At 34.1% G+C, this 57,671-nt stretch carries 50 protein-coding genes and 3 tRNA genes (2 of these 53 running past the window's edge); 29 read left to right on the top strand and 24 right to left on the bottom strand.

What is annotated here, in order from left to right:
- From AC5ZCW_RS17990 to AC5ZCW_RS17975, 4 genes are all read left to right on the top strand, one after another.
- On the top strand, nt 1-1,319 hold the 3' portion of the coding sequence (locus tag AC5ZCW_RS17990; RefSeq protein WP_496121081.1) for a bifunctional UDP-N-acetylmuramoyl-tripeptide:D-alanyl-D-alanine ligase/alanine racemase. 1,153 nt of this gene lie to the left of the window's left edge; 1,319 of the gene's 2,472 nt are visible here — the last part of the coding sequence; the start codon falls outside the window, past its left edge; its stop codon occupies nt 1,317-1,319.
- A 68-nt stretch (nt 1,320-1,387) separates the two neighbouring features.
- Nucleotides 1,388-1,765: a large conductance mechanosensitive channel protein MscL gene (gene mscL, locus AC5ZCW_RS17985; RefSeq protein ID WP_111376040.1), complete on the top strand. Its 378-nt coding sequence runs from the start codon at nt 1,388-1,390 to the stop codon at nt 1,763-1,765.
- A 175-nt stretch (nt 1,766-1,940) separates the two neighbouring features.
- Nucleotides 1,941-2,930 (top strand): aspartate-semialdehyde dehydrogenase, encoded by a 990-nt coding sequence (locus AC5ZCW_RS17980; protein WP_496121079.1) that lies wholly within the window; start codon nt 1,941-1,943, stop codon nt 2,928-2,930.
- A 119-nt stretch (nt 2,931-3,049) separates the two neighbouring features.
- Nucleotides 3,050-3,559 carry an SMI1/KNR4 family protein gene (locus AC5ZCW_RS17975; protein ID WP_343540408.1) on the top strand — a complete coding sequence of 170 codons (510 nt, stop codon included), beginning with the start codon at nt 3,050-3,052 and terminating at the stop codon, nt 3,557-3,559.
- Between the two features lie 72 nt (nt 3,560-3,631).
- On the opposite strand, the gene AC5ZCW_RS17970 is transcribed toward AC5ZCW_RS17975, so the two are convergent.
- The 4 genes from AC5ZCW_RS17970 to AC5ZCW_RS17955 form a co-directional block, all read right to left on the bottom strand.
- Nucleotides 3,632-3,949, bottom strand: a complete 318-nt coding sequence (locus tag AC5ZCW_RS17970; protein ID WP_091490641.1) for a 2Fe-2S iron-sulfur cluster-binding family protein — start codon at nt 3,947-3,949, stop codon at nt 3,632-3,634.
- Nucleotides 3,950-4,007: 58 nt separating this feature from the next.
- Nucleotides 4,008-4,487: a hypothetical protein gene (locus AC5ZCW_RS17965; protein WP_177211246.1), complete on the bottom strand. Its 480-nt coding sequence runs from the start codon at nt 4,485-4,487 to the stop codon at nt 4,008-4,010.
- A gap of 215 nt (nt 4,488-4,702) precedes the next feature.
- Nucleotides 4,703-4,942, bottom strand: coding sequence for a NifU family protein (locus AC5ZCW_RS17960; protein WP_095929732.1), 240 nt, complete (start codon nt 4,940-4,942; stop codon nt 4,703-4,705).
- A 114-nt stretch (nt 4,943-5,056) separates the two neighbouring features.
- On the bottom strand, nt 5,057-6,184 hold the full coding sequence (locus AC5ZCW_RS17955) for an Mrp/NBP35 family ATP-binding protein (RefSeq protein ID WP_281634574.1): 1,128 nt from the start codon (nt 6,182-6,184) through the stop codon (nt 5,057-5,059).
- A 416-nt stretch (nt 6,185-6,600) separates the two neighbouring features.
- Here AC5ZCW_RS17955 and AC5ZCW_RS17950 point away from each other — a divergent pair, with 416 nt between their 5' ends.
- Nucleotides 6,601-8,202: a L,D-transpeptidase family protein gene (locus tag AC5ZCW_RS17950; RefSeq protein ID WP_496121077.1), complete on the top strand. Its 1,602-nt coding sequence runs from the start codon at nt 6,601-6,603 to the stop codon at nt 8,200-8,202.
- Nucleotides 8,203-8,267: 65 nt separating this feature from the next.
- Here the strand turns inward: AC5ZCW_RS17950 and AC5ZCW_RS17945 are convergent, their stop codons facing one another.
- From AC5ZCW_RS17945 to AC5ZCW_RS17935, 3 genes are all read right to left on the bottom strand, one after another.
- A complete protein-coding gene (locus tag AC5ZCW_RS17945) occupies nt 8,268-10,697 on the bottom strand; it encodes an ABC transporter permease (protein ID WP_496121076.1) in 2,430 nt (809 codons plus the stop codon).
- Nucleotides 10,698-10,830: 133 nt separating this feature from the next.
- Nucleotides 10,831-11,538: an ABC transporter ATP-binding protein gene (locus AC5ZCW_RS17940; protein ID WP_111376033.1), complete on the bottom strand. Its 708-nt coding sequence runs from the start codon at nt 11,536-11,538 to the stop codon at nt 10,831-10,833.
- Between the two features lie 127 nt (nt 11,539-11,665).
- Nucleotides 11,666-12,916 (bottom strand): efflux RND transporter periplasmic adaptor subunit, encoded by a 1,251-nt coding sequence (locus tag AC5ZCW_RS17935; protein WP_343540403.1) that lies wholly within the window; start codon nt 12,914-12,916, stop codon nt 11,666-11,668.
- Nucleotides 12,917-13,076: 160 nt separating this feature from the next.
- Between AC5ZCW_RS17935 and AC5ZCW_RS17930 the strand changes: the two genes are divergently transcribed.
- Together AC5ZCW_RS17930 and AC5ZCW_RS17925 are read left to right on the top strand one after the other, a co-directional pair.
- Nucleotides 13,077-14,429: a sigma-54-dependent transcriptional regulator gene (locus tag AC5ZCW_RS17930; RefSeq protein ID WP_496121075.1), complete on the top strand. Its 1,353-nt coding sequence runs from the start codon at nt 13,077-13,079 to the stop codon at nt 14,427-14,429.
- Nucleotides 14,430-14,575: 146 nt separating this feature from the next.
- Entirely contained in the window at nt 14,576-15,901 is a 1,326-nt protein-coding gene (locus AC5ZCW_RS17925; RefSeq protein ID WP_496121074.1) for a sensor histidine kinase, read from the top strand.
- Nucleotides 15,902-16,082: 181 nt separating this feature from the next.
- Here AC5ZCW_RS17925 and AC5ZCW_RS17920 read toward each other — a convergent pair whose 3' ends face one another.
- The 5 genes from AC5ZCW_RS17920 to AC5ZCW_RS17900 form a co-directional block, all read right to left on the bottom strand.
- Nucleotides 16,083-16,409, bottom strand: coding sequence for an MGMT family protein (locus tag AC5ZCW_RS17920; RefSeq protein WP_111286436.1), 327 nt, complete (start codon nt 16,407-16,409; stop codon nt 16,083-16,085).
- A 135-nt stretch (nt 16,410-16,544) separates the two neighbouring features.
- Nucleotides 16,545-17,183 carry a lysine transporter LysE gene (locus AC5ZCW_RS17915; protein ID WP_496121073.1) on the bottom strand — a complete coding sequence of 213 codons (639 nt, stop codon included), beginning with the start codon at nt 17,181-17,183 and terminating at the stop codon, nt 16,545-16,547.
- A gap of 41 nt (nt 17,184-17,224) precedes the next feature.
- On the bottom strand, nt 17,225-17,902 hold the full coding sequence (trmB, locus tag AC5ZCW_RS17910) for a tRNA (guanosine(46)-N7)-methyltransferase TrmB (protein ID WP_073408106.1): 678 nt from the start codon (nt 17,900-17,902) through the stop codon (nt 17,225-17,227).
- Nucleotides 17,903-18,109: 207 nt separating this feature from the next.
- Nucleotides 18,110-19,492: an ammonium transporter gene (locus tag AC5ZCW_RS17905; RefSeq protein ID WP_496121072.1), complete on the bottom strand. Its 1,383-nt coding sequence runs from the start codon at nt 19,490-19,492 to the stop codon at nt 18,110-18,112.
- A gap of 263 nt (nt 19,493-19,755) precedes the next feature.
- The gene (locus AC5ZCW_RS17900) at nt 19,756-20,244 is read right to left on the bottom strand and encodes a nuclear transport factor 2 family protein (protein ID WP_496121070.1); all 489 of its coding nucleotides are present in this window, start codon (nt 20,242-20,244) and stop codon (nt 19,756-19,758) included.
- Nucleotides 20,245-20,559: 315 nt separating this feature from the next.
- On the opposite strand from AC5ZCW_RS17900, the gene AC5ZCW_RS17895 reads away from it, so the two are divergent.
- The gene (locus AC5ZCW_RS17895) at nt 20,560-21,219 is read left to right on the top strand and encodes a hypothetical protein (RefSeq protein WP_496121069.1); all 660 of its coding nucleotides are present in this window, start codon (nt 20,560-20,562) and stop codon (nt 21,217-21,219) included.
- A gap of 151 nt (nt 21,220-21,370) precedes the next feature.
- On the opposite strand, the gene AC5ZCW_RS17890 is transcribed toward AC5ZCW_RS17895, so the two are convergent.
- Nucleotides 21,371-21,685, bottom strand: coding sequence for an HPF/RaiA family ribosome-associated protein (locus AC5ZCW_RS17890; protein WP_111425972.1), 315 nt, complete (start codon nt 21,683-21,685; stop codon nt 21,371-21,373).
- 342 nt (nt 21,686-22,027) lie between these two features.
- On the opposite strand from AC5ZCW_RS17890, the gene AC5ZCW_RS17885 reads away from it, so the two are divergent.
- Nucleotides 22,028-22,261 (top strand): hypothetical protein, encoded by a 234-nt coding sequence (locus AC5ZCW_RS17885; RefSeq protein ID WP_496121067.1) that lies wholly within the window; start codon nt 22,028-22,030, stop codon nt 22,259-22,261.
- A gap of 84 nt (nt 22,262-22,345) precedes the next feature.
- Here the strand turns inward: AC5ZCW_RS17885 and AC5ZCW_RS17880 are convergent, their stop codons facing one another.
- The 3 genes from AC5ZCW_RS17880 to AC5ZCW_RS17870 form a co-directional block, all read right to left on the bottom strand.
- A complete protein-coding gene (locus AC5ZCW_RS17880; protein ID WP_496121066.1) occupies nt 22,346-23,440 on the bottom strand; it encodes an HpaII family restriction endonuclease in 1,095 nt (364 codons plus the stop codon).
- Nucleotides 23,437-24,702 (bottom strand): DNA cytosine methyltransferase, encoded by a 1,266-nt coding sequence (locus tag AC5ZCW_RS17875; RefSeq protein WP_496121065.1) that lies wholly within the window; start codon nt 24,700-24,702, stop codon nt 23,437-23,439. The genes AC5ZCW_RS17880 and AC5ZCW_RS17875 overlap by 4 nt, the downstream gene beginning before the upstream one ends.
- A gap of 96 nt (nt 24,703-24,798) precedes the next feature.
- Nucleotides 24,799-27,270, bottom strand: coding sequence for an AsmA family protein (locus tag AC5ZCW_RS17870; protein ID WP_496121063.1), 2,472 nt, complete (start codon nt 27,268-27,270; stop codon nt 24,799-24,801).
- A 230-nt stretch (nt 27,271-27,500) separates the two neighbouring features.
- On the opposite strand from AC5ZCW_RS17870, the gene trxA reads away from it, so the two are divergent.
- Nucleotides 27,501-27,818, top strand: coding sequence for a thioredoxin (gene trxA, locus AC5ZCW_RS17865; RefSeq protein ID WP_068844792.1), 318 nt, complete (start codon nt 27,501-27,503; stop codon nt 27,816-27,818).
- A gap of 230 nt (nt 27,819-28,048) precedes the next feature.
- On the opposite strand, the gene AC5ZCW_RS17860 is transcribed toward trxA, so the two are convergent.
- From AC5ZCW_RS17860 to AC5ZCW_RS17845, 4 genes are read right to left on the bottom strand one after another with little or no spacing between them, the layout of a single operon-like run.
- On the bottom strand, nt 28,049-29,272 hold the full coding sequence (locus AC5ZCW_RS17860; protein ID WP_496121062.1) for a hypothetical protein: 1,224 nt from the start codon (nt 29,270-29,272) through the stop codon (nt 28,049-28,051).
- A 51-nt stretch (nt 29,273-29,323) separates the two neighbouring features.
- Nucleotides 29,324-31,531: a TonB-dependent receptor gene (locus AC5ZCW_RS17855; protein ID WP_496121061.1), complete on the bottom strand. Its 2,208-nt coding sequence runs from the start codon at nt 31,529-31,531 to the stop codon at nt 29,324-29,326.
- Between the two features lie 10 nt (nt 31,532-31,541).
- Nucleotides 31,542-32,012: a DUF4625 domain-containing protein gene (locus AC5ZCW_RS17850; RefSeq protein WP_496121060.1), complete on the bottom strand. Its 471-nt coding sequence runs from the start codon at nt 32,010-32,012 to the stop codon at nt 31,542-31,544.
- A gap of 5 nt (nt 32,013-32,017) precedes the next feature.
- Nucleotides 32,018-32,440 carry a DUF4625 domain-containing protein gene (locus AC5ZCW_RS17845; protein WP_496121058.1) on the bottom strand — a complete coding sequence of 141 codons (423 nt, stop codon included), beginning with the start codon at nt 32,438-32,440 and terminating at the stop codon, nt 32,018-32,020.
- Nucleotides 32,441-33,432: 992 nt separating this feature from the next.
- Between AC5ZCW_RS17845 and AC5ZCW_RS17840 the strand changes: the two genes are divergently transcribed.
- The 11 genes from AC5ZCW_RS17840 to AC5ZCW_RS17790 all read left to right on the top strand — a co-directional run bounded on the left by AC5ZCW_RS17840 (nt 33,433) and on the right by AC5ZCW_RS17790 (nt 45,893).
- On the top strand, nt 33,433-36,000 hold the full coding sequence (locus AC5ZCW_RS17840; protein ID WP_496121057.1) for a M1 family aminopeptidase: 2,568 nt from the start codon (nt 33,433-33,435) through the stop codon (nt 35,998-36,000).
- The gene (locus tag AC5ZCW_RS17835; protein ID WP_496121056.1) at nt 35,997-36,923 is read left to right on the top strand and encodes a DUF58 domain-containing protein; all 927 of its coding nucleotides are present in this window, start codon (nt 35,997-35,999) and stop codon (nt 36,921-36,923) included. The genes AC5ZCW_RS17840 and AC5ZCW_RS17835 overlap by 4 nt, the downstream gene beginning before the upstream one ends.
- Before the next feature lie 86 nt (nt 36,924-37,009).
- Nucleotides 37,010-37,083 (top strand) — tRNA-Asp (locus AC5ZCW_RS17830).
- 711 nt (nt 37,084-37,794) lie between these two features.
- Nucleotides 37,795-37,868 (top strand) — tRNA-Asp (locus AC5ZCW_RS17825).
- Nucleotides 37,869-38,188: 320 nt separating this feature from the next.
- Nucleotides 38,189-39,010, top strand: a complete 822-nt coding sequence (locus AC5ZCW_RS17820) for an AraC family transcriptional regulator (RefSeq protein ID WP_177211229.1) — start codon at nt 38,189-38,191, stop codon at nt 39,008-39,010.
- 272 nt (nt 39,011-39,282) lie between these two features.
- Nucleotides 39,283-40,638, top strand: a complete 1,356-nt coding sequence (locus AC5ZCW_RS17815) for a TolC family protein (RefSeq protein ID WP_496121054.1) — start codon at nt 39,283-39,285, stop codon at nt 40,636-40,638.
- A gap of 88 nt (nt 40,639-40,726) precedes the next feature.
- On the top strand, nt 40,727-41,776 hold the full coding sequence (locus AC5ZCW_RS17810) for an HlyD family secretion protein (RefSeq protein ID WP_496121053.1): 1,050 nt from the start codon (nt 40,727-40,729) through the stop codon (nt 41,774-41,776).
- A gap of 2 nt (nt 41,777-41,778) precedes the next feature.
- The gene (locus AC5ZCW_RS17805; protein ID WP_496121052.1) at nt 41,779-43,362 is read left to right on the top strand and encodes an MFS transporter; all 1,584 of its coding nucleotides are present in this window, start codon (nt 41,779-41,781) and stop codon (nt 43,360-43,362) included.
- 106 nt (nt 43,363-43,468) lie between these two features.
- Nucleotides 43,469-44,479, top strand: a complete 1,011-nt coding sequence (locus AC5ZCW_RS17800) for an NHL repeat-containing protein (protein WP_496121051.1) — start codon at nt 43,469-43,471, stop codon at nt 44,477-44,479.
- 79 nt (nt 44,480-44,558) lie between these two features.
- Nucleotides 44,559-45,224 carry an HAD family hydrolase gene (locus AC5ZCW_RS17795; RefSeq protein WP_496121050.1) on the top strand — a complete coding sequence of 222 codons (666 nt, stop codon included), beginning with the start codon at nt 44,559-44,561 and terminating at the stop codon, nt 45,222-45,224.
- A gap of 435 nt (nt 45,225-45,659) precedes the next feature.
- A complete protein-coding gene (locus AC5ZCW_RS17790; protein ID WP_119789077.1) occupies nt 45,660-45,893 on the top strand; it encodes a hypothetical protein in 234 nt (77 codons plus the stop codon).
- Nucleotides 45,894-46,082: 189 nt separating this feature from the next.
- Here the strand turns inward: AC5ZCW_RS17790 and AC5ZCW_RS17785 are convergent, their stop codons facing one another.
- Entirely contained in the window at nt 46,083-47,036 is a 954-nt protein-coding gene (locus AC5ZCW_RS17785; RefSeq protein ID WP_496121048.1) for a hypothetical protein, read from the bottom strand.
- 200 nt (nt 47,037-47,236) lie between these two features.
- A tRNA-Leu gene (locus AC5ZCW_RS17780) sits at nt 47,237-47,318 on the bottom strand.
- A gap of 110 nt (nt 47,319-47,428) precedes the next feature.
- On the opposite strand from AC5ZCW_RS17780, the gene AC5ZCW_RS17775 reads away from it, so the two are divergent.
- The 6 genes from AC5ZCW_RS17775 to AC5ZCW_RS17750 all read left to right on the top strand — a co-directional run bounded on the left by AC5ZCW_RS17775 (nt 47,429) and on the right by AC5ZCW_RS17750 (nt 53,190).
- On the top strand, nt 47,429-48,817 hold the full coding sequence (locus AC5ZCW_RS17775; RefSeq protein WP_281634608.1) for a dipeptidase: 1,389 nt from the start codon (nt 47,429-47,431) through the stop codon (nt 48,815-48,817).
- A gap of 299 nt (nt 48,818-49,116) precedes the next feature.
- Nucleotides 49,117-49,545, top strand: coding sequence for a toxin-antitoxin system YwqK family antitoxin (locus tag AC5ZCW_RS17770; protein WP_496121047.1), 429 nt, complete (start codon nt 49,117-49,119; stop codon nt 49,543-49,545).
- 19 nt (nt 49,546-49,564) lie between these two features.
- Nucleotides 49,565-50,530, top strand: coding sequence for a DUF6624 domain-containing protein (locus AC5ZCW_RS17765; RefSeq protein WP_496121045.1), 966 nt, complete (start codon nt 49,565-49,567; stop codon nt 50,528-50,530).
- 115 nt (nt 50,531-50,645) lie between these two features.
- Nucleotides 50,646-51,608 carry a DUF6624 domain-containing protein gene (locus AC5ZCW_RS17760; protein WP_496121044.1) on the top strand — a complete coding sequence of 321 codons (963 nt, stop codon included), beginning with the start codon at nt 50,646-50,648 and terminating at the stop codon, nt 51,606-51,608.
- A complete protein-coding gene (locus tag AC5ZCW_RS17755; protein WP_343545159.1) occupies nt 51,605-51,979 on the top strand; it encodes a BlaI/MecI/CopY family transcriptional regulator in 375 nt (124 codons plus the stop codon). Before AC5ZCW_RS17760 ends, AC5ZCW_RS17755 begins: the two co-directional genes overlap by 4 nt.
- Nucleotides 51,976-53,190 (top strand): M56 family metallopeptidase, encoded by a 1,215-nt coding sequence (locus tag AC5ZCW_RS17750; RefSeq protein WP_496121042.1) that lies wholly within the window; start codon nt 51,976-51,978, stop codon nt 53,188-53,190. The genes AC5ZCW_RS17755 and AC5ZCW_RS17750 overlap by 4 nt, the downstream gene beginning before the upstream one ends.
- A 222-nt stretch (nt 53,191-53,412) precedes the next feature.
- Here AC5ZCW_RS17750 and AC5ZCW_RS17745 read toward each other — a convergent pair whose 3' ends face one another.
- Nucleotides 53,413-54,777 carry a saccharopine dehydrogenase family protein gene (locus AC5ZCW_RS17745; protein WP_343545156.1) on the bottom strand — a complete coding sequence of 455 codons (1,365 nt, stop codon included), beginning with the start codon at nt 54,775-54,777 and terminating at the stop codon, nt 53,413-53,415.
- A gap of 187 nt (nt 54,778-54,964) precedes the next feature.
- Here AC5ZCW_RS17745 and AC5ZCW_RS17740 point away from each other — a divergent pair, with 187 nt between their 5' ends.
- Together AC5ZCW_RS17740 and pckA are read left to right on the top strand one after the other, a co-directional pair.
- Complete coding sequence (locus AC5ZCW_RS17740) at nt 54,965-55,351, top strand: DUF423 domain-containing protein (RefSeq protein ID WP_308067518.1); 387 nt, start codon at nt 54,965-54,967, stop codon at nt 55,349-55,351.
- A 301-nt stretch (nt 55,352-55,652) separates the two neighbouring features.
- Entirely contained in the window at nt 55,653-57,257 is a 1,605-nt protein-coding gene (pckA, locus tag AC5ZCW_RS17735) for a phosphoenolpyruvate carboxykinase (ATP) (protein WP_496121041.1), read from the top strand.
- Between the two features lie 126 nt (nt 57,258-57,383).
- Here pckA and AC5ZCW_RS17730 read toward each other — a convergent pair whose 3' ends face one another.
- On the bottom strand, nt 57,384-57,671 hold the end of the coding sequence (locus AC5ZCW_RS17730; protein WP_496121040.1) for a phytase. It continues 771 nt past the right edge of the window; only the last 288 of its 1,059 coding nucleotides appear in the window; its start codon lies beyond the right edge, outside the window — the gene reads right to left on this strand; its stop codon occupies nt 57,384-57,386.

The following is a 57,671-nucleotide window of genomic DNA, read 5'->3' as shown; positions in this document are numbered from 1 at the left end:
AAGTTGCCCAGTTAATTTCAGACAATAAAATAAACCGCATCATTGGTATTGGCGCAACGATTTCTTCTTTTGCAGCTAAATTTCCAAACAGTACTATGTTTCAAAATACAGCCGATTTTATAGCTGATATCGATAATCTGAATTTTAATAATGAAACGATTCTGATAAAGGGAGCTAGATCTTTTCAGTTTGAAGAGATTGTTTCGCTTCTTGAAGAGAAAACACACGAAACAGTTCTTGAAATTAATCTCGATGCTATTAGCCATAACTTTAATTATTACAAGTCAAAACTGGCACCAAATGTCAAAATGATGGTTATGGTAAAAGCATTTGGTTACGGAAACGGCGGTTTAGAAATTGCTAAACTTTTAGAACATCATAAAGTAGATTATTTGGGAGTGGCTTTCGCCGATGAAGGAATAACGTTGAAAAATGGAGGGATAAAAGTTCCCATTATGGTTTTGAATCCAGAATCGACTAGTTTTCCATCTATGATTCAATATCAGTTGGAACCTGAAATATATAGCTTAAAAGGATTAAATGCCTTTTTGAAAATTGCACGCGAAAAGAACTTAAAAGATTATCCAATTCATATCAAAATGGATACAGGAATGCATCGTTTAGGTTTTGAAAACAATACAATCGATGAACTGATTGCGACTTTAAAAGGAAATTCGAGCGTTCGTGTTCAAAGTATTTTATCTCATTTAGCAACAAGTGATGATCCGAAACATTTTGATTTTGTGCGACAGCAGATTGCCTTGTTCGAAAATCTGTCTTCAAAACTGATGTCAGCATTAAATATCAATCCAATTCGTCATACATTAAATACTTCTGGAATCAGTAATTTTCCAGACGCGCAATACAGTATGGTGCGTTTGGGAATCGGATTGTATGGAGTTTCAAACGATCCTGCAGAACAGAAATATCTGGAAAATGTGGGAACGTTAAAATCTATAATTTCTCAAATTCGAACCATTCCAGCTGGTGACAGCGTAGGTTACGGACGCCGTTTTATGGCTGACCGAGAAACAAAAATTGCTACAATTCCAATTGGTTATGCAGACGGAATTTCGAGATTATGGGGTAATGAAATCGGTTATGTAACAATCAAAAATCAGAAAGCAAAAATTGTTGGCAGTGTCTGTATGGATATGCTGATGGTTAATGTCAGCCATATCGATTGTAAAGAAGGTGACTCGGTAATTATTTTCGGCGAAAGCCCGACTGTGATAGAGATGGCTGTAGCGTTAAAAACAATTCCGTATGAGATTATGACGAGTATTTCACAACGTGTTAAGAGGGTATTTTTTAGATAATATTAAGAATTTCCAATAAAATTGCGTATTTTCGATATTACTTAATTATAAATATAAACAGATACGATATGGGATTTTTTTCTGAATTTAAGGAATTTGCAATGAAAGGCAACGTGGTTGACCTGGCTGTCGGGGTGATCATTGGAGCTGCTTTTGGTAAAATTGTCAGCTCATTTATTGAAGATGTAATTACGCCATTGCTGTTGAAACCAGCTTTAGATGCTGCGCATTTATCGACTATTGAACAGTTGACTGCTTTTGGAGGTGTAAAGTATGGAGTCTTTATATCGGCAGTAATTAACTTTATAATTGTGGCTTTTGTTTTATTCTTGATAATTAAGGGAATGAATCATGCAAAAAAGAAAGATGTTGCACCACCGCCTCCAGCTGGACCAACTCAAGAAGAATTATTGACACAGATTAGAGATTTATTGAAAAATAAATAAAAATATAATACCGCTACACTAAGTCTAATTTAACCGCCTTCTAAAGAGGCGGTTTTTTTACAAAATGTTTGTTTTGTAACAATTTGTTATTTTTTGTGAATCACCTTGCCATAACTTTTATTATACTTACTTTTGCGATACAAATTAGATTAATTGATTATTTAAAAATATAAAAATGAGAATTGCAGTTGTAGGCGCTACTGGAATGGTAGGCGAAGTAATGCTTAAAGTATTAGCAGAAAGAAATTTTCCTGTTACAGAATTAATTCCTGTTGCATCAGAAAGATCAGTAGGAAAAGAAATCGAATACAAAGGAACTAAATATAAAGTAGTAGGATTACAGACAGCTGTTGATATGAAAGCTGATATTGCTGTTTTCTCTGCTGGAGGAGATACTTCATTAGAATGGGCTCCAAAATTTGCTGCTGCTGGAACAACTGTTATCGATAACTCGTCTGCATGGAGAATGGATCCTACTAAAAAATTGGTAGTTCCAGAAATCAATGCTGATGTTTTAACTAAAGAAGATAAAATTATTGCAAATCCAAACTGTTCTACTATTCAAATGGTAATGACTTTGGCTCCTTTGCATAAAAAATACAACATTAAAAGAATCATTGTTTCTACTTACCAATCTATCACAGGAACTGGTGTAAAAGCGGTGAAACAATTAGAAAACGAGTACGCTGGAGTTCAAGGTGAGATGGCTTACAAATATCCAATTCACAGAAATGCAATTCCACACTGCGACAGTTTTGAAGAAAACGGGTACACTAAAGAAGAAATGAAATTAGTTCGCGAAACTCAAAAAATCTTAGGTGATAACACTATCAGAGTTACTGCAACTGCTGTTCGTGTTCCAGTTGTTGGTGGACACAGTGAGGCTGTAAACGTTGAGTTTACAAATGATTTTGATGTAAACGAAGTTCGTGAAATCTTACACAATACTGATGGAGTAGTGGTTCAAGATAATTTGGATACTTTTACTTATCCAATGCCATTATATGCAGAAGGTAAAAATGATGTTTTTGTTGGAAGAATCCGTCGTGACGAAAGCCAGCCAAATACATTAAATATGTGGATTGTTGCTGATAACTTAAGAAAAGGAGCTGCAACAAACACAATTCAAATCGCTGAATATTTAATTAAAGCTGGTTTGGTATAATCGAGAGATTAAATAAAATTGTTATAAAGAGAAAACCGTAATTGCAGTAATGTAATTACGGTTTTTTTGTGAGAAATATTTTTAATAAATAGTAACTTAGCAATTAAAAATTAAGCGTTATGAATTTCGATAACTACAAGATTATTCCAAATTACAATACACAAAAAACGGATCTATTTATAGCCGACGAAGAGGATATTCTGGCGTGCGAGAAGACATTAAATATAACTTTTGATGACGATTACAAAGAATATGTTCAAAATTACGGAAGCGGGATTTTAGGAGGAACTTATGTAAGAGTTTATCTTCCTGAAACAATAATTCTTACTTTAGAAGAATGGAAAAACCGTATTACTGAATATTGGTTTTGGGACGAAGGAAGAGAAGTTTTAACGAAAGAAGAAGTGCTAAAATCGATTAGAGTTGGAGATACTTTTGATGGAGATGAAATCATTCTTTTAAACAGCCAATATTATATTCTGCCACGATATAGCGAAATGATTTATAAAGCAGGAAATACACTTGAAGAAACAATTTCGTGGCTTTGTTCGTCTGGTATTTTGACAGAAGCGTTTTCTGAAAGAGAATTTGAACCTTTTGATCCAAGCGGTTTTTTAAATTCCAATTAAAAAAAATTCCAAATTCCAAGTGCACAAAATGCATTTTGGAATTTGGAATTTTAAAATTTTGGAATTTATTTTCTAGTATTCAGGAGCTAATTCTAACTCCAATCCTTCTAAATCTTCAGTAATTGGTATCTGGCAGCCTAAACGACTATTAGACTTCACGTAAAATGCTTCCGAAAGCATAGCTTCTTCATCATCTCCCATTTCTGGTAATGCAACATCATTTAGAACATAACACTGGCAAGAAGCGCACATGGCCATTCCTCCGCAGGTTCCTTCAACAGGAAGTTCGTATGCTTTGCATAACTCCATTATGTTCATTGCCATATCGGTTGGAGCTTGTAATTCGTGTATAACTCCTTCTCGATCTTTAATTTTAATTAATACATCCATTTTTGATTATTGGAATTTACTGTAGAATTTGAAAACGTGTTCAAACTCTTTATTAATTTTAACTTTTCTCTTTTAAGCTAAAAGCGTATTCTTTTCTATTACCATCTTTAAGGCGCATTTTTACACCAATAATATTACCTCCTTTTTCTAGTATTGTAACTAGAGAAATAACAGAGTAATAATCTTTGTCTGCTTGGAAAATTAAGGTCCCTTCGTATGTAGAGTTTAAAATTCCTTGTTTGTCTGTTTGCGCGCTAAGCTTTCGCGGATGCGAAAAATCGGCGGAGCTATAGGTTGCTTTATTTGAAAACTTTGCTTTTCCGTCGCAAAGATCATATAAGAAATCATAGTTTCCAATTCTTAAAGCGCCTTCTTCAGTTTTGCCATTTGTAGAAAAAATGATTTGTCCTGAATATTGGAAATCTGACCATTCCTCTGATTCATTTACCCAAGCTTTTTCAGCAAATAGTGTTTGGCCCTGTTGTGCATTTACAGCGCTTATAAAAAATAATAAAAAAAGAGCGTAAAAGTTTCTCATAAGTTTAAGATTTAAGGGTTATGTTGACAAATTTAAGTTAAAAATGTAACAATTCCTTAACAGAAACTCTTAAAACTTTGCATTGTTTTTTATGAATGTGGCAAAAAGAGCCTTTTTTTTGGTGTTATTTTATTGTTTTTTCAATTAAATAATAAAACACCTATTATTCTTGTTAAACCACGAGTGTTTAATTTTGAAGAAAAAGGAACTATTTGTTACATTACATTTACCACAGTTTCAATTTGTGGAGCATATTTTTTTATTGTTGTTTCAACACCTGCTTTTAGTGTCATTTGATTAACACTGCAGCTAATGCAAGCACCTTCCAAACGAACTTTTACATGTTTGTCATCTTCGATAGAGATTAATGAAATATCTCCGCCGTCAGATTTTAAGAATGGTCTTATCTCATCTAAGGCCAATAAAACATTACTTGTTAATTCTTCTGTTGTCATAATTTTATCAATTAGAAAATGTGTCAATTAGATAATTAGAAAATTCACTTTGAGCAAAATGATCTAATTGTCTAATTTTCAAATTATCTCATTAGTTTTATCTCAATTATCTAATTATTTTTTAACTGCCGAGCAACCTGCCATTGTTGTAATTTTGATGGCTTCTGTTGCTGGTAAGCTTTCGTTTCTGTTTACTGTTTCTTGTACAACGTTTCTCGTAATTTCTTCAAAAACTGTTTCTATTGGAGAACCAGTCTGCAATGCTGCCGGACGACCGTAATCTCCTGCTTCGCGAATAGATTGTACAATTGGAACTTCTCCTAAAAATGGAACTCCTAAATCTTCAGCAAGGTTTTTAGCACCTTCTTGGCCAAAGATATAATATTTGTTTTCTGGCAATTCTTCTGGTGTAAAATACGCCATATTTTCTATAATTCCTAAAACAGGAACGTTGATATTGTCTTGCATAAACATTGCCACCCCTTTTTTAGCATCTGCAAGTGCCACAGCTTGTGGAGTACTTACTACAACAGCTCCAGTAATTGGAAGCGACTGCATGATAGAAAGGTGGATATCTCCAGTTCCAGGAGGCAAATCTAGAAGCATGAAATCTAATTCTCCCCAATCTGCATCAAAAATCATTTGATTTAATGCTTTTGCAGCCATTGGACCTCTCCAGATTACGGCTTGGCTTGGTGCGGTAAAAAATCCTATTGAAAGCATTTTGATTTCGTAGCTTTCAATTGGCTTCATTTTAGATTTTCCGTCAACAGCTATAGAAACAGGTTTTTCGTTTTCAACGTCAAACATGATTGGCATAGAAGGTCCGTAGATATCGGCATCTAAAACACCAACTTTAAAACCCATTTTTGCAAGTGTAACAGCTAAGTTTGCAGTTACAGTAGATTTTCCTACTCCTCCTTTACCAGAAGCAACGGCAATAATATTTTTAATTCCAGGAATAGCACGGCCTTTAATTTCCGGTTTCTCTGCAGCTTCTACTTTAATGTTTACTTTTACTTTTGCATCTGGCGATATTAGATCATGAATTGTTTTTTTAATATCATCTTCTGCTCTTTTTTTGATGTGCATAGCAGGTGTATGCAATACAAGGTCTACAACAGCTTCATCTCCAAATGTAATGACATTGGTTACAGCGCCGCTTTCAACCATATTTTTTCCTTCTCCAGCAATAGTGATTGTCTCTAAGGCTTTTAGAATTTCTTTTCTATCTAGTTTCATTGTAATGGGCTATTTTTTTATTGTCCAAAATCAATCTTATAAGATTATATTTATTTAAACTGATTTCAGGGTGCAAAGATAACAGATTAAGTTCGGAAATTAAGCGTTTTTGAATTGTAATTATTGATATTGAGATTATTCAAAATTATGCTGTATTCATTTTTACCAGAAATCATAATTTGAGTAAGATCGATCGTTTTAATAAAGGCCGAAAAGTTTTTTCGTTTTAAACGAATTATTTTCCATAAGTTTTCTTTCAAATAAATAAAATTCTCACAAAACTTCGTTATATTTGATTACCCAAATCGATGATTACCAGACATAAAAAAAATATGTGAAAACTAAGGTTTTTTGAGTAATTTATTGGGTTTTCGGTATTTTTTTTAAAGTTATTTACCATTTAAAACTTTAAAAATATGCGAAATTTTACTTCTTCTTTAATTATTGTTACAGTCAGTTTTTTTGCATTTTCATTTAATTCGTTTTCCAACAATGCTAAAGGCAAGGCTGATTTGACAAATCGAAAAGCTGTTGCGGTCATTACTCTTGACGCGGCTTCTATTAATGCCTTTTTTAAAAAATACCCTAAGCTTAAAAAATACCAGAAAGATGTTGAGGGTATTTATAAGGCCAAAGCGTACAAATCTATTTGGTATGATGACAAAAGTATAACCGAATTTGGATCTTTATTGTACCAAAAAGTAAATGTTTTGAAAGATCAGGGAATTGAAGAAAAAATGCCCTATAAAGAACAAATTGATGAGGCTTTTAACGAAAGCTCTTCAAACAAACCATCTCAGCTCGATACCGAATTACTATTGACGAGTATGTATGTATTTTATGCCAGCAATGTATATTCTGGTGTTGATCCCGCAACATTGAAAAAAATAGGATGGTATCTGCCCGCAAAATCTATTTCATACACTCACATTCTAGATTCATTAATGGTAGATTCTGATCGATTGGATAAAGATGATAATCTTTTGTTTAGCCAATACTACAGATTGAAAGACGCGCTAAAAAAATATCGTAAAATAGAAACCGATAATCTATGGCAGAAAATTTCGATTGACAGTGCTAATTTTAAAGATCTAAGACCAGACGATACGGCTATTGCCATAAAGCAAATTAGAAATCGCTTGTATGTTGTAGGAGATTTAAAAAAAGATTCAGGAAGTGATATTTATGATGAAGAATTGATGGCGGGAGTTTTAAATTATAAGAAAAGATATAATTTAAAGATAAATTATGCCCTTACCAGAGATATTGTCAATCAGATGAATGAGCCGATTAGTAAGAGAATCAGAACCATTATGCTGAATATGGAAAGATGCAGATGGATTCCGACCAAGCTGGCTAAAGCAGAAGAGTATGTTATGGTTAATATTCCTTCATTCAGGCTGTTTTATGTTAAGGACGGAAAATATGATCTAGTTTCGGACATTTTTGTTGGTAACAGACTTAGTGAAACGGTGATTTTTAGTGGAAATATGGATCGAATTGTTTTTAGTCCGTATTGGTATGTGCCAAACAGCATTATTCAAAATGAACTAAAACTTCAGATTGCAAATGATAAAAACTATCTGGAAGAACATAATATGGAATGGAACGGAGGTAAAGTAAGGCAAAAACCTGGGCCAAAAAATTCTCTTGGATTAGTAAAATTCATGTTCCCGAATCCGAACGATATTTATATGCATGATACACCCGCAAAAAGTTTGTTTGATTTTGAAAACCGTACTTTCAGTCATGGTTGTATAAATGTAAAAGAAGCCAAACAGCTTGCATTGCATATTTTAAAAGATGATCCAGATTGGCCAGCAGACAAAATTGACAGTGCTATGAATGGCGGAAAAGAAACAACATGTATGCTTAAACGCAAAATTCCGGTTTATATAGGTTATTTTACGTGTTGGGTTCAGGACAATGGAGAAGTTAATTTTTTTCCAGATGTATACAATCGTGACCAAAGTCTGGACAAGCTGATCTATAATGATTCTGTAACAATGAAAGACTAAAAACAGAAGCCCGACGGATTTTACTGAAATCTGTCGGGCTTCTTTAAAAAAAATGGTCTACAAGCTTATTCGTATTTTAGATACTTTAATACATCTATTCTAGTTACCTGAAATGCTTTTGTTAAAACAATCACTAAAGTTAGGAACAAAAGTGAAATCAGGGCAATTACAAACGGAATGGTCGATATTCCAATTCTAAAAGCGAAATCCTCAAGCCATTTCTGTAATAATATATAAGCAGGAACAATTCCGATTGCAAATCCTATAAAACAGAAAACAATATATTGTTTCGATAATTCTTTTAAGAGTATATCTGTTTCAGCTCCTAAAGTTTTTCTAATGGCGATTTCTTTCAATCTTCTCTCCATCGAAAATGATGCCAAAGCAAACAATCCGAACACAGCAATTATAATTACAACCAAATTTAGAATAAAAAATAGGTTTTTTTGCTTCACTTGCTGCTCATAAGTCTTTGCAAATCCTTTGTTAACAAATTCGTAATCAAACGGATAGTCTGGGTTTACATTTTTCTCCCAATATAATTTCAATTTATCTAACGTTTCTGTTAAATTATTTGGAGAAACCTTAACAAGCACACTACCAAAGTTGTTCCATTTTAAAGTTTTAAGATTTATAAAAACCATTGGTGGAACTTTATTTTGTAATCCCATCAAATTGAAATCTTTTACTACTCCAACAATTTTAAACTTTAAATTGTCGCCATTGTTGATGCTCCATCCCGAAGTTATAACGGTATTAATCGGATCTTTCAAGTTTAACATTTTAACCAACGTTTCGTTCATAAGCATGCTGCTTATAGTATCTGAAGCGTATTGAGGAGATAAATCGCGACCTTTAACTATTTTTATTTTCATCATATCTAGGAAACCAAAATCCATTTCAATGTTTTTTGGCTGTACGAAAATCCCATTGTGCTTAAATCCCGAACTTGAACCTGAATTACCTCCAAAGGCTCCTGCAAATGTAGTAACATCAACAACGCCCGGAATTTTTTTAATTTCTTGTTTTGAAACTAAATAATCGTCAGTTCTTTTGAGTCTGTCTACAGTATTATAAGGAATAGAAATGACCTGATCGCCACTAAAGCCCAAATCTTTCTCCATCATATATTTTACCTGAGAATTAACAATTAGCGCTCCAATGATGAAGAATGCTGCAATTCCGAATTGAAAAATAAGCATCGAATTTCGAATCCAGATACCACTTTTGCTGCGAGAGAAATTGCCTTTTAAAACTTTTAGAGTTTCAAAGTTTGAGATATAAATGGCAGGGAAAATACCCGCAAGAACAATAACTAATCCAAAAATAAAAATGAGTTGCAGGTAGAATTCACTGCCATTCATAGTCAGTGTTTTGTTTAAAAAATTGTTGTAATACGGTAATGAAAGTTCTACAATTGCCAAAGCAAACAAAATAGATAATGTTACAATTATTGCGGTTTCAAAAATAAACTGAATAATAATCTGGTTTTTTGAAGCACCTACAATTTTGCGTACTCCAACTTCTTTTGCACGTTTTATAGCCGATGCTGTTGCTAAATTGATGTAGTTAACCAATGATAAAACTAAAATCAAAACAGATAAGCCAGCCATGATGTAAAGCAATTTTAAATTTCCTACACCTTCAGGATAATTTTGTCCGGCAGAGCTTTTTGTTCCGTGTAATCTAGATGTTTTTAATTGATCTAAAATGACTTTTATTTCACCGTTTTCTTTTACGTACTGAGCCACAGTCATACCGCTTTCTTTGGCATCTTTTACAGTTCTATTTACAAAATAAACATTTTGCATTTTCTTTAAAACAGTAGAAATGTCTGCATTTTTCTTTGTTTTAATAAGCAAACCATAATTAAAATTTCCCCATGCATCTAGGTCGCCTTCTCTCTTTACATCACTAAAAACAAAAGAAGGTTCTACAGATGACGGCCTAATGATGCGGTATACCGATTTTATCGTATAGTTTTTATTGCCATAAGAAATAGATTTTCCAATAGGATCTTCATTTTTAAAGATTAATAATGCTTGTTCTTCAGAAATTGCAACACTATTTTTTTCTTTTAAAATATTGCTTTTAGCACCTTTAATAATTTCAAAAGGGAAAAAATCAAAGAAATTTTCATCACTAGAAAGGATGTCTTTTGTCATCAGTTTTTGATTCTGATATTTGATTATGTCTTCATCGTACCATGTATGAAAGAAGCACACATTTTCTATCTCAGGAATAGAAGCTTTGCAAGTCTCGCCAAACGGAATAGAATTGGAGCCCCATGTATCTCCATTGCTAAGTCTATTAAGGACCATATAAGTATTCTCCTTTTCAGGATTCCATTGATCGTAAGAATGCTCATTGTTCCAATATAAAATGGCAAAGATTACGCCCGCAATTCCGATGCTTAATCCTAAAACATTTAAAAACGAAAACAGTTTGCTTTGCTTTAAATGATATATAAATATTTTAAACCAGTTAAAAATCATTTTGAAGTATATTTTTTATAGTTGATGTGGTTGTTTTTGGATAACCTTTCGGTTTTAAATCATAGTAAATATTTTGCACACCAGTTCTACCAGAACTACCAGTGCAGTAACAATAATTTTAATCATCACTTTGTTATTTAGCGTCCATAAAAACATCAACATTTCGTTGATTTAACTTTTCAGAAAATATAACTCCGTCTTTCATATGAATGGTTCTTTGCGAAAAAGAAGCATCATAATCAGAGTGGGTAACCATCAAAATAGTAGCACCTTTAGCATGCAAATCGGTTAAAAGTTCCATTACTTCATTACCGTTTTTACTGTCTAAGTTTCCTGTTGGCTCATCGGCCAAAATAATTTTAGGGTCATTTACCAAAGCTCTTGCAACCGCAACCCTTTGTTGCTGTCCTCCAGAAAGCTGTTGTGGGAAATGTTTCAAACGGTGGGAAATGTTTAGCTTTTCTGCAATCGCTTCAATTTTCTGTTTTCTTTCAGAAGCTTTCACATTGTTGTAAAGCAAAGGCAATTCGATATTATCGTAAACAGAAAGCTCATCGATTAAGTTGAAATTCTGAAAAATAAAACCAATGTTTTCTTTACGTACTTGTGCTCTTCCTTTTTCTTTTAGACCAATCATTTCCTGATCTAATAATTTGTAGCTTCCACCATCTGCACTGTCCAAAAGCCCGATTATGTTTAATAAAGTCGATTTTCCACAGCCCGAAGGCCCCATGATAGTTAAAAAATCTCCTTTTTTTATTTCTACGTTGATACCGCTCAAAGCAGCAGTTTCTATTTCTTCTGTTCTAAAAACTTTGGTTAAATTCTGAATTGTGATCATAATTTTTAAGGTTTTGAAATGTTATTAAATACGTTTTTTGATTGATGATTGATTTTTTATAATTGTAAAATGTAAAATGTAAAATGTAAAATGTAAAATGTAAACTGTGAATGAAAACTGCGACCCTCTACTGCGACTGCGACTCAAGAGAAAGCTCTTCAATATCTTTATAATCGGTGTAAGAAGAAGTAACTACAGATTCGCCTTCTTTTAAACCTTCTAAAACTTCATAATACGAAGGATTTTCACGTCCTAATTTGATGTTTCTTCTTATCGCTTTGTTTCCGTTTACAACAAAAATCCATTTTCCTGCAGCTTCTTGGTTAAACGCTCCTCTTGGAATCACTAAGGTTCTATTCTTTTCAGACAAAATCAATTTTACGCCAAAGCTAAGTCCGTCCTGCAAAACAATATTTTCTTTACTTACAAAAGCAAGTTCTACAGTAAATCGTCCGCCTTTAACTTCCGGAATTACTTTGGTCACGATAACTTCAAGGTTTTTACCTTTAAATTCTACCTGTCCTTTTAATCCTTCTCTAAGTTTTTCTAGATAAAACTCGTCTACTTCAGCAATAAGTTTATATCCTTTGTTAGAATCAATTCTTCCGATGCTTGCGCCTGCTTGAAAAGTTTTTCCTAAAACAGGTTCAAAAGAAGTTAATCGTCCTGTTTCTGGAGCTGTAATTAAGAAGTTCTTTTTATTGTTTCTCAGAATATCCAAACTCTTTTCCATTGTTTGGATCGAACGGTTTATTTGAGAAATCTGAACCTGATTGCTTTGTTTTTCTTTTTGAATGCTTTGCTGAATTGTTCTTTTGCGTTCTTCCTGAAAACGTAGGCTTTCTTTAAAAGTATTCCAGTCATTTTTAGAAATTACATCTTTCTCATACAGTTTTGCATTCATATCATACAATCTCTTTGCATCGTTGTAGTCGTGTTCAATTAAAACTAAATCTTTGTTTAAGTTCAATTCCTGATTTCTAATGTTTAATTTTCCAGTATTCAAATTGTTGATTTGCTCAATAATAGCCGTTTCTTGAGTAAGATAATTTAATTCTGTGTTCGGATTGTATAAACGAGCCAGCGATTGTCCTTTGGTAACCATTGCGCCATTTTCTACAAAGATTTCTTTTACAGAACCTCCCTCGGTAACATTCACAAGCATAACATTCAAAGGTTCTACTTTTGCTTGAAAAACTACAAAATCTTCAAAAAAGGCTTTTTCTGCTTTTTGAATTACCAGTTCGTCTGCTTTTACATTTAAAGTTCTTTTGGTATTGAATGCGAAAACACTAATGGTTAGCAAAACTAAAAAAACAGCAATTGCTATTGCGAGATACCTAAATTTTCTATTTTTACGAGGAATTATCGTGTCCATTTTTTAAATTATTTTACTGATAATCAATAGGTGAATACTGTGCCATAAAATTTATTATTTGTAAAGTGTTGAATTTAAAGAAGCTTTAGAAAACACGTTAAAAAAGCAGTGTCCGATAATGAACAGTTGACCGTTCGGAAGCGGACAGAAAAAAGACCACATGAGAAAAAAACTAGCCCAAATATTAGTTGTTGACGATCAGGAAGAAATTCTTTTTTCTGCAAAAATGATTCTTAAAAAACATTTCGAGACCATTTTTACAACTAATAGTCCAAAAAAAATCATTTCAATCTTAAGCGAAAATGACATAAATGTGGTTTTGTTGGATATGAATTACCGAATTGGTTTTGAAGACGGCCGAGAAGGAATTCATTGGCTGAAGGAAATTAAAACGCTTTCTCCGAATACAATTGTGATTTTAATGACCGCTTTTGGTAAAATTGAAACTGCTGTAGAAGGTATTAAAATTGGAGCTTTTGATTATGTTTTAAAACCTTGGAATAACGAAAAGCTGTTGGAAGTTATTGATAAAGCAGTTATTGAAAGCAGAAAAAACAGCAAAAAAACAACTTCAGAAAAAACAGAGAAGGCCGAAAAGAAATATTTTGTTGGTACTTCAGCTAAAATAAAACAAGCATATTCTATAGCCGAAAAAGTGGCTAGAACAGATGCCAATGTTCTGATTTTGGGTGAAAACGGAACAGGAAAATATGTTTTTGCAGAATATATTCACCAGCATTCGGAAAGAAAAAATCAGCCTTTTGTGCATGTAGATTTAGGTTCTCTAAGTGATAATTTATTCGAAAGCGAACTTTTTGGTTACGCCAAAGGTGCTTTTACCGATGCTAAAATTGATACTCCAGGACGTTTTGAAAATGCCTCGAACGGAACTATTTTCTTAGATGAAATTGGGAATATTCCGCTTCATCTCCAGGCTAAATTATTACATGTTTTGCAAACCAAAACTGTAACGCGTTTAGGCGAAAGCAAATCAAGACCACTTAATGTTCGTGTTATTGCAGCAACCAACAGCGATATAAAAACAGAAGTAAAAAATAAAACTTTCCGTGAAGATTTGCTGTACAGAATTAATACAATGGAAATCAATCTTCCGTCTTTGCGCGAAAGAAAAGACGATATTGTGCCAATGGCAAATTTTATTCTGGAACAGATTGCCGAAAAATACAATCAGGAAAATTGGCATTTTGAAGATAATGTTGCCTTATATCTAGAAAAATATCCGTGGAAAGGAAATGTGCGCGAAATGGAAAACAAGATCGAACGCGCTTTGATTTTGGCTGAAAATAACATCATTTCGGTAATGGATCTGGATATTTTGGATTTTGAAGAAATTCAGGAAAATGATGAAAATCCGTTATCGGAAATGGAGAAAGGCGCAATTGAAAAAGCACTTTTCAAGCACAACGGAAACATCAGCAAAACTGCCGAAGAATTAGGTTTGTCGCGCGCTGCGTTGTACAGAAGAATAGAGAAATACGATTTGAAGAATTAAAGAGGAAGAAGCAAGAGGCAAGAATCAAGATTTTTGCTTTGTCTTTAGTCTCATGCAGATTTTGCAAATTTAACAGATAAAAAAATCTCTATAATCTTTTTAATCTGTGGCAAGAAAAAAAACAATCCGTGGTAAACAAAAAAATAATGAAGAATTGGAAATTTTATAATGCCTTGTTCGTGAGAGTCCTATTTGTAATGGTGCTCTTCCTTGCCAGTGCATTATTATTCTATAAAGGATTTCAATACAACGCTTTATTGGTTGGCGTTTTCGTTTTGATTTTCCTATTCGAAATGTATTTTTTTGTCAAAAACCAATTGCTGTTTTATGACAAAACGATAAACTCGATTCTACACGACGACTTTTCTGCCCATTTTCCAGAAGGACATAAAAAAGACAACTTCAATAGTCTGTATCTTTTGTATGATACTTTAAAGGTTCAGAAACAAGAGCAGATTTCCAAAGAATTGATTTATCGTTCGATTTTGAACAGTATAGACACCGCTGCTTTAATCTTAGAAAAAGAAAATGAGGATTGGTCCATTTTTATAATGAATGACTGTTTTTCGAATCTTTTTAAAGTGCCAAAAGTAAGCCATTGGAAATACCTGAAAAACTATCTTCCGAGTTTGTGTGGTGAAATTGAAAAGGTTAGTTTTACAGAGTTAAAAACCGCTATTTCTATCAAAATTGAAGATCAGGATTTGCAGACTTTTATGTTGCAGACTTCTCATACTCAAACCTACGATAAAGAGTATTTTATCATTTTGCTCGACAGTATTCAGCGCGTTATTGAGAAGAAAGAAAAAGAAGCGTGGATTAATTTAATGAAGATTATTTCGCATGAATTAATGAATTCTCTAACGCCCATTCGTGCGCTTTCGCAGAATCTGCTTCATATTGTAGATCAGGAAGAGTTGGAAGAAGACGATTTTGAAGACATCAAAAGCAGTATTTCGACAATCATAAATAGAAGTGATCATTTGCAGTTTTTTGTAGAGAATTACCGTAAACTAGCAATGTTGCCAACGCCAAACAAACAAATGACGCCAATTAATGCTTTGTTTGAAGATTGTCTTCGAATTATGAGTCCGATTTTGAAAGAAGAAGGAATAGAATTGGTGAATGAAATACACAGTTCCCGTTCGATTATGATTGATAAAAATCAGATGGAGCAGGTAATTATCAATTTGATTACCAATAGTATTCATGCATTAAAAGAAAAAACAGAAAAGAAATTAATAATTTCTAGTTATACAGAAAATAATCGCTTTTTCATTGTGATTTCAGACAACGGAAAAGGAGTAGACGCAGAAATTAGAGATAAAGTTTTCTTGCCATTTTTTACCACCAGAAAAGATGGAGCAGGAATTGGTTTGACGCTTTCCAAAAATATTATAGAAGCGCATGGAGGTTATCTAAGTTACCAAACGGATGAGGATAAAACGAGTTTTGTGATTTGCTTGATTTAGTAGGTTTTGCCACAAAGGCGCTAAGTCGCAAAGATTTTTTCCCGCAGATTTTGTAGATTCGGCAGATTTTGAATTAAAAAAAAGAAAATCGGCTAGATCTGCAAAATCTGCGAGAGAAAATAAAAATATAAATTCTTTCTGCTAAAATGAACTTATATCACTTATATGGTGAAAATGAATTTTATGATTCAACTTCCGGTTTCCAGAAATGTTTCTCAAAATCTACAATCTGATTGTTTACGACTTTAATCCCTTCGTTCTCTAAAAGCTGCTGCATTAAATTAGTTCCATCAAAATGATGTTTTCCTGTTAGTAGCCCTTTTTGGTTTACTACTCTATGTGCGGGAACATCATCCATATTATGGCACGCATTCATTGCCCAACCGACCATTCGTGCAGAACGTGCTGTGCCCAAAGCTTTCGCAATAGCGCCATAAGAAGTAACTTTTCCAAACGGAATTTGTCTGGCGATTACATAAACTCTTTCAAAAAAATTCTCTTCTGCCATGATTTTGTTTTTTTTTGCCACAGATTAGAAAGATTAAATGGATTCTCTGCTTAAATCCTTGTAAATCTGCGTGAAAAATTATTTACCACAAAGTAAAAAAAATCATTTTAATCCTTTTAATCGGTGGCCATAAAATTATCCGAAGTAGTAATTTAGGATATTAAAAAGTGTTGCTACAGCGACTAATCCAGTAATGGTTCCTATAATAGTGTTCATGTTTCGCATGAAGTAATCGGTTTTCTTTTCTATTCTTCCAAAGAAGGCAATATAGCTATACAAAATTGCAAAAGCTCCAAGTACCGAGCCTAATACAAAGGTTAAAATAATTGTATTTTCGAATACAAAAAGATGATACGAAGCAAGTGTTACACTTATTACAACATAATAAGGAATAGGAAAGAAGTTTAGTCCAGAAAGTAGCATTCCTAGAAAGAAACTACTTTTTTTGCTGGTTTTCTTTAGTTTCGTTTTTTTCTTTGCTATTGGATCTTTCGCAAAAAAGAAAAAATAAATGGTTAAAATCGAAAAAATGACAAAACCAGCTTCGCGCAATAATATTACAACATCTGGACGATTGTCTATCACACGAGCAAACAATACCGCAATGTAAGCCTGAAAAAAAATAATTAAAACCGCGCCAATTACAAATGATAGAGCATTCTTTTTCCCTTCTTTCATTTTTATTTTGGCAGCCGTCATATTGAGCAATCCAGGCGGAATAGTTCCAATGGCAGCGGCAATAAAACCTGAAATTAGAGGAGTAAGGTAGATCATTTAGTTATTAAATCGGTTAGATAAAGGCTTCAAAATTAAAGTTAGTCTTTAATTTTGAAACGAATATACGTAATTGCCTTATTAATTTCTAAATATTGTTTTTCGTAGAAAGTCTGGATAGAAGTTACAACTTCAGGGCTTCCTTCGTTTTTATATACGTTATGATTCGCGTATAAAACTTCGTGACCTTCACCATGAAGCAATCCAAGAGTATAACCGTGCATAAATTCGCTATCGGTTTTAAGGTTTACGACACCGTCTTTTTTCAGGATTTTTTTATACAATTTTAAGAACTCAGAATTCGTCATTCTGTGTTTCGTTCTTTTGTATTTGATCTGCGGATCTGGGAAAGTAATCCAGATTTCGTCAACTTCGCCTTCAGCAAAAATATGATTGATCAATTCGATTTGAGTACGAACGAAAGCAACATTATGAAGTCCGTTTTCAACAGCAGTTTTAGCACCACGCCAGAAACGAGCACCTTTAATATCAATTCCGATAAAATTTTTGTTTGGGTATTTTTCTGCTAATCCAACAGAATATTCTCCCTTTCCGCATCCTAACTCTAAAACTAATGGATTATCATTTTTAAAGAAATCAGAATTCCATTTTCCTTTTAAAGGCATTAAATCGCCTACAACTTCTTCTCTGGTTGGTTGAAAAACGTTTTGAAATGTTTCGTTCTCTCTGAATCTTTTTAGTTTATTTTTACTTCCCACTTTTACAAAAATTTTCGGCAAAATTAAGGAATATAAACGAATGAAAATAGCGTAATAAGGTTTAAAAAGTTTTCAGCCACGAATTCATGTGAAGTATATTTTGTTTTTTGCCACGAATTACACGAATTTGCACGAATCAATTTAACTGCAATGCAGAAAAAAAATTAGTGAAAATTCGTGTAATTCGTGGCTGAAAAAAAATATTTTTTAACCGTAATATGGTTCAGTAATGGGTTGTGCTTTTGGGTCAAGAGATTCATCGTGTTGTGATAAATCCAATCCGATGTGTTCTGATTCTTCCGAAACTCTTAGCGGAATAATGAAATTGGTTACTTTAAACAAGAAATAAGCTCCGAAGAAAGTAAAGATCGAAACCAGAACCAATGCCATCATGTGGTGTCCGAAAACATTCCATCCGCCGTGAAGTAAACTTGCATCTTCGCCGTGAGCGAAAATAGCGGTTAGAATCATTCCCATAATTCCTCCAACACCGTGACAAGCAAAAACGTCAAGCGTATCGTCGAATTTTTTAGAATATTTACAGTTTACAGCTGTGTTAGAAACCAAAGCGGTAATGAAACCGAAGAACATACTTTCTGGCACCGAAACAAATCCTGCAGCTGGTGTAATGGCAACAAGTCCTACAACAGCACCAATACAAGCTCCAAGAGCAGAAACTTTTCTTCCGTTCATTCTATCAAAGAAAATCCAAGTTAACATCGCCGCAGCCGATGAAGTTGTCGTTGTAGCAAAAGCCATCGCAGCAGTTCCGTTGGCAGCAAGAGCAGATCCAGCGTTGAAACCGAACCAGCCAAACCAAAGCATTCCTGTTCCTAATAATACAAACGGAATATTAGTTGGAATATGTTGGCTGTTTTTTCTTTTTCCTAAAACAATAACTCCAGCCAAAGCAGCAAAACCAGAACTCATGTGAACCACAGTTCCTCCTGCAAAATCTTTAACGCCAAAATAACTTCCTAAAACGCCCGTCGGGTACCAAACGGCATGACATAAAGGAGCATATATAAAAATGGTAAATAAACTAATGAAAACTAAATAAGAGATAAAACGAACGCGCTCTGCAAATGAACCTGTTATAATAGCAGGACAAATGATAGCAAATTTCATCTGAAACAAAGCAAAAAGCATAAACGGAATCGTATTGGCCAATTGTTTATGTGGCAGAACACCAACATAATCCATAAAAGCAAAAGTAGTCGGATTACCAAAAAAGCTGTAAAAATGATCTCTAGAACCAAACCCAACCGGTTCTCCAAAAGCCAAACTAAAAGCAACTACTACCCATAAAAGCGTAACGACACCCAGACAGATAAAACTTTGAAGCATGGTCGAAATAACGTTTTTCTTTCCTACCATTCCGCCATAAAAGAAAGACAATCCTGGAGTCATGATTAAAACCAAACAGCTCGAAGTAAGCATCCAGGCAACATCGGCAGGAACGATATGATCCGTAGTTCCGAATTCTGATAAAACATAATTATTTTCGGTCACTGTTGGCCAAAATGCCCCTATCGTACAAACGACGCTAATCATAATAAAGGAAATAATCCAGCGTTTTTCTATTTTCATTTTTAAAATACTTTGTTTAACCCTATTTTTTTTGGGGTCAAAGTTAGAAAAAAATAAAGATTCTTGTTTTTAAGGCTGTTAAAATAGAGGTGTAGGTTTTATTTTGATGAATTTTGTAAAATACCGCTCGTTTTTTTGACAGTATCTTATTCTAAAGTTACAAAAAAGCACTGTTTTTGCCGAATTAATTAAAAATAATCGACGAACAGTGCTTCTAAAGTGCTCAAAAAGTTACGTTTATAATAAGAAAACCGTAAAATGTTTTATTTTTTCTGAAGTTTTGCAATCAAAGCGTCTTCAATTGGTGCTTTAATTTTGGTTACGGCATCAACTTCGTCATTCGGAATCGTCATTGACAGCACATAATGCTGAATTTTCCATTCGTTCCCCACTTTTATTAAAACTCCAGAACCGCGACAGATTTTCATTTGGGTGTCTAATAATTCATCAAACCAAGCAATTTTTCCTGATTTATCAAAAAAGATATGACGTTCTAAAGCTTTAAAATTCCAAGTCGTTCCTTTATCGAAAAATGGTTTTGCCCAAATAGCAAATTCCTTTTTAGTCCAATTTTCGGTTGCATCAGTTCCGATGTAAATAGCGTCGTCTGCCAATGTACTAAAGTATGCATCATATTTTACTTCGGCAGCCGCTTTATGCCAAGCGTCTAATGTATGATTGATTTTGATTTTGTCTGTTTGTGCATTGGCAAAAGAAGCAACAAATAAAAGGAGTAAAAGTTTTTTTTTCATGAGATATAGTATTTGAGTTTAAAGGTATAATTTTTTTTGAACCATATAAGTGATATAAGGAAGAGGAAGTTTTTAAGCTCCTACTTGCATAATAAAAGTACTGTTTGTCATCCTGAGGAACGAAGGATCACACTAGAAACTCCGTAAAGAGATTCGCCAATCTTTGTAGATCTCCGTGTGTGATCCTTCATTCCTCAGGATGACATAAAATCAAAACAATTTAAAATCGTGTGTTTAATTATCATTAACATTCCTCATGTCATTTAATCTCTCAAAAAACCACTATATTTGATTCTCAATAAAAATACCCCAGTCATGAAGGCAAAAATACTTCTAAGCTCAATAGCTGTTACTTCTTTACTTTTTATTTCCTGTAAAAAAGAATTAGAACCGCAAGAAAGTACAGCAACCTCAGAATTAGTAAGATTAGGACTTGCAAAAGATACAACAAAACCTGCAGCGCCTGTAGCGCAAACTCCTGCTGCAAACCCAAATACGGTTTTAAGCGATACAAAAGGAATTAATCCTGCTCATGGACAGCCGGGACACCGCTGCGATATTGCAGTTGGAGCACCTTTAAACTCTGCACCTCCACAACAAGGACAGGTTACAGCACAAGCAGGACAAACTGTACAGGTAAGTCAGCCTCAAGTTGTAACTACCACTACGACAACACCAGTTAAAGTAGCAAAAGGAATGAATCCGCCACACGGACAGCCGGGGCATAGATGTGATATTCCTGTTGGAGCGCCTTTAAACTCGCCTAAAGCAACAACAACTGCAACAACAACAAATACAGCTCAAAGCGGAACAGTTACGCAAAACTTTAGCGTTACTCCTCCAGCATCAAATCCAGTTCCTGCTTTGTTAAGCACAGAAGGTACTGAAGCGACAGTAGCTGATGGAATGAATCCGCCACACGGAAAACCAGGTCACCGTTGCGATATTGCAGTTGGCGCACCGTTGCCTAAATAAAGTAAACCATATAAGTGATATAAGTAATTTAAGATTTTCACTTATTACGATCCATAAAAAAGCGAAGCCGTAAAGTAGTACTTTACGGCTTCGTCGCTTTGTGATGTAAACTTAAAATGAACTTATATCACTTATATGGTTTAAAAAAAAATTAATGTTCTTTTATCTTCTCGAAAGTGCTCGTCAATGTTTTTTTAGCTTTGGCCAATGCACCGCTAAAAGCTTTTTCTAAAGTGTCTGCGTGTTCTGTAACCGTAATAGGCTGTAGTTTTACAGGACGAACTTCAATCACACATTTTTTGTCATGCAAGCTGAATTTTTCTCCATTTTCATCTCCAAAATGAATTTCTACGCGAGTAATTTTATCTTGAAAACGGTCTAAGCTTTTTTCTACTTCTCCAGAAAAATAACTTTCTAATCTTGCACTTCCTTCAATGTTTTTGTCGGTGTTGATTTGTACTTTCATAACAAATAAAATTTAATGATTCATTCTCAAACTTACCGATTTTTGATACAAAAGACAAGTAGGTTAAGGAAATATTATGAAATTTTAAATTGATTTATTTTTCAATTTTGTAATTTCGATTTGGAGAAAATATACTTAGAGTATTTTAATTTATAAATAAAGAAAAAACTTACATTTTGTATTCTGTTTTTGTATGTTTGTAATTCCTAAATGCAAAATATATGAATACAAAAAAAATTCTTGCCCGTGTGGTATGGTGGCGGTATTGGAAACAATCGCAACGCTCTTTGCAGCGTAGGACACCTAAGCTATGCGGGTTTTTTAATTCCTAAATGCAAAATTATGAGTAACAACACCCTTTCCAAAGAAACCGAATTGAGGTTAACTGAATTCTTCAACAATTCAATTGATTCCAAAAGTATGGCAAAAACCATTAGGCAAGTAAATTTCCTAATTGCATTAAATGCAATACGAGAAGATGGATTTATGAAAACTGAAACCGTAAATATTGAAGATGGTTTCTTTTGGTTAAATGAATTAGCCGAAATTCTTGATCCTTATTTGGGGATTGAGTAAGAAATGAGAAAAAGCCACTCCTTCAAGTGGCTTTTTATATTTTTACTTTCAAAAAGAGATGATAAGGTTAGTTAAAATTTAAAATTATTTTATAAATCTGATTTGAAGATTTAATTTGAAAAAAAGCTTTCCATTTTCTGTATATAATTCTCCAAATTTATGTCTTGAACTACTTGGCGTTTCTAATTTTGTATTATTCAACAGATAATTTTCAAATTCATTTCTATTATATAGATGATAACATAAAATATCCCCATCTTCTTTGACTACTAAATAACCTCCTGTTGCATCGTATTTGCCATTCCATACTTTAGAAGGAAGCATTCCTAATGCTGTATCTGTTAGAAAACGTTTCATTTTGTAGCGATAAAATTCATGATTATTTGTTGTGTCAAAATTCATTGGATTTGTCTTTTCAATGATATTAACTAATTCGGTAAGTAAAACAGCATTACCTGAATAATAGGGAAGTATTATTTGCGATAGTATGTTTGGAAGCAAACTATCAATTAACATCAAATTGTTTGAAAAAACCGGTTTTTCAACACCTACAAATAGTAAATTATTGCCTTTTTGAAGGATAGTTTTTGTTCTTCTTTTTACGTCTCTTAAAAGTTTATTTCCTCTTTTAATAAATAAGGAATTTATCTCATTGATTTCTTCGTCAGTCATCTCAACTCCCGATACTTCATAAATAAAATTAGAAGATTGTACGGCATTAAAAAGGGTAGATGAACCGCCTAATTGTGATTTTATACTGAAACCAAGCATTGGCTGTTGGTTTGTTCTTTGATCGTGAATAACAATTGTGATATCAGTTTTAACTGAAGAGTTTGCTTTTAGGGAAATGCAATTAATACTAAGCATGAACTCTTCAATTTCGGGAATATGAAATGCGTCTGTACCCGACTTAATAGCACTGAGTAAAGAATTTGCTTTTTCTTTAAAAGTCTCTATAGGAATTCTTAAAACTTCGTCATTTCCAGAAATAAGAACAATGTCATCATGTATAGAATATTCAAAATCGCCACTTGTTTCTGTACGTAAAATTTTAATTATTGGATAAAAAACATCTGGAATTCTTTGAATATTTTCATCTCCAGGAAGTAAAATTGTATCGCTTAGTAATTTAAATAAAGCATATATTTCACTCCATTCGCCTTTATTTCCTTTAATCATAATTTATCTTTTATAAGATTAATTATTTTCTCAGCAGTTGCTTGAATTGCAGGAATAGCAACAGAATTTCCAAATTGTTTATATGCAGAAGCATCGGCAACTGGAATTACAAAATGATCAGGAAACCCTTGTAATCTTGCCCATTCGCGAGGAGTCATTTTTCTAATTCCTTCACGATTTACTTCTCCTTTAATATGTGTTGATGGTGTGAAATCAGTAATTCGATTATCTATTACTAGATTTCTTTCTCTTCCCATTCCTCCAACTAAGATAGAATTTGATATTTCGTCATCTTTAATGATTTGATATCCAAATCCATTTCCTTTGCTGGCGTGTCTTTCTTTATGATTTTTTAAAGTTTGAAGATATTGAGATGATAAATAATATTTTGTAGGTACAACATTCTTCTCTTTAACATCTTTGAATGTTACTTTTTCTTCAAATGAATCAGGATATTGAAATGATTTTACATCTAATTTTTTATGAAAACCAACAATATAAATACGCTCTCTGTTTTGAGGCACACCAAATTCTTTAGCGTTCATGATTTCAGGATCAGGAACATAATATCCTAAATCATTTCTTAGGACATTTAAAATAGTTTCTAATGTTTTTCCTTTATCATGACTTTTCAACCCTTTTACATTTTCTAAGAAAATTGCTTTTGGCTGTTTGTCTTTTATAATTTTGGCAACATCAAAAAATAATGTTCCTCGTGTATCTTCAAATCCTCCTCTTTTCCCAGCTATCGAAAAAGCTTGACACGGAAATCCTGCACATAAAACATCAAAACCTTCTGGAATGTAATTCTTTGTTCTTTCTTTTGTTATGTCTCCAAAAGGAGTTTCTCCAAAATTAGCTTTGTACGTTTTTTTAGCATTTTCATCCCATTCAGAAGTAAAAACACATTTTCCTCCTAAATTCTGCAACGCAATTCTAAAACCTCCAATTCCTGCAAAAAGATCGATAAATTTAAAAGTATAATTTTCGGGAGTAGGAAACGGAACATCTTCCACTTCAAAAAGCAATTGTTGTAATGCAGAATCAGAAACCATATTTAGTTTCTCTTCTTCATTTTTGTATTCAACAATTTGTTTTATGTATTGAGCAGCTTCTTCTTCAAAATGATCTTTAACGCCATTGTGATAATTGTGCAGATAATGTGTAACAACGGCTTTTCTATTATCGTCTTCTTCTACAAAGCGATTTTTAAATTTTTTACCATCAAATTCGTCAATGTTGATCTTTTCTTCTCCCGTCATTTTGCGCTAAAATTAATGGTGCAATTTATGAATAATAATCCAAAATTTGGAATTATGTTTTCCACAAACTGGATTTGATAAATAGTAATTATTTGCTTACCCCTTATCCTTCTTCCCCCACTTTACCTTCATTTTTCCTTCATTATCATAAGCAATCAAATGCAGGACAATACCGCGTTCTCGAACGGCTTTTCGTTCTTCTTTGGTGGAGAGTTTGGCGTCGTTTTTAGAATTTCTTAGCGGAATGGTGAGGGCGAGATTGGTGCCTCGGCCAAAAGAGTAAATTCCGACAACGTCAAAGTTTAAGACGCTGGAACTTATAGTAAGTTTATTGACATCGACTTGTTCTCCGCGCAGATTAAGCGAACCAGACAAATCGCTGAAAGTAATATTCTCGACATCACGAAACGGAAAAGCAAATTTTCCGACTTTCATAATCGGTTCAAAATTGAGTAATGCACCTTGATTGACATTAAAATCCAGTTTTCCTTTCATCGAATTTACAATCAAATCGCCTTTACTGCTCATCAAACCGGCTACATTGGCGGCGCTGCTTAATCGGCCGCGAATGTTTTTTGGACTGAAAGATTTGATTCCGAAATTATTAAAAGATCTTAAAAAACTCGCAATATCAACTCGGTTTACCTGCGCATTTGATGTAAAAACATATTGGTTGCCACTTGGCTGTACAGAACCGCTAAACGTTATGCTTCCGCCAGAAGTTTGCAGTGTTCCGTTTTTAAGCAAAATCTTCGAATCTAGCATCTGGATTGTAGCTCGAGTATTGGTTGCCGTAAGCGATCCGTAAGTGATTTTATCGGCTTTGAGATTAATTACAGCGGCACATTTTTCTATTACAGATCGCAATTGATTTGTAAAATTGACATTCTTTTTAGCTGGTTTTTTCTCTGCCACTTTTTGTTTTGGAGAATTTTCTAAAACGCCTATAAACTGTTTTACATCAATATTTGGACAGTAAATATTCCAGTTTACGACCATTTTTTCGGGTGCATCGTAATAGAGATTTAAGAAATTATCGATTTTTCCGTCAATGCGAATAATGTTCTTTTTGTGTTTGTAGGCAATTTTTTTAATGTAAAGTGCTTCTTGCGTAAACGACAATTGTACAGCTGTTTTTTCGGCATGAATCTTTTTCGGAATATAATCGAATGTAGCATCAGCAATATCGACATCGCCTGTAAATTTGGGTTTATTGATATACAAATCGACAATATCAAACTGAAACTTCAAATTGGCTTTGGCATGACCGCTTTCAAAATGAAGTATTTTCTCGTTCATCATTCCGTTGAGTTTCGAAATGTCAAAATCGGAATTTACAACTCCAGTGGCAATTGGTTTTTCGAGATTATTGATAACTGCTTGTGCAATTGTCAACGGAATACTTTCATATTCGGCTTTAAAATTGGTTAAAATAATAGCCGAGTTCGGATCGCTGGATTCCTTTTCGGGTTTAAAAGTGTTAGTGAAAATTCCTTTGAAACTGCAATTGGTAAACAAACCATCCGGAATACTCACTTCGTTATCGCGAATGTCTGCCTGCACCACAATTTTCGGATCTCCTTCAACATTCAAATCGCCTTTTATGTCGCAGTTTACCTTAATCGGTTTTTTGATGTCGAATTGGTTAAGTTTAGAACTGATGTTTGCCGATAATAAATTGGAAGCATTTCGCCATAAAATATCCGTTCCGATATTGATTCCGAAAAGCGAATTGTTTTTTCCGATATTAAAATAAGCGACAATATCAAAAACGTCAGAACCAATTTTAAGACCTTTGGTTTTAATATCTATTTTCTGATTGGCTTCGGCATACGAAATATCAAAATTTCCTTCTAGAACTTTTTCCTTAGCAAAACTTCCGTGAACGGTATTAAAGGCTAGACTATTAATTTTAGTTTTCAAATACAGATTGGTCTGCCAGCTGTTATCGCCATAATTTACTTTAGATTCTAAACTTGCCACATCAAAATCAAACAGTTTATGACCCAGATGATTGTCAATAATGACGTGAACATCGTTGAGGTTTACTTCGTCAATTGTCGTTTCGGGTTTTTCTTTGTCAGTTTGTGTTTTCTTCTTTTTGGGTTTAAAAATATTGACGTTAGAGTAACCGTTTTCGGCTTTATAAATATAGATATCGGCGTCGTTGATTAAGATTTTATGAATGTTGATTTCGTGCTGCAGCAAACTCAAAATATTCAAACGCGCTTCGATTTCTTTTGCTCTTAGCAAAGTATGTTTGTGGCTCTGCCATTGATTGTCTTTTATTTCGACATCATTAAGCGCCAATGTAAAGTTTGGGAAACCAGTTAGAAACTTATAATGAAAATCTCTAATATGAAATTTGCCATTTATATTTTCGTTGATTTTAGTATTGACTTTAGCAATAATTTCGGCTTTATTTCGATTAAAATAAATAGACAAACCTCCGCAGGCAAGCAAAAGTATTGCAATTAAGCCTAAGATAAAATATCCAAAACGTTTGGCGTATTTTTTAAAAGAATCAGATTGCAGAAAGGATTTGGTTTTGGATAAAGCTTCTTTCATAGTAGCCGAATTTTGAATGTATTAAAGATACTACAAAAAACATTAACTTTTTATTGGTTTGATTTTCAGGTAAATAAATTGTAATTTTAAAGTTATCTAGCTTATAATTAATGATAATACATTTATAACGAAAACTAATTTAGTAATGGTGTTTGATTTATTTTAAATTTTTAAATTTGTACTGTAGTTTGAAAGTTAATATTTCAAACCTAATTTAATCTTAATATATTATGGCATTAGCAATAACAGATGCTACTTTTGATGAAGTAGTTTTAAAATCAGATAAACCAGTAATGGTAGATTTTTGGGCAGCATGGTGTGGTCCTTGTAGAATGGTTGGTCCAATCATTGACCAATTAAGCGAAGAGTACGCTGGTAAAGTAGTTGTTGGTAAAGTAGATGTAGATGCTAACCAAGAATTTGCTGCAAAATATGGTGTGCGTAACATACCAACCGTTTTGGTGTTTCATAACGGTGAAGTAGTAGGAAAACAAGTAGGAGTAGCTCCGAAACAAACCTACGCAGATAGTTTAGACGCTTTATTGTAATCTTAGATTACGATTGATATAAAAGAGGTCCGACGAAAGTTGGACCTTTTTTATTGGATTTGTTTTTTTGCCACGAATTTGCTTCGCCTGTTCGCTATCGCTCGGGTCACGAATTAACACGAATTAAATTTGTGAAAATTTGTGAAATTCGTGGCAGAAAAACTTTGTATTTTAAAAGAAAACGGCACTCTAAATCTAGAGTGCCGTTTTTATTTTGTTCTAAAAATCAATTAGTGGCTGTGTGTTTCACTGTTTTCATAACCTAAAACTATAACCATATAAGGTGTGTTAGAAACCTTAGTCTTTTTGATTGCCGATGTAGAAAGATTTACTTGTATTAATTCTCCAGTTGTTGGAGAAGTGATATAAGCAAAACGGTCTGTAACTGCCATTTGAGGTTTTAATGTTGCATCTGTAGCTGTTTCTGCAGTTGCTTTAGTTTCTTTTACTGCTTGTAAACTGCTGATGTCATAAAGTTTAAACTCTCCAGAATGCAATAAAACTGCCAGTTTTTTACGATCGTAACTCGTTTTGCATTGCATAATGGTTGTGTTCGCAATAATTGGTTTTACGGTATTAGCTACAACATCAATTAAATAAGCGCCTTTCGCAGCCGTATAACCAATGAATTTTCCAGCCGAAGCCGTTTCTAGAATACTTCCAAACCAAGCTGTTCCAAAATCTGTTGGATGATCGATTAGTTTTTGAATTCCGTTGCTTTCTACAACCAAAATTCCGCTTGACGAACCAAAAACAGCATAAACACCGTCTGAAGCATTTCCGTGAATTCCTTTTGTCGCAATTTTAGCATCGAAAAGTGTTTTACCGGTATTGTCAATAATTTTTACTTTTTCTGGAAGCGTTCCTGTAACCGAATTATCTTTTACGGTAATCGCATAAGTTCCGTTTGTAAAAGTTGCCATGGCACCGTGATGCGCCAATAAACCTGCATTTATCGTTTTGAAAGTCGAGCCAGCTTTGTTTACATCGGCTTCTTTACCAACCGAAAGCGTTCCGTCTCCGTCGTTAAAAGTCAGGATTTCTCCAATTTTACTTTTAAAATGCGTTGGTTTTAAGGCGCTTGTCGCTAAAACTCCAAATTTCGGAACATCATCAACATCAATATGATCGCCGTGTAATTCCAATCCGCTGTCGAAAGTTTCTACAAAATTATTGTCTCTGTGAACAATTCCTGCAAAACGTCCAGATTCTGTAGTGTACAAAGAGGCTTTAGCATATTTTGCCGTAAAAGAACTGATTTTATCTTCATGCGGATCAAAAAGCGTTAACTCCGTAGTTTTTTCGTCAGAAAGTAAAACTCGAACAAATGTATGTTCTTCAGAAGTGTCGTGATCATGGTCATGATCGTCGTGGTTGTCATCGTCGTTGCTGCACGAAACCGCAAAAAGCGATACAGCAAATAAAAATAGTAGTTTGTAAAAATTGTTTTTCATTGTAATAAAGGGTTTAAAATTTGTAAATAATTGAGTTTTGAATGGTTGAACTTATCGCGAAATCGAAAACGGAATCTTCATAGAAACAATAATGTTTCGTCCCGCTTCTGGAAGTTCGATAAGTCGGTAAAAGCTGGTGTGATTTAAATATCTTGTATTAAATAAATTCTGGATCTGAATATTGAGGCTGATATCCTGTTTTCCCGCCTTCATTTTTGAACCAAAAGCCAGATTGAATACATGACTTTCGGATGTTTTCTTTTCTGGCGGAACGATATTATTTTGCTGTGCCGTAAAGCGATAATCAACAGAAAAATAAGGTTCTTTTAAAAAGCTAATTTGAGGTTCATAATTCAATCCGAACAAAACGGAAGGTGGCGGAGAAAACGGAAGTGTATAGCCTTTTTTGCTTCCTGATTTTTGTTCTGAATAAAGATATTCGGCTCCAATTTCTGCGCTTAAAGATTTTAGGAAATAATATCTTGTCTGTAATTCTGCACCGTAACGAAAGACTTTACTTTGTTCATATTCAAAAACCTGATTTCCTGCGCCATAATAAATATCATGCGCTGAGGTTGGATTGAGATAAATGAAATTTGGAAAATAGTTCACAAAAGGCGTCAGTTGAAAAGACCAGTTTTGCTGATTCCATTCCATTCCTAAATCCAATTGATACGAACGTTCTGCATCCAGATTCGGATTCCCTTTTTCGAATCTGAAATAATGATAATTCACACCGTTTGAAGCCAGTTCTTTGGCAATTGGCATTCTAAAACTAGAACCCAAATTGGCTTTCAGCGAAAGTTTTCCAGGATTGTAATTTGCACCAATCGACCATGTAAAACTGTCAAAAGTTTTAGTCAAATCTTGAGAACGCTGTAAATATTCCAACTCCGTTTGATTGTTTTCGGAAACCGGACTTTGAAACCAATCGTAATACGATTTCATTTTAATTTTTCCGTAATCGTAACGAACAGCGCCATTTAAAAACCATTTTTCGTTCAGTTCAATTTTGTCGTAAGCAAATAAGCCTGCGTTAAATTGCGTGAAAGCAGGAATTAAAAAACTCCATCCGCCAATTTGATTTTGCTGCAAAACCAAATTCGAACCAATCGTAATTTGGTGATTTTGAATTCTGAATTCATCTTTAGCAGAAAACGACCAAACATCTTTATCATATTGACGTTCCAAATCTTGAGGCGCGTACATGTCTTCAGGATAAATGGGTGGCATATAGCCGTGATTTACGTAATGGCTATATTCTCTTCTAAAATTATTCTGAAAACCAATTTGTGTCTCAAAAGCATGATTTCCGAATTGAAAAGAAGTCGTATTGCTCACCTTTAAATGATTAACTTGCTGATACGGCATCAAAATATCACGGCTCGATTTGTCGTGCAATTCCAGATCTACATTTCGCGGTTCGAGTCCATGCGCATTCGCGAAAAATCCGCTTTTGGTATGCACGTTACTGAAAAAGAAAACCGATTTAAAATGCTCTCCAGAATAACCTGAACTCAAATGAAAATCAAGTTCACGCCCTGCCGTATTTCGTAAATGATTTTTGTATAATGGAACAGCATAACTATAGACATGAACCACATCGGTTGGAACGCGATAATCGCCGTAATCCATTGTGGTAACTCGAGAATCGAAGAACCAATTTTCGTTTCTTCCAAATAAATCAATAGAACTTCCAAATTGCGCATTATTGCTTTTTCCCGTAAGATCGACGCTTCCGCAAAAAGTGTTTTGCAACGGAAGAGGCAAAGGTTTAATATTTATTGCACCGCCCACAGCATCAGATCCATATATAAATGAAGAAGGACCTTTTATAATTTCTACCCGATTTACAGCATATTGATCGATTTCCAATCCATGATCTGCGCCCCATTGCTGGCCTTCGTGTTTCAAGCCATTTTCAACCACAGTAACCTGATTGAAACTCAAACCACGAATAAGCGGTTTCGAACCTCCAGAACCGATAGAAATAGTTTTAACGCCAGGCAATTTCTGCAAAGACTGCATCAAACTCCCGCCAAGATTACGCTGAATAAAACTATTGTTTACCGTTTCAACATTCAGCGATTCTTCTTTTTTGCGTTTTTCGGCAGAATTTCCGTTAATTAAAACTTCTTCAAGCTCCTTGATTTCCGGTTTTTTTTCAGAAGGCTGATTTTGAGAAAAAGCTTCGGTTGAAATCGATAAACTGATAAGTAAAAAACAAAATTTCCAATACATGGATAGGGCATTCTTCATTAATCTGATCTTATAAAATTTTAATACTTAAACCTTTCAGCGTCTGCCAGCCTTCTTTATCCGTCAAGCGAATCATAAAATGATAATCTCCGGGATCAACATCTGCAGGAATGGCGATTTGTGCTGTTGCTTCGTAACTTTTCACACCATTTGGAATAGTATAATTGTTGATGAAAAGCATTGGTTTTACGGGGCTTTTTACGGCTTCCATTTCACAAGTTGTCACTTCTGTACTGTGTGTATGATGATCGAAATTGTGATGAATGTCAAGGCTGTAAGAACCCAAAGCGACATTGTCATTAAAAGTGGCTTTGAAAGTGAAGGTTTTTCCGCGTTCGATCGTGCTGCATTGAATCGGAAAAGCATTTGCTCCAGTGATATCAATTACGGGATATTCGCTGTCGATTTCGGCTTTGTCGCTGGAGCAGGATGAAATAAAAGTAAGAGTCAAAATGCCCATTAAAAGCTTTAATTGTTTCATGTTTTCTAATTTATAATGGTTAAGTTTTTCTTCACTTCTAGCTTGCTTCCGTTTTGATCGTTTACGATAATGATGAAGTCGTATTTGCCTTCTGCAGCATCTTCCGGAATATCAAAATGTTTGTGAACTGTCGCGTTTTTTGCACCTGCATATTGTGTCCAAGTAATTTCGTGCGACCAAACTTTCGAGTATGTTTCGGTACTTTTTTGTAGAATTTTTACTTGTACATTTTCGATTTTATCAGCAGCGGTTACTTCTGCATTAAAATGGAAATCTGCGCCAATAGTTGCTGTTTCGCTGTTGCTAAGACCTAGCTCGATTTTATCAATAGTTGGAATTGTCTGCTTTTCTTCTGAATCGTCGTTACTGCAGCTTGTAAAAGCCATTGCGGCAAAGAGCAAAGCCAGAATGAGTTTTGTTGTTTTCATTTTTTCTAATTTGATTTTGATCATTTTATAAAGGGTATTTGGGTTATGTAAAAAGCCTATTTCAATGTTTATAAGTCCCAGAGGGACAAAATATTGGTAGCAATAGATTTGTCATTTTGGGTAAGTCCCAGCGGGACGAAATATTTATAGAAAAGTATTTATGACGTATGCAAAAGCCTCAGAGAGGCGACATATATTTTTTCTCTAGTTAAAACAGCATAGCCGCAACTAAAAACCTGAATTAGGATTTAGTTCGAATGCAGTAAATCGATAAAAATTGGAAAGTGTTTTTTTGCGTAGAAAAGGCTATTTCAATATCAATATCAATATCAATATCAATATCAATATCAATATCAATATCAATATCAATAAGTTGCATTAAATGCTTAAAATAAATGAAGTAGCTTTTGAATGTTTTAAGCTTTTGAAATCCTAAAAACAATTAAATAGCCGAATTGCAAAACAATCGGAAACACAAAAAATATTAAAGTGTAAAAGGCGGGGCTCGAAGGGAAAATAGTGAGCCCTTAAAAAATGTAAAATGTGGTTTGCTGTAAAAACTAATATGTTTTACAACAGGATTATTCTTGAAAAACTGAAAAGCATTGAATTCAAATGTGCCAACTGCGCTGAATTTGAAATCGCAAATCGAGCATTTATGAAACGAATGAAGTTTGGCTTTGAATTGTGGTTTTTCGGAAACAGAAAACTCTAATTTCTCTTTGCAATTATGAGTGTCTAAAATATGCTCATACGAATGGACAGCCGGAAAAAGTATTGCGAACAATACAATCAAAGGCATTAAGAGATTTATAAATTTAAGTTTCTTTTTCATTCGTGAAGATTAACTTCTAGATGAGGTTTTTTATGCTGTTTAATGCAATAGTGTTGCAAATATAGAAATCTTATTTTTAAATGCAATATTGTTGCAATAATTGTTTGTGAAAAATCAATGCTTTTGTTAATTTTAGCAAATCTTATATTCCTTAAAAATGAAAATTTTCTACAGCCTTCTTTGTTTTTTTATCTTGATTTTCAATAGTTTTTCTCAGTCAAAAGCAAATGAATTATTTGAAAACGGCGTTTCTGAGCAGCTGGCAAATTTTCGTAAAAAACAGATTTCAGATCTTCAATACACTTTGTTTTTCGAAATTCCGAATCAGAAAACAGAAAATATAAACTCTCAATTATTTGTAAACTTGAATTTATCTGATTTAAGTCAGCCATTAATTTTAGATTTTAAAGAGAAAACTTCCAATATAAAAACGGTTGAAGCAAACGGAAAAAAGCTTTCGATTGTTCATGAAAACGGACATATTATAATTCCGGTTTCCGCTTTGATTTTAGGAAAAAATACAGTTTCCATTTCATTTATTGCAGGAAATTTATCTTTAAATCGAAACGATGATTTCCTATACACTTTATTAGTTCCAGACCGCGCCAGTACTTTATTTCCTTGTTTTGATCAGCCCGATTTAAAAGCGACCTATAAACTGAGACTTTCTGTGCCAAAAGATTGGTTGGTTTTAGCTGGAGCCAATGTCGTAGAGAAACTTGAAAAAGGAGATTTTACGTCTTATACTTTTGGTGAATCAGACAAAATGAGCACGTACTTATTTTCTTTCGTTGCAGGAAAATTCAAAAGCGCGATACACAAGCCAGGTTTAGAAATGACAATGTTGTATCGTGAAAACAGTCCAGAGAAATTTCGTGTAAGCGCTGATACTATTTTCAATTTGCATCAGCAATCTTTAGACTTTTTAGAAAAATATACCAATTATAAATTTCCGTTTCAGAAGTTAGATTTCGCTTCAATTCCTGTTTTTCAATATGGTGGAATGGAGCATGTCGGCGCAATTCAATACAGAGAATCAACTTTGTTTTTGGATAACAGCGCAACCGACACCGAAAAACTAAATCGTGCAAAATTGATCGCACACGAAACCTCACACATGTGGTTTGGTGATTTGGTAACCATGAAATGGTTCGATGACGTTTGGATGAAAGAGGTTTTTGCCAACTTTATGGCGGATAAAATAATGAATCCGATTTTTCCGAAAGTCAATCATAATCTGCAGTTTTTTACGGCGCATTATCCGAGCGCTTTCGCGGAAGATCGATCTTTAGGAACACATCCGATCAAACAACATTTGGCGAATTTGAAAGATGCAGGTTCGCTTTACGGTGCTATTATTTACAACAAAGCACCCATTATGATGCGTCAGTTAGAAGCTTCGATGGGCAAGGAACCGTTCCAGAAAGGAATTCAAAAATACATTCAGAAATACGCCAACGACAATGCCGATTGGAATAATCTGGTAGAACTTCTCGATGCTGAAACTTCGCTTGATATGAAAAAATGGAGTGATGTCTGGGTAAATAAATCAGGGAGAGCCATTTTTACGGATCAAATCGAATATGATGTTAAAAACCGAATCAAAAGTTTTGAAATTCAGCAAAAAGCAGAAGATAAATCAGAGAATATATGGCCTCAGGTTTTTCAGATAGGTTTAGTTTATGCTAAAGAGGTAAAAGTTTTATCAATCAATATTAATGACAAAAATACTGTTGTAAAAGAAGCTATAGGAATTGAAAAACCGCTTGCGATTGTTTACAATTATAATGGTTTTGGATACGGTGTTTTTCCGCTTGACGGGAATAATTTAAATTATATTGCTGATTTGAAAGATGAAATGGCTAGAGCTTCCAGTTATAGTAATCTTTATGAAAATACTTTGATTGGTAATGTTTCGACAGAAAAAGCTTTTGATTGTTTTTTAAAGGGAATTCAAACAGAACAAAACGAATTGGTTTTGAGAATTGTTTCGGGAAGTTTAAATACGATTTATTGGAGATTATTGACGGGAAAAGAACAAAGTAAAGTTCACAAACAGCTTGAAGGTGTTTTATATGAGCGTTTACAGGCCAATTTATCTGCGAATATCAAAAAGACTTTATTCGGATTGTTTAGTTCGATTGCTTATTCTGATTCGGCAAAAGCCAGTTTGTATAAAGTTTGGAACAGAGAAATTTCTATTCCGAATTTGAAATTAAACGAAGACGATTATACCAACATGGCGATGAATCTAGCGATTTTTAAACATCCAAAAGCCGATGAAATTTTGGAGAAAACTAGAACCTCGTTTACAAATCCGGACAAACAAAAGCGTTTTGAATTCTTGCTTCCGTCTTTATCGAAAGATGAATCGGTTCGAAATGCTTTTATGGAATCTTTAAAAGACGATGCAAACCGTGAAAAAGAATCCTGGGTTTCGGTTGGTTTGGCAAATGTAAATCATCCGCTTCGTCAGGAAAGTGCGCAGAAATATATTAGATTTTCATTAGATTTGGTTGATGAAATTCAGCGTACGGGAGATATTTTCTTTCCGAAAGATTGGTTGGATAATACGATTGGGAAATATTCGTCGAAATTTGCTTTTGATGAAGTACAGCGATTCTTAAAAGAAAACCCTAATTTTAGTCCGATCTTGAAACGCAAATTGTTTCAGGCGACAGATTTGCTTTATAAAGCACAAAATATTAAAAAAGAAACCGAATGAAAATCGAATCGGAAATAGAAAAAGTCTCCAGTTTTCAGCATCTCGAAATGCTGGCGAATCAGGTTGTGGAAGGTTTTATATCGGGAATGCACAAGAGTCCGTTTCATGGATTTTCGGCCGAATTTGCCGAACATAAAGTCTATAACGCTGGAGAAAGCACCAAACATATCGACTGGAAATTGTTTGCCAAAACCGATCGTTTGTACACGAAACGCTTTGAGGAAGAAACCAATTTGCGCTGTCATCTAATCGTTGATAATTCGTCATCGATGCATTATCCTGAACTGAAATCAAATCAACCTTTTTATGAAAAGAAGATTGGTTTTGCAGTTTTGGCTTCGGCAGTTTTAATGAATATTTTAAAGAAACAGCGCGATGCCGTTGGTTTGAGCGTTTTCTCGGATAAATACGAATATTACGCACCAGAAAAAGGAAGTGATCGCCATCATAGAATGCTTTTGAACAAACTGGAAGAATTATTGGTTCGGCCAAAAGTCAAAAAAACGACTGACACGATTACCTATTTGCATCAGATTGCGGAGAAAATGCATCGCCGTTCGATGATTATTTTGTTTACCGATATGTTTCAGACCGAAGATGACGAGAAATTATTCAATGCATTACAGCATCTAAAACATAATAAACACAAAGTAGTTTTGTTTCATGTAGTTGATAATGAAACCGAATTGAAGTTTGATTTTGATAACACGCCAAGAAAGTTTATCGACTTAGAATCAGGAGAAGAGGTTTCTATTTTTGCTGATAATGTAAAAGAGCAATATGAAAAAAGGGTAGAAGCTTATTTTAAAAACTTGGCTTTAACCTGCGCAAAAAACCAAATTAAGTACGTTCCGGTAAATGTTGGCGATAATTTTGAAAAAATATTGACGACATATTTGATTGAAAAACAAAACTTTGGGTAATATTTTAAAAAATAATTTCATTTTTTTTATAAAAACACTTGCAGAAACGAAATTCTGTTATATCTTTGCAACCGCAATAACGCAGAGGTTTGGTAGTTCAGTTGGTTAGAATACATGCCTGTCACGCATGGGGTCGCGGGTTCGAGTCCCGTCCAGACCGCAATATTGGGGAAGCCTTTCTTAACAGAAAGGCTTTTTTGCCCAAATACGGTATCTAAGATTAGTTGTGTTGTTTTGCTACGACTTTGTAACTCGTAGCTGGTTTAGTAGTTAGACCAATGAAAAGCTTTCCACTTTTGTGGATGGCTTTTTTGATTTAAAACACTTTTGGTTTTTACCGCAAAGAGCGCAATCCCGATAGCTATCGGGAACGCAAAGAACACAAAGATATTTTCTAAAGAATGCAAAGTTCGCAAAGCTTAATTAATTTTAAGCTTTGCGATTTTTTTTGCTTAATTCTGATTTTAACGTAACAGTTTGTCATTTAGACGAAGGAGAAATCTTCGCAAGTAATTCTACAAAGATTTTCCATTCATTATATAAAAACATAGCCCATGGTTTCAACCACGGGGACACAATGGATACAAATGCGTCTCCCGTGGCTGAAACCACGGGCTATGTTTAAATCAGGTTGAATATTTCTATATGAAAAAGCCTTTGTCAAAGCTTTAAACTTTATGGCCTTTGTGTTCCTGATAGCATCGGGATAGCGCTTTTAGCGGTTAAGTAAAAGAAATTTCCTGCTTTTTGATTAAAACTTGGATTTTTAAAATATTGGAATTTAGTCAATTAAAAAATTGTCTAAATTTTATTTGAAAAAACGCTTGCAGAAACGAAAATCTGTTGTATTTTTGCACTCGCAATAACGCAGGGTTTGGTAGTTCAGTTGGTTAGAATACATGCCTGTCACGCATGGGGTCGCGGGTTCGAGTCCCGTCCAGACCGCCTAAGTTGTTAAAAGCCTTTCTTAACGGAAAGGCTTTTTTGTTTTTGTTATTTAACCGCAAAGCACACTAAGATTTACGCAAAGTTCGCAAAGTTTAATTTAGCCACAGATTATACAGATTAACACAGATTTTAAAAAATCCTTCTAATCCTTTTAATCTGTGGCTAAAAATTTTAAGTATAAAAGCTTTGCGAACTTTGTATTTTTTCATTGCGGCCTTTGCGGTTAAATCTACACAATCCAATTTTTGGAATTTCAGATTTTGGAATTTAATTTCCTTATCTTTAATATAACGAAAAAACCGCTGTATTAAACACCAATGGAACATTCTGGTCAGAAACTCGATAAATACTACATCAGGAAAGTAGATGCTGATAAAAAAAGCATATACTGTCACCACGATTTAATGGGTGAATTATTTATTCCGCCACACAGACATGTTAAAGCACAATTGCTTTATGCAGAAGGCGATGTTGTTTTTGTGACTACAGAAACCAAAACTTATTTTTTGCCAGCAAGGCATTTTATCTGGATTCCGAGTGGAGTGGAGCATAGCATCGAGCCGAAATCGGAAAGTGTGACAATGCGAAATCTGTATTTTCCTGTTGAAAAAGACGAAGATGACTTTTATAAAGTAGAAGGAATTTATCCCGTTAATAACTTATTGCTTCAAATGATGCTTTTTACCAATCGATGGAATGGTGATCTTAAAAAAGGGACTCCGAACTTTGCCATTGCAAAAGCGATAAAAGCGATTCTTCCGCAAATATGCACAAATAATCTTCCTTTAGAATTACCACAGCCAAAAGACAAACGACTTAGTAAAATCCTTCGTTATATTGAAAATAACTTGGGAGAAACGATTCTCTTTGCCGATGTTGCTCATGAATTTGGTTTCAGCGAACGCTCTTTGTATCGCTTGTTTCAAAAAGATCTGGGCATGTCGTTTATTCAATATTATACCATTAGAAGAATTCTTAAAGCGATCGAACTTTTATTAGAAAGAAAACTTTCGGTAAAAGAGGTAGCCGAAGAAGTTGGTTACAATAGCGTTCCGACTTTCAGTAACACATTCTTCAAGATTTTAGGACAAAGACCTTCCGATTACTTAAACGGTGAGGAGATTTTAGAAAGCAAATGATTTGTTTTTTCTCTCGCAAATTTGGCAGATTGTGCAGATTTTTACTTTAATTCATTAATTATCTGCTTGATCTCCCAAATCTGCGGGAGAAATCAAAAAATAATCACAATCAAAATCTATTTTGTAATAAATTGTTTTTCAATGTTTTAATATAACGTTTTCGGAAAACACGATTTTAACATTTGTCTGAAATGAATATGTTCTTGGCTTTTTAGAATTATCAGTCACCAGAAAAATGAAGGAACTTTGCAGCATCAAATATTTAATTATTCATGTTCCTTAAAACAACAAATTCTACAGACGATTGTTTTCCCAGAATCCTGCTGTTATTCTTAATTGTATTAGCATTCAATGGCTTACAAGCGCAGGAAGTTCATACTGTTTCATTGCAAGATGCTTTGAAGCTAGCTAAAGAAAACAACAAAAAAATCCTCAGATCTCAATTGGAGGTCACGCTCTCAGAGCAGAATATCAAAGAAAGAAAAGAACTCCGACTGCCAGACGTACAGTTAAACGGTATGTATTCTCGAATTACGAATATTACCGAATTCAAAGGAAGCGGGTTTTTAAAAGACAAAGAAGTTACACCGGCAATTCCTGAAATTTATGAGGTCAATTCGACTTTTAAAATGCCAATTTATGCCGGAAATAAGATTAATAATGCCATCAAAATTGCCAATCAGGAAAGCGAAATAGCTAAAATAAAAACCGAAAAGGCCGAAAATGATATCGAACTTGAAGTGGTGGCAAACTATCTGGCAATTTATAAAATGATGGAACTTCAGAAAATATTCGAAGAAAACATCAAAGAAGAAAAAAGCCGATTGAAAGAAGTACAATCGCTTCAAAAACATGGAACGGTTACGAAAAACGAAGTTATTCGTGCCGAATTGCAGCTTTCAGATCGCGAATTGAATGCGTTAACTAACTCCAAAAACATTAAAATCGCACTTCACGATCTGAAAACGCTGATCCAGATTCCAGAAAACGAAGAAATTGCGATTGATACAACGTCGAGTCTGGACGAAATGAATGGTTTGGATCCGTATGATTTTTATATGAGTAAAGCTTTGCAAAACGAAGAAATGCGTATTGCAAGCCAGGAGCTGAATATCAGTAAAACCGAACTGAAAATGGTAAAAGGGAATTATTTGCCAAGTGTTCATTTCTTTGGGAATTACGGTTTTTATTATCCGAACTATAAATTCTTTCCGCCCAATCCGTATTTGTATACTTTAGGACAGGTTGGTATTGAAGCCACTTTTGATTTTTCGTCTTTATATAAAAATAAAACCAAAATGGAGCAGGCGAGCACCAAAATCAAATGGCAGGAAATGCAGAATGAAATTGTAAAAGAGGAAATTCAAGACAAGTTGTATAAAGAGCATACGCAGTATCAGGAAATTCTTGAAAAGTTTGTTGTTGTGGATAAGGCATTGGATTTGGCCGACGAAAATTACCGCATTGTAAAGCTGAAATACTTAAACCAGCTGGTTTTAATTACCGAAATGGTTGACGCCGATAATGCTTTGCTTCAAGCAAAATACAACAAAATTTCTACACGATTGGATGCGGTTTTAAAACATTACGAATTGCTTCATACGGCTGGAATGCTTCCGCAGAGCTAGATTGCGAAAGACTGGGCTAAAGCCTTAAGAAGAAAGAGACAAGAAGAAAGATTTTTAGAAAGAACTAAGTTAAAGAGAAAAGAAAAAGATGGTTAAGATAAAAAATGAAACTAGAAGAAATAAAACGTTTCATATACTAATAACAATTATTGCGTGTGTGCTTGTTATAAGCGGTGTTATTTTAGGAATTTGGTTTTATGTGTTCAACAGAAATCACGAAGAGACTAATGATGCGCAAGTCGAACAATATGTAACGCCAATTATGTCGCGTATTACGGGTTATGTGCAGGAAGTTCGTTTTAACGAAAATCAGTTTGTGCATAAAGGAGATACTTTGGTTGTAATTGACAATCGTGAATATAAATCAAAATTGAATGTGGCTCTTGCCGATGTTCAAAATGCGCAGCAAAACAGCGTTGTGGCGCAGAAAAACGCTGTAAATACGGCAAGTGAGACAGCGATTAACGAAGCGCAGTTAGAAGCTGCGAAATCGAATCTTTGGAAAACTAAATTGGAATACGAAAGATACAAAGCTTTGGTAAGCGAAGAAGCAGCTACTTCTCAGCAATTAGAGAAAGTAAAAGCTGACTACGAATCGGCTCAGGCGCATTTTCAGGAAATGAAAAATAGAATCCATTCATCTGCTTTAAGCACTTCTGTTGCCGAAGCAAATGTTCCGACAACACAAACCAATATTGCATCAAAACAAGCTGTTGCAGATAATGCTGCTTTATTTCTTTCGTACACTATAATTACAGCGCCTTATGACGGTTGGGTTGGAAAACGAACTTTACAGCCAGGACAATTGGTAAAAGAAGGTCAGTCTTTATTATCAATTGTAAGTAAAGAAAAATGGATTACGGCCAATTTTAAAGAAACGCAATTGCAATATTTAACCGTGGGGCAAGATGTTGAAATTAAAGCCGATGCTTTGAGCGATAAAACTTTTGTTGGTACAATTGCATCTTTATCGCCAGCGAGTGGGGCAAGATTTTCATTGTTTCCTCCAGATAATGCAACGGGTAACTTCGTAAAAATCGAGCAAAGAATTCCGGTTAGAATTCAGTTGAAAGACAGCGACAAACAAGCCGACTTTTTAAGAGCGGGAATGAATATTACTGTGATCGCAGCACACTAAAAATGGAAGATAAAAGTATTTTTAAATCATGGGTTCCAAAATGGGCAATTATTACGATTTTGTTTGTTTGCCTTTTGCATTCCATGATTTTATTGGGAGTTTATACGTCAAACGTAACGTATGCGGCAAGTTTTTTGGATATTGAGCCAGAAGATTTGCAGTACGCGATGTGCGTAACGTACGGAACTCTGCTGGCTACAATTCTCATAGAAAGCCGATTTTCGAGTTTTTTCCCTGCCAAAAATTACCTCATGGGCGTTTATTCCTTAATTGGAGTTACGATTGTGGCATCGGGTTATGTCGATAATTTTGCGGTTTTTTTATTGCTGAGAGTTGCCGAAGGAATCTTAATGGCGCTTCCTGCCATTACCATCAGACAATTGCTTATTGAGCAGTTTGATTCTAAAAATGCCATTATAATTGGTTTTTCCTTTTATTATGGTTCTCTACTGTTGTCAACGCCTTTTATTATGAATATTGCGGTTTGGTTTCTGGATCATTATGACTGGAAATACATGCTGTATGTTTCAGGCGGACTGCAGGTTTTAAATGTCTTTTTAATCTTGGTTACTTTTCGTGGGCACCGAACAACAAAGAAAATCCCGTTGTATCAAATCGACTGGATGAGCTATTTTTTGGTTTTAACAGCTATTCTTTGCGGTGCCTACTTTTTTGTGTATGCCGAGAAAAAATATTGGTTCGAATCTTCTCAAATGGTTTTAATGCTTATTACGGCACTTATTACAGGGGGTTTGTTCATCTTTAAAGAGCTTTTGGTTAAAAGGCCAACTTTTAATTTTGAAGTTTTTAAATATGCCAATCTGAGAATTGGGTTTTTATTGTTTTTCTTGTTTTACATCAGCAGAGCAACGCTAAGTCTTTGCCATTCGGCGATGTATTCGATTTGGAATTGGGATCCGTCTCGAGTTGCGGGCGTGCAATACATTAACGGACTCGGAAATATTATCGGATTGGTTTTGGCGGCTTTTTTCTTGATGAAATCGCTTTCGACCAAAATCATTTTTCTGATTGGTTTTTCGCTAATTGCCTTGTATCATTTTTGGTTTACGTTTCTATTTGTGCCCGATGTGGCTTTGTCAGATATTATTGTTCCGTACTTTTTGCAGGGCATCGGAGTTGGATTGTTATTTGTTCCGTTAATTCTCTTTACTACATCTTCGGTTCCTGCAAATATGGCGGTTTCTTCAGGAATTGTGGGCGTTTCTGGGCGTTTCTGGGGAAGTACAATTGGTTTTTGCGTCATGCAGAATGCAACTGTATTTTTAAACAAAAAACACTTTTTGAAACTTAGTCAGTTTGTGACTGGCGAAAATCCCGAAGCACAACAAAACATTGCAAATGCTACACAGAGTTTTATTGCCAAAGGATATTCCGCAGATAATGCGAATGTTTTAGCTATGAAAAAGATCTTTGGAAGCATTGCCAAACAATCGACTCTGTTGGCAGATATGGAGATTTATACCATTGTAGGTTACGGTTTGTTGGTTTTGATAATTCTTATTGCGTGCAATCAGCATTTGAGACAGACGATGACTTTGGTTAAAAGTAAGATTTGGATTGGGTAAGAAAGTTAAATTGTAGTTTTTTTATTGGAAATAATGTTTTTTGAAAGATTATTCCATTAGTTTTGTTTTAACTAATTCAAAATCAAATCCAAAATCTTAAGAACCTATGAGAAAAATCGTCTTCTTTCTATTTATTATCACAATGATTTCTTGTTCGAGTGATGACAATGAAAATACAGCTATTATTCAATATGATAAAGTAAGCACTGTTGCGGCAGGGGTCTTTAAGCCAAGAGATTTATTTCCTACAGCATTGACTATTGACGGAAATGGAAATATATATGTAGGAAGTTTTGAATCTGATCAGATAAGAAAAGTAGATAAAAATGGCGTTGTATCAGTTCTTGCTGGATCTGGAGAATATAGTGAGATAGATATAAATGGGCAGGGCGAAGAAGCTGTTTTTACAACAATTGTTGATTTAAATACAGATTCTAAAGGAAATATATACTTTTCAGGTTCTCATGATAGAACTTTGAGAAAAATTACTCCAGACGGCTTAGTGACTACTTATCTGACAGAAGCAGAAATGGGACGCCAGGCTTTTGGTTTTCTTATTGACAAAGAGGATAATTTGTATATTTCTGATGCAACATCCATATTAAAATTTAATCCAAAAGGAACATCAACTGTTTTAGCTGGAAAACCTGATACATGGGGACATAATGACGGTAAAGGCGAAGAGGCACGTTTTAGTTCTGCGCAGTTTATGGCTAAGGATAGTAGAGGTAATTTATACATGAAAGAAAATGTTGGTGCCGAAGGGATTCGAAAAATAACACCAGAAGGACTTGTAACTACAATTAAAATTACGGTAAAACAAGATGGAGTCTATGTGCCGTATGTAGGTTTAGAAGACGCACAAGGGTTGGCTATAGATAAAAATGACATTATATACATATCAACATCTAATAATAATATTTTACAGATTACGCCTGACGGAAAAGGGAAATATTTATTAGGAGAAGGTGATAGGCCTAGCGGATATAAAGATGGTTTGGTTGGTGAAGCATTAACCTCTAATGTAGGAAGAATCGCTTTTGATGAAAATGGAGATCTTATTATGATCGAGAATAGAAAAGACGGAATTAACGTACGTAAATTATCTCGAAAATAATCAAAATTTAATTTTATATAATATAGGTAGATAAAGCGATTCAGTATATTTGAAGATAATAAAATAACAAAACAAGTATATGAGCCAGCAATGTGTAATTTTTGATATGGACGGTGTGATTTCGCATACAAATCCGCATCATGTGATCGCTTTTGAAAAGTTTTTCGATAAATATAATATTCCGTACACGAAAGAAGAATTTGAAGAACATATGTACGGAAAACACAATAGTTATATCATGACGCATTTCTTCAAACGTCCGATTGCGGGAGAAGAACTGATAAGATTAGAAGACGAAAAAGAAGGAATGTTTCGTGAGATCTACAAAGACAAAGTCGAAACGATTCCGCATTATATGGACTTTCTAAACGAATTAAAATCTCGTGGTTTCAAAACTGCAGTTGCAACATCTGCGCCTCGTGCAAATCTGGATTTAATTGCAAATGCTTTGAAGCTTGGTGATAAAATGGATTCGATGATGTCAAGTGAAGATGTTACGTTTCATAAACCAAATCCTGAGGTATATTTAAAATCAGCAGAAAGAGTTGGAGTTTCTCCTTCTGATTGCGTGGTTTTGGAAGATTCTTTTTCGGGAATTACAGCAGGATTAAATGCCGGAATGAAAGTAGTGGGCGTTTTGAGCACGCATACAAAAGAACAGCTTCCGCCATGCGATTTTTATATTAATGATTATAGTGAAATCAATGTCGATAAGATTATTGAAATATTAAATTCCAAAAAATAAATTCCTCCCGAGAACTGTCGGGGCAAAAAATACTATACAAGAGACCTTTGTCAAAGTTTTAAACTTTGACAAAGGTTTTTTTTCATATTGTAACCACAATCTTGTCATTTCGACGAAGGAGACTCGAGCGATAGCGAATAGGCGAAGCAAGTCCACACAAGTAGCTCCATAAAGTAATGTGTCAATCTGTGTCGAGCTTCTCACGAAGATTTCTCCTTCGTCGAAATGACAAACTACATAGATTCACTTTGTTTAATAATAAAACTATATGAATTGCCTCCTGCTTTAGCTGGAGGTTTTTTTATGTTTAAAAAGGGAAAGGCTTTAGCCGAAAATTGATTTCTATAAGAAAAAAATAATTAAAGTTGAACGCATATATGGGGTCAAATGAAATTAAGTTCTAAGGATTTTTGCAATAATTTAAATTAAAAAAATATGGGCAAAAATCATTTTTCAAAAGAAGTTGAAATTAGATTAAAGGATTTTTTTACAAATACAATTGATTCTGATGAAATGGCAAGAGCTATACGGCAAGTAAATTATATTCTTTCTTTAAGTATCATTAGGGGTTGCGAAACTGTAGAAACCGAATTCAATAATCTTGAAGATAATTTTTACTGGCTCAATAAATTAGCAGAAGTTCTCGACCCTTATTTAGATGTTGATTAAGTAAAAGAAATTATCTTCATTTCGACGAAAGGAGAAACCAAAAGCAAAACCGACAAAAAATTCCAGATGGATTTCCGCAATTTTTTTCGTAGTGTACAAACTGTTGGTGATGCTGAAAAGCTCCTTTCGTCAAGGTGAAATAGAAAAGTAAATATTGAGAAGAAATTATCAGATAGTTAATAATGTTTTTTAATGAATTTCATAATTTTGATCATTAAACAATTGTCTGTATGTCCAAATTATTCTTCCTAAAGGAGTGAATTCATCTTTGGTGTCCCTTTCAAAAGCAATGCCTCTTTGAATCATTTCATCAAGTGCGTTACCACTTAAGCTTGTTGTTTCTCTTGTGAAAAAACCTCCAACATGTAAAAAAGTTTTCCACAAATTTTCATTTTTTAACTCTTTGACTTTATCAATAATTTCTGGTGGAAATTTTTCAATAGAACTATAGAACAATATATTTTCTGGATTAAAAAAGAGTTGCTCGTATTTTTCTATAATTTCTGATTTAAAGTCTAAATCTTTTTGAAGCTGTCCTGATGATTTTTCTAGTTGTGAAATTTGCTTGTTTTTGGAATCTCCTTCTAGTTGAGATTTTTCTAGCATTTTTTTTGTAACATCAAGCTCTCTAACGGTTTTACTAATGGTTTCACTTTGCTTCAAAAGATCTTGATCCTTTTGTTTAATTTGTTCAGTTTGTTCGTCATAATTTTTTGACAATATTCTAACATTTTTTCTTTGTTCTTCATACTTTTCAGCATATTCATCTCTTTCTGAAACTGTCTCGTCATGAGTTGATTTTAAAACAACATTTTTATTAATAATTTTTCCAGTTATAAAAGGCATGATTCTGAACTCGATTAGCATTGATAGAGTTCTTGTTCCTACTACTATTAAATATCCACATAGAGATATTATTAGGGCATAGAAAATATCATTAACTATTTTTTCAGTGCTTAACTCGTGTTCTGCAAGATTTCTTATTAATGAAACCTTTGCATTTCTAGTATAATTTTTGTCAAAATTAAATAGAGAATACCATAGCTCCCAATGATGGATGATTAGAATTAAAATGAGTGTTCCGAAAAATGGATTACTTAGTTTATCTTTAATATTCTGGAAAAATGAGTTTAAATAATCCATTATTTACTAATATGTTTTACTGGTTATTTTGAGATTTTTAATCAAAGTATTTGGGAAAACTTTAATCGTTTCTCAAAAATAAAAATACAAACCAATAAAATGAGATTGTAGTAAATTGCTTATCAACAACTTTAATAACAAAAAACGAAATGCAGTAAAAATAAAAAAGCTTCTGAAAAATATTCAGAAGCTTTTTTTTGTGCGGATAATAGGACTCGAACCTACACGCCTTGCGGCACCAGATCCTAAGTCTGGCACGTCTACCAATTTCGCCATATCCGCGGTAATTGTGGGTGCAAAGATAGGCATACTTTTGAATTATCAAAGCATTTTTTGAAAATTTTTTTTAATTCTCTTTTTCGTACTTTTGGTTTTCTATAAAAATAATTTAAATGGAAAATATTAAGTCCTACGTTCAACAACATAAAGATCGGTTTATCAACGAATTGATCGAATTATTAAAGATTCCGTCGGTTTCTGCCGACACTGCATATTCTCAAGATGTTATTGACACAGCAGAGGCTGTAAAAGAAAGTTTATCAAAAGCAGGGTGCGATTATGTCGAAACTTGCGACACTCCAGGTTACCCAATTATCTACGGAGAGAAAATTATAGATCCAAATCTTCCAACGGTTTTAGTTTACGGCCACTACGATGTACAACCGCCAGATCCATTAGAATTATGGACTTCACCACCTTTTGAACCCGTTATTAAAACTACAGATATTCATCCAGAAGGCGCCATCTTCGCGCGTGGAGCTTGTGACGACAAAGGTCAGATGTACATGCACGTAAAAGCGCTTGAGTTAATGGTGCAAAGCAATACGTTGCCTTGTAACGTAAAATTCATGATCGAAGGCGAGGAAGAAGTAGGTTCTGCAAGTTTGGCTTGGTTCGTAGAACGCAATCAGGAAAAATTGAAAAACGACGTTATCTTGATTTCAGATACAGGAATGATTTCAAACCAACAACCGTCTATCACAACAGGTTTAAGAGGTTTGAGTTATGTTGAGGTAGAAGTTACAGGTCCAAACCGCGATTTGCATTCAGGTTTATACGGTGGAGCTGTGGCGAACCCAATTAATATTCTGGCGAAAATGATTGCTTCGCTTCACGACGAAAACAATCATATTACAATTCCAGGTTTCTACGATAAAGTAGAAGAACTGTCTGCAGAAGAAAGAGCAGAAATGGCAAAAGCGCCTTTCAGCTTAGAAAAATATAAAAATGCTTTAAACATTGCCGATGTTTACGGTGAAAAAGGATATGTAACCAACGAGCGTAACTCAATTCGTCCGACTTTAGACGTAAACGGAATCTGGGGCGGTTATACTGGCGAAGGTGCTAAAACGGTTATTGCGAGTAAAGCTTTCGCTAAAATCTCAATGCGTTTGGTTCCAAATCAGGAATGGGAAGAAATTACAGAACTTTTCACGAAACATTTTATAAGTCTTGCTCCAGCTGGAGTTACGGTAAAAGTAACGCCTCACCACGGTGGTCAAGGTTATGTAACGCCAATTGACAGCATCGGATATCAGGCAGCAAATAAAGCATATACAGAAACGTTTGGAGTTCCTGCAATTCCAGTTCGTTCTGGTGGAAGTATTCCGATTGTGGCTTTATTCGAAAAAGAATTAAAAAGCAAAACGATCTTAATGGGATTTGGTTTGGATAGCGATGCGATTCACTCGCCAAATGAGCACTTCGGAATCTTTAATTACTTGAAAGGTATTGAGACTATTCCGTTGTTTTATAAGTATTTTGTGGAATTAAGTAAATAAGGTGTTTTGCCGCGAAGGCGCTAAGACACTAAGTTTTGTTGTGTTTTTGCTCGCAATCCCGATAGCTATCGGGAGCTAAAGTCGCAAAGATTTTTTGATGCTTTGTCAAAGTTTAATTCAGATACAAATCCGTTCAGAAATGAGCGGATTTTTTTGTTTCCCATGTTTTAAGATTCAAAAGAAAAACCTTTATCACTTTGCACCTCTGAACCTTTGCTTCTAAAAAAGAAACTTTTTTCTTGCATATTTAAAATTTAACTCTACATTTGTAGAAACGAATCTATAGTTGTAGAGCAATAATGAATTTGAAAAATATCTTTTTAGCATTTCTTGTAGGTTCAATGCTTTTGGGTTGCAAAAGCCAGCCGATTAATCAGAAAATTGACAAGAAAAAAGAAGGCGTTTGGATAGATAATTATACGCAGGATGGTACAAATTATAAATCGTATGAATATTATAAAAATGATCTTCCGGTAAAAAAGTGGAAATCATACATTAATGGGAAAATCTATAAAACAGAGAAATATAAAAACGGAATCTGTGTCGTGAAAAGTTATTACGAAAACGGAAAATTGGAATCCAAAGGAAAAACTAAATTTGAGACTGATTCGGTTCAGTCGCATTGGTTTTATTTTGGAGAATGGAAGTTTTATTCGGACAAAGGAAAATTAAAAGGAATCAAAAATTACGATAAAGGAGAATTGATTTCAGAACAAAATATTAAATAAACCAACTAACCTCTAAACCATGAAAAAAATAATCACGCTTTCTTTTCTTTTAATGAACTGCTTTTTACTACAAGCCCAAACGTATAAAGAATGGACTCAAAAAGCAGATTCTTGCTACCGAGCACAAAACTATAAATTGTCTGTTGATTTTTACGAAAAAGCCTTTAAAGTAGAAAACAAAGATTCTGGTGATTTTTACAATGCAGGATGTTCTGCAGCTTTGGCTCAGGAAAATAAAAAAGCATTGAATTGGCTGAATTTAGCAATTGATAATGGATTTGAAGATATTGCTCGTATGAAAAAAGATAACGATTTAAAATCTTTGCATGAAGATAAGGACTGGAAAAAAATGATCGCTAGATTTCAAAAGAAAAGAGATATTGTTGAAGTTAACTATGATAAACCGTTACAGAAAGAACTTTTGGATATTTATGCAGAAGATCAGGATATTCGTGGTGCGGCCATGAAAATTATTAAAACAGATGGTCGTGGAAGCAAAGCTTTGGACAGTATTGGCAAAATTATGAGTTATAAAGACAGTATAAATTTAATTAGAGTTATCAAAATATTGGATGAAAAGGGTTGGGTAGGAAAAGACGTTGTTGGCTCTCAGGCTAGTCAGGCGTTGTTTTTAGTGATACAGCATGCCGATTTAAAATATCAGCAAAAGTATTTGCCCATGATGAGAGATGCCGTTAAAAAAGGCAATGCAAAAGCAAGTTCTTTGGCTTTATTAGAAGACAGAGTTGCTTTGCGTGAAGGAGGAAAACAAATTTATGGAAGCCAGGTAATGAATCATCCGATTACGAAGAAACCCTTTGTTTCTCCGCTTGAAGATCCCGATAATGTAGATAAAAGAAGAGCATCAGTAGGACTGGGAACTTTATCAGATTATCTTAAATATTGGAATGCAACTTGGGATGTTGAGGCTTATAAAAAAGAACTTCTTGAACTAGAGGAAATCATTCGTCAAAAAAAAGGTTAAGTAAGAATGGTTATTAGAAATGAGTTGCTAAGAAACGAGATAATGAAAATAAATTCGTGACAAAAGAAAATTAATTTGAGAACATATTAATTTAATAAAAGGCTAAATTTAACCTATGAAAAAATCGATTGTTTTTATTTTACTTGTAATCAATTTTGGCTTTTTAAATGCTCAAACGTATAAAAACTGGGTTCGTAAAGCAGATTCGTGCTATACGGCAAAAAACTATGAATTGTCTGTTTCGTACTACGAAAAAGCTTTTAAAATAGAGCAGAAATCATGGTCAGATTTGTACAACGCGGGCTGTTCTGCTTCTATGGCAAGACAGCATAAAAAAGCATTTAAATGGCTGAATCTTTCGATCGATAACGGATACGAGAATATGGCGCATATTAAAATTGATAATGATTTAAAACCTTTGCACTCGGAAAAAGAATGGAATAAAACAATTGACAAACTCCAGAAGAAATTAGATATTATTGGGGCAAATTATGATAAGGTGCTAGAAAAACAACTTGCAGAAATTTATACCGAAGATCAGGAAATTCGTGGGGAATTTATGAATGTTTATAGAGCCGCCAAACCTGATAAAAAGAAAATTGACAGCATTGGTAAAATCATGCAAAGAAAAGACAGTATTAATCTCATTAAAGTGACGAAAATACTGGACGAAAAAGGCTGGTTAGGAAAAAATGTTGTAGGCTCTCAGGGAAATCAGACTTTATTTCTGGTGATTCAGCATGCCGATTTAGAATATCAGCAAAAATATCTGCCTATGATGAGAGAGGCGGTTAAAAACGGAAATGCCAATCCGGGAAATCTGGCGTATTTAGAAGATAGAGTGGCTTTGAGAGAAGGAAAAAAACAAATTTATGGCAGTCAGAGTTCAATGAATAAAAAGACTAATAAAATTCGTATATCGCCCATGATAGATCCAGATAATGTAGATAAAAGGCGTGCAGAAGTCGGACTTGGAACTATGGCCGAATATGCAACGAAATTGAATATTGACTGGAATTTGGAGGAATATAAAAAGGAATTGGCTGAAACAGAAAAACTTGAAAATACAAAACCATGATACAATTGTCAAATGCAGAAGAACAGTTAATGGAGTATTTATGGAAGCTTGAAAAGGCTTTTATGAAAGATTTGCTCGAAGCGTATCCGGAACCAAAACCGGCAACAACAACCGTGGCGACGCTTTTAAAACGAATGATCGATAAGAAGTTTGTGGCGTATAATGAATTTGGGAATTCTCGGGAATATTATCCGCTGGTAAAGAAAACAGACTATTTTGCAAAACACGTAAAAGGACTAATTAGTAATTTCTTTAATAATTCGGCTTCGCAATTTGCTTCGTTTTTTACAACCGAAACCAATTTATCGTCTTCAGAATTGGAAGATCTTAAAAAAATAATCGATTCAGAAATTCAAAAAAAGAAAAAATGATAACGTATCTTTTAAAATCGGGTTTACTGCTTGCTGTTTTTTATGCAGTGTATAAATTGTTGTTAGAAAACGAAAGGATGTTTCGTTTTAATCGTGCTTATCTTCTCGGAAGTTTGATTTTTAGCCTAATTATTCCGCTGCAATTGTTTTCGATTGCATCATTTTTTCCGTCAAAAATTAAAGCAATTCAGCTAGATGAAATAATGATTGTGTCTAATCAATCAATCTTAAACGAAGTTTCGTACAATCAAATCGTATATTTCTTTTTAGGTGCAATTTATGTTCTAATTGCAGCAATTTTACTGATTCGATTTGCTATAAATGTGTCTTCCTTTTTCTTTAAAATGAAAAAGAATTCGGTACAATTTATAGACAATCAGAAACTTGTTTTAATGAAAGAATCGATTTTGCCACACTCTTTCTGGAATGCTATTTTTATTAGTAAAGAAGATTTTGCAAATGGAAAAATTCCATCAGAATTAATCGCTCATGAAAAAGCACATTTAGAGCAAAAACATACATTGGATATTCTTTTTGTTGAGGTTTTACAAATCGTATTTTGGTTTAATCCGATGTTTGTTTTGTTTGAAAAAGCCATAAAGCTCAATCATGAATTTTTGGCCGATGAAGCCGTAAATAGACAATTTGGTGAGATAAAAAATTACCAGAATCTGCTGTTAGATTTTGCTTCAAATAAACAAACTGTTGCTTTGGCTAGTACTATCAATTATTTAATAACTAAAAAACGCTTGCTTATGATGACCAAAAAAGAATCGGCAGTAAAAGAAATCGGCAAAGTATTTATTGTTGGAGTTGTTTGCAGTTTGTTATTGTTTGCTTTTAATGCAGAGGCAGCTGTACAAACCAGTTTTAATGGAAAAAACAGTATTGATGTTAATGAAAAGGCAGATGTTACTCAGCCACAATTTCCTGGCGGAATAGAAAAGTTCTATATGTTTGTGGGACAAAATTTTAAAATGCCAGAAGAGTTTTCGAAACAAAAGAAGGATGGAAAGCTTTTTATTGAATTTATGGTCGAAAAAGATGGAAGTCTGTCTGAGTTTAAAGTCGTAAAAGATTTAGGTTATGGAGCTGCAGATGAAGCAATAAGAGTTTTGAAACTTTCGCCAAAATGGATTCCCGCAACTGAAAATGGTCAGGCTGTTCGCGTGTTGTATTCGTTGCCTATAACGCTTCAGAGTGAGAAATAGAGGTTCTGAGTTTCTAAGCTGCTAAGCTGCTGAGTTTTTTTCTTTGTCAAAGTTTCAAACTTTGACAAAGATTGGAGTTTGTCCAAAACCTTTATCGCTTTGTGCCTTTGAACCTTTGTCTCTTTGCACCTCAAAATAAAAAAATCCGCTTCTTGATGGGAGAAGCGGATAAAATTAAAAACTAATTAAAAAAAAATTCTAAAAATAAACATGCAACCTAGACTAAAACAAGTCTGGATTGTAACCAAAATAAGGTACATTTTGTTCGTTAAAAATGACCCCGTATTCTTCTAATTCCTTCAAAATAGGTTCGTAAACTTCTTTTTTAATTGGAAGCTGAACGCCTGGAGTTGTGATTTTTCCGTTTAAGATTAACAAAGTGGCAATCGCAACCGGAAGTCCGACTGTTTTTGCCATTGCAGTATAAGTTTGGTCTTCGCCAATGCAAACCATTTTAGAGTCGATTTGTTTCTTTTCTCCATTCAGTTCGTAGCCAAACTTGTGATACATCACAATCATATCTTTATCTTCTGGTTCAAGAGCCCAGCTTTCAGATAATATTTTCTCTAAAATTTGCGCTGGAGTAGCATTTGGCAGATTTACTTTTTTGTTTGGGTTAAATAAATCCAACTCCAAAAGTTTATCCCACATAATATCGTCCTGATCGATTTTTAGAATCAATCGAGTTTTAATTTCGACAGAATCTGTTGGATGATAAGGAAGAAAAGAATTGATGAACTGACGATAACTCATATTTTCTGACCCCTCCAAAACATAGCTATCATCAGTCATCCCGAGCTGTACAAACATATTCCAAGCGCGAGAATATCCCACTCTTCTGATTGTACCTCTATATAAGGTAAGAATATCATCTAAACCATAAACCGATCTATATTTAAGCGAATCGCGATTAGAATAAGCTTCAAATTTTCCGTAGCCTTCTACTTCAAGAAATTCGGTTCTTCTAAACAAAGCGCTATACGGAATGTATTTATAAGTTCCTTCCTGAATAAACTTTGCAGCACCGCCTTGTCCCGCCAAAACAACATTTCTTGGCGCCCAAGTAAATTTGTAGTTCCATAAATTATTGTCAGATTCCGGAGCTACAAGTCCGCCGCAGAAAGATTCAAACAAAAGCATTTTACCACCTTTTGATCTGATCTCATCAATAACTTTCATGGCGCTCATGTGGTCGATGCCTGGATCAAGGCCAATTTCGTTCATGAAGATCAGATTATTTTTGATAGCTTCTTCATTTAAAGCCTGCATAGCATCGCTGATATAAGAAGCCGTAACAAGATGTTTTTTGAATTCCAGACAATCTTTTGCAATTTCGATATGCAGATGTGCGGGAAGCATTGAAATTACGATTGATGCATTTGCAATAGCTTTCTTTCTTTCGTCGGCATTAAAAATATCTAAGGCAAGCGGAGTGGCATTTGGGTGATTTTGTGTTTTTGCTTTCGCAAGATTCAATGAAAGGTCAGCTACCGTTAAATGCAGCTTTTCTTCATTAGATTTTGATAGTAAATATCGAATCAAAGAAGATGCAGATCTTCCTGCTCCAAATATTAAAATGTTTCTCATGTCTTAAATATTTAACACAAATATATTTAAATGTTATAAATATAACAATTCAAATTAAAGAAAATAAAATTATTTTTTTCGCAAAACCCCAAAAATAATTTGATTTTGTTCTAAATAATCTAGGAACAAAGGCGGTTTTTCAGTTCGTTTGAAGTATTTTTGTTTGAAATTTCAAAAGAGATATATTATGAAAAGAAGAATCGTTTTAACTGGAGCTTTTATTGGTATGTTAGCTATTATTTTGGGCGCTTTTGGTGCTCATTTATTGAAAAAATATCTTTCGGTTGATCAATTAAATACTTTTGAAGTTGGTGTTCGCTACCAAATGTATCATGCTCTTTTTCTTCTATTTTTATCTACCCAAAAAGATATTGCAGAGAAGACTCTAAAAACGATCTATAATTTAGTTGTGGCAGGCGTTTTACTTTTTAGTGGTTCGATCTATTTATTGGCAACAAAAGACTATACACTTTTCGAATCTAAAATTATCGTATTCGCAACACCTTTGGGTGGTTTCTTATTAATTATTGCTTGGGCGCTATTATTCTTTACGATTTTGAAGAGAAAATCATAAAATCCCGAAAAAAAAATTCTGTCTAAGAATTAATCTTTAATTTTGTCACATAAATAACATATAACTTTATTTGTGTGACTTTTTTGTATTTTCTGTTGTCAAACAAAAATAATATAACAAATTCGCGTATAAGGTTGTAAATAAACAAATTAGAGGCGGTTATTTTTTTCTTTTTATAATTTTTAAAGTGAAATTTCTCTTTTTTCATATAAATTAAAGTGAAATTTAAGTATTTTAAAAGAAATAAAAATAAATCTGTAATTTTGCTTTAAACAAAAAATCACACACAACTTAAAAACTTATGGACACTAATACAGTTTTCGCGCAATCGATTTCGTTAAAAGAGTTAGGAATTGAAAATGCAAAAGTTCGTTATCAACTATCTGCAGATGAATTACATGCGATTACTTTGCAGTCAGGTCAAGGTGTTGAAAATTCTACTGGAGCGTTAGCAATTAATACAGGTGAATTTACAGGCCGTTCTCCACAAGATCGTTTTATCGTAAAAGATGATATTACAAAAGATCAAGTTTGGTGGGGAAATGTAAATATCCCATTTGAGCCCCAAGCTTTTGAAAAGCTTTATAATAAGGTAACAGCATTTTTATCAGACAAAGAAGTTTTTGTTCGCGATTCTTATGTTTGTTCTGATCCAAATTATAGATTGAATGTTCGTGTTGTAACAGAAACTGCTTGGTCAAACTTGTTTTGCTACAATATGTTCTTACGACCAGAAGATTCAGAACTGGCAAATTTTACTCCAGAATGGACAGTAGTTTGTGCTCCAAGTTTTATGGCAGATCCTGCTGTAGATGGAACACGCCAGTCTAATTTTGCTATTTTAGATTTTACTAAAAAAATTGCTTTAATTGGTGGAACAGGTTATACTGGAGAAATGAAGAAAGGAATTTTCTCTGCATTAAACTTTATTCTTCCAGTTTTCAAAAATACACTTCCAATGCATTGTAGCGCCAATGTTGGTGAGGCAGGAGATACAGCAATCTTCTTCGGATTGTCTGGTACAGGAAAAACAACTTTATCTGCAGATCCAGAGCGTAAATTAATTGGAGACGACGAGCACGGCTGGACAAACGAAAACACTGTTTTCAATTTTGAAGGCGGATGCTATGCAAAAGTGATTAATTTAACAGAAGAAAATGAACCAGATATTTTTAGAGCAATCAAAAAAGGAGCGCTTTTAGAAAATGTGGTTTTCAAAGCAGGAACAAACGTAGTTGATTTTGACGATGTTTCTATTACACAAAATACTCGTGTAAGTTACCCAATTACACATATTGATAATGTACAGCCAGGTTTGGTAGGACACAATCCTAAAAATATATTTTTCTTAACTGCTGATTCTTTCGGAATTCTGCCTCCAATCTCAAGATTGACTCCAGGTCAGGCAGCGTACCACTTTATTTCTGGCTATACAGCAAAAGTTGCTGGAACAGAAGCGGGTGTAACAGAGCCACAACCTAATTTCTCTGCTTGTTTTGGAGCACCATTTATGCCTTTGCACCCAACGCGTTATGCTGAAATGTTGAGCAAAAAAATGAAAGATGCGGGAGTAAAAGTTTGGTTAATCAATACAGGATGGACTGGTGGTGCTTACGGAACAGGAAGCCGTATGAAGCTTAAATATACTCGTGCTATGATTACTGCTGCATTAAAAGGAGAACTGAATGATGTAGAGTTTAAAAATCATGAAGTATTTGGAATTGAAATTCCTCAAGATTGTCCAAATGTTCCAGTGGAAATTTTAAATCCTAGAAATACTTGGGAAGACAAAGATTTATACGATAAAAAAGCGTTGGAATTGGCTCATAAATTCAAAGCTAATTTCGCCAAATTTGAAGAGTTTGCTAATGCTGAAATCTTAGCAGGTGCACCGATTACAGAATAAAAGGAATTATTTAATTCAAAAATAAAAAAGCTGTTCAGAAATGAACAGCTTTTTTTAGTTGGTTTCCAATCGCAGTAAAAAAAATAGACACTGAACACGGGACTGCGACTGAAAACCTTGAAACTTTTATTTTTTAGCTTCGTCTATGCGTTTTTGAATTAAATCCCAAGTATAATAGTGGAAAGTCATTCCGTTGCTCATCGCTACGAAAAGTCCATTTTTGAATTTTGGCCCTAGATTTACACTTGTAGCATCTGCACCATCGCATTCGATTGTAGAAGTTGGAACTTCAGCTAATAACGGATGATTGTTTGGATTTCCGTTGGCGCCTTCTCTAGGATAAACCATAAAAGAATTTGCCTGTTGGTTAGATACTAAAATATATCCTGTAGAATCTGTTTTTTTGTAAATCGC

Source organism: Flavobacterium sp. PLA-DH12 (genome assembly GCF_059511845.1).
This window is presented reverse-complemented; position numbering and strand designations above follow the sequence as displayed.

Bases quoted from the DNA above. Each gene is read 5' to 3' on its own strand.
- mscL (WP_111376040.1), top strand. From the start codon at position 1,388: ATGGGATTTTTTTCTGAATTTAAGGAATTTGCAATGAAAGGCAACGTG.
- AC5ZCW_RS17980 (WP_496121079.1), top strand. From the start codon at position 1,941: ATGAGAATTGCAGTTGTAGGCGCTACTGGAATGGTAGGCGAAGTAATG.
- AC5ZCW_RS17975 (WP_343540408.1), top strand. From the start codon at position 3,050: ATGAATTTCGATAACTACAAGATTATTCCAAATTACAATACACAAAAA.
- AC5ZCW_RS17970 (WP_091490641.1), bottom strand. From the start codon at position 3,949: ATGGATGTATTAATTAAAATTAAAGATCGAGAAGGAGTTATACACGAA.
- AC5ZCW_RS17965 (WP_177211246.1), bottom strand. From the start codon at position 4,487: ATGAGAAACTTTTACGCTCTTTTTTTATTATTTTTTATAAGCGCTGTA.
- AC5ZCW_RS17960 (WP_095929732.1), bottom strand. From the start codon at position 4,942: ATGACAACAGAAGAATTAACAAGTAATGTTTTATTGGCCTTAGATGAG.
- AC5ZCW_RS17955 (WP_281634574.1), bottom strand. From the start codon at position 6,184: ATGAAACTAGATAGAAAAGAAATTCTAAAAGCCTTAGAGACAATCACT.
- AC5ZCW_RS17950 (WP_496121077.1), top strand. From the start codon at position 6,601: ATGCGAAATTTTACTTCTTCTTTAATTATTGTTACAGTCAGTTTTTTT.
- AC5ZCW_RS17945 (WP_496121076.1), bottom strand. From the start codon at position 10,697: ATGATTTTTAACTGGTTTAAAATATTTATATATCATTTAAAGCAAAGC.
- AC5ZCW_RS17940 (WP_111376033.1), bottom strand. From the start codon at position 11,538: ATGATCACAATTCAGAATTTAACCAAAGTTTTTAGAACAGAAGAAATA.
- AC5ZCW_RS17935 (WP_343540403.1), bottom strand. From the start codon at position 12,916: ATGGACACGATAATTCCTCGTAAAAATAGAAAATTTAGGTATCTCGCA.
- AC5ZCW_RS17930 (WP_496121075.1), top strand. From the start codon at position 13,077: ATGAGAAAAAAACTAGCCCAAATATTAGTTGTTGACGATCAGGAAGAA.
- AC5ZCW_RS17925 (WP_496121074.1), top strand. From the start codon at position 14,576: ATGAAGAATTGGAAATTTTATAATGCCTTGTTCGTGAGAGTCCTATTT.
- AC5ZCW_RS17920 (WP_111286436.1), bottom strand. From the start codon at position 16,409: ATGGCAGAAGAGAATTTTTTTGAAAGAGTTTATGTAATCGCCAGACAA.
- AC5ZCW_RS17915 (WP_496121073.1), bottom strand. From the start codon at position 17,183: ATGATCTACCTTACTCCTCTAATTTCAGGTTTTATTGCCGCTGCCATT.
- AC5ZCW_RS17905 (WP_496121072.1), bottom strand. From the start codon at position 19,492: ATGAAAATAGAAAAACGCTGGATTATTTCCTTTATTATGATTAGCGTC.
- AC5ZCW_RS17900 (WP_496121070.1), bottom strand. From the start codon at position 20,244: ATGAAAAAAAAACTTTTACTCCTTTTATTTGTTGCTTCTTTTGCCAAT.
- AC5ZCW_RS17895 (WP_496121069.1), top strand. From the start codon at position 20,560: ATGAAGGCAAAAATACTTCTAAGCTCAATAGCTGTTACTTCTTTACTT.
- AC5ZCW_RS17890 (WP_111425972.1), bottom strand. From the start codon at position 21,685: ATGAAAGTACAAATCAACACCGACAAAAACATTGAAGGAAGTGCAAGA.
- AC5ZCW_RS17885 (WP_496121067.1), top strand. From the start codon at position 22,028: ATGAGTAACAACACCCTTTCCAAAGAAACCGAATTGAGGTTAACTGAA.
- AC5ZCW_RS17880 (WP_496121066.1), bottom strand. From the start codon at position 23,440: ATGATTAAAGGAAATAAAGGCGAATGGAGTGAAATATATGCTTTATTT.
- AC5ZCW_RS17875 (WP_496121065.1), bottom strand. From the start codon at position 24,702: ATGACGGGAGAAGAAAAGATCAACATTGACGAATTTGATGGTAAAAAA.
- AC5ZCW_RS17870 (WP_496121063.1), bottom strand. From the start codon at position 27,270: ATGAAAGAAGCTTTATCCAAAACCAAATCCTTTCTGCAATCTGATTCT.
- trxA (WP_068844792.1), top strand. From the start codon at position 27,501: ATGGCATTAGCAATAACAGATGCTACTTTTGATGAAGTAGTTTTAAAA.
- AC5ZCW_RS17860 (WP_496121062.1), bottom strand. From the start codon at position 29,272: ATGAAAAACAATTTTTACAAACTACTATTTTTATTTGCTGTATCGCTT.
- AC5ZCW_RS17855 (WP_496121061.1), bottom strand. From the start codon at position 31,531: ATGAAGAATGCCCTATCCATGTATTGGAAATTTTGTTTTTTACTTATC.
- AC5ZCW_RS17850 (WP_496121060.1), bottom strand. From the start codon at position 32,012: ATGAAACAATTAAAGCTTTTAATGGGCATTTTGACTCTTACTTTTATT.
- AC5ZCW_RS17845 (WP_496121058.1), bottom strand. From the start codon at position 32,440: ATGAAAACAACAAAACTCATTCTGGCTTTGCTCTTTGCCGCAATGGCT.
- AC5ZCW_RS17840 (WP_496121057.1), top strand. From the start codon at position 33,433: ATGAAAATTTTCTACAGCCTTCTTTGTTTTTTTATCTTGATTTTCAAT.
- AC5ZCW_RS17835 (WP_496121056.1), top strand. From the start codon at position 35,997: ATGAAAATCGAATCGGAAATAGAAAAAGTCTCCAGTTTTCAGCATCTC.
- AC5ZCW_RS17820 (WP_177211229.1), top strand. From the start codon at position 38,189: ATGGAACATTCTGGTCAGAAACTCGATAAATACTACATCAGGAAAGTA.
- AC5ZCW_RS17815 (WP_496121054.1), top strand. From the start codon at position 39,283: ATGTTCCTTAAAACAACAAATTCTACAGACGATTGTTTTCCCAGAATC.
- AC5ZCW_RS17810 (WP_496121053.1), top strand. From the start codon at position 40,727: ATGGTTAAGATAAAAAATGAAACTAGAAGAAATAAAACGTTTCATATA.
- AC5ZCW_RS17805 (WP_496121052.1), top strand. From the start codon at position 41,779: ATGGAAGATAAAAGTATTTTTAAATCATGGGTTCCAAAATGGGCAATT.
- AC5ZCW_RS17800 (WP_496121051.1), top strand. From the start codon at position 43,469: ATGAGAAAAATCGTCTTCTTTCTATTTATTATCACAATGATTTCTTGT.
- AC5ZCW_RS17795 (WP_496121050.1), top strand. From the start codon at position 44,559: ATGAGCCAGCAATGTGTAATTTTTGATATGGACGGTGTGATTTCGCAT.
- AC5ZCW_RS17790 (WP_119789077.1), top strand. From the start codon at position 45,660: ATGGGCAAAAATCATTTTTCAAAAGAAGTTGAAATTAGATTAAAGGAT.
- AC5ZCW_RS17785 (WP_496121048.1), bottom strand. From the start codon at position 47,036: ATGGATTATTTAAACTCATTTTTCCAGAATATTAAAGATAAACTAAGT.
- AC5ZCW_RS17775 (WP_281634608.1), top strand. From the start codon at position 47,429: ATGGAAAATATTAAGTCCTACGTTCAACAACATAAAGATCGGTTTATC.
- AC5ZCW_RS17770 (WP_496121047.1), top strand. From the start codon at position 49,117: ATGAATTTGAAAAATATCTTTTTAGCATTTCTTGTAGGTTCAATGCTT.
- AC5ZCW_RS17765 (WP_496121045.1), top strand. From the start codon at position 49,565: ATGAAAAAAATAATCACGCTTTCTTTTCTTTTAATGAACTGCTTTTTA.
- AC5ZCW_RS17760 (WP_496121044.1), top strand. From the start codon at position 50,646: ATGAAAAAATCGATTGTTTTTATTTTACTTGTAATCAATTTTGGCTTT.
- AC5ZCW_RS17755 (WP_343545159.1), top strand. From the start codon at position 51,605: ATGATACAATTGTCAAATGCAGAAGAACAGTTAATGGAGTATTTATGG.
- AC5ZCW_RS17750 (WP_496121042.1), top strand. From the start codon at position 51,976: ATGATAACGTATCTTTTAAAATCGGGTTTACTGCTTGCTGTTTTTTAT.
- AC5ZCW_RS17745 (WP_343545156.1), bottom strand. From the start codon at position 54,777: ATGAGAAACATTTTAATATTTGGAGCAGGAAGATCTGCATCTTCTTTG.
- AC5ZCW_RS17740 (WP_308067518.1), top strand. From the start codon at position 54,965: ATGAAAAGAAGAATCGTTTTAACTGGAGCTTTTATTGGTATGTTAGCT.
- pckA (WP_496121041.1), top strand. From the start codon at position 55,653: ATGGACACTAATACAGTTTTCGCGCAATCGATTTCGTTAAAAGAGTTA.